General features: G+C 65.6%; 47 protein-coding genes (1 of these 47 running past the window's edge). 17 read left to right on the forward strand and 30 right to left on the reverse strand.

Annotation, left to right across the window (positions count from 1 at the left end):
- Positions 1-167, forward strand: partial view of a cell division protein FtsZ gene (gene ftsZ / locus ACFMO3_RS02570; RefSeq protein ID WP_376788872.1) — the 3' end only. The gene continues 940 nt to the left of window position 1, outside the view; the window shows 167 of its 1107 coding nt (coding positions 941-1107); its start codon lies beyond the left edge, outside the window; it ends in the stop codon at positions 165-167.
- A 141-nt stretch (positions 168-308) separates the two neighbouring features.
- Here ftsZ and ACFMO3_RS02575 read toward each other — a convergent pair whose 3' ends face one another.
- Entirely contained in the window at positions 309-725 is a 417-nt protein-coding gene (locus ACFMO3_RS02575) for a ribonuclease HI family protein (protein ID WP_376788873.1), read from the reverse strand.
- A 152-nt stretch (positions 726-877) separates the two neighbouring features.
- On the opposite strand from ACFMO3_RS02575, the gene ACFMO3_RS02580 reads away from it, so the two are divergent.
- The 3 genes from ACFMO3_RS02580 to ACFMO3_RS02590 all read left to right on the forward strand — a co-directional run bounded on the left by ACFMO3_RS02580 (position 878) and on the right by ACFMO3_RS02590 (position 4610).
- Positions 878-2572, forward strand: coding sequence for an NYN domain-containing protein (locus ACFMO3_RS02580; RefSeq protein ID WP_376788874.1), 1695 nt, complete (start codon positions 878-880; stop codon positions 2570-2572).
- A 49-nt stretch (positions 2573-2621) separates the two neighbouring features.
- Positions 2622-4088: an LCP family protein gene (locus ACFMO3_RS02585; RefSeq protein WP_376788875.1), complete on the forward strand. Its 1467-nt coding sequence runs from the start codon at positions 2622-2624 to the stop codon at positions 4086-4088.
- 177 nt (positions 4089-4265) lie between these two features.
- Positions 4266-4610, forward strand: a complete 345-nt coding sequence (locus tag ACFMO3_RS02590) for a hypothetical protein (RefSeq protein WP_376788876.1) — start codon at positions 4266-4268, stop codon at positions 4608-4610.
- Here the strand turns inward: ACFMO3_RS02590 and ACFMO3_RS02595 are convergent.
- Positions 4573-5370: a DNA methyltransferase gene (locus tag ACFMO3_RS02595; protein WP_376788877.1), complete on the reverse strand. Its 798-nt coding sequence runs from the start codon at positions 5368-5370 to the stop codon at positions 4573-4575. The genes ACFMO3_RS02590 and ACFMO3_RS02595 overlap by 38 nt on opposite strands.
- Positions 5371-5826: 456 nt before the next feature.
- On the opposite strand from ACFMO3_RS02595, the gene smc reads away from it, so the two are divergent.
- A complete protein-coding gene (gene smc / locus ACFMO3_RS02600; protein ID WP_376788878.1) occupies positions 5827-9411 on the forward strand; it encodes a chromosome segregation protein SMC in 3585 nt (1194 codons plus the stop codon).
- A gap of 217 nt (positions 9412-9628) precedes the next feature.
- On the opposite strand, the gene ACFMO3_RS02605 is transcribed toward smc, so the two are convergent.
- Positions 9629-12079 carry a lamin tail domain-containing protein gene (locus tag ACFMO3_RS02605; RefSeq protein WP_376788879.1) on the reverse strand — a complete coding sequence of 817 codons (2451 nt, stop codon included), beginning with the start codon at positions 12077-12079 and terminating at the stop codon, positions 9629-9631.
- Between the two features lie 162 nt (positions 12080-12241).
- Here ACFMO3_RS02605 and ACFMO3_RS02610 point away from each other — a divergent pair, with 162 nt between their 5' ends.
- Complete coding sequence (locus tag ACFMO3_RS02610) at positions 12242-13729, forward strand: CCA tRNA nucleotidyltransferase (protein ID WP_376788880.1); 1488 nt, start codon at positions 12242-12244, stop codon at positions 13727-13729.
- A 148-nt stretch (positions 13730-13877) separates the two neighbouring features.
- On the opposite strand, the gene ACFMO3_RS02615 is transcribed toward ACFMO3_RS02610, so the two are convergent.
- Both ACFMO3_RS02615 and ACFMO3_RS02620 read right to left on the reverse strand, forming a co-directional pair.
- Complete coding sequence (locus ACFMO3_RS02615; protein ID WP_376788881.1) at positions 13878-15146, reverse strand: aspartate aminotransferase family protein; 1269 nt, start codon at positions 15144-15146, stop codon at positions 13878-13880.
- Positions 15147-15225: 79 nt separating this feature from the next.
- Entirely contained in the window at positions 15226-15564 is a 339-nt protein-coding gene (locus ACFMO3_RS02620) for a tRNA-binding protein (RefSeq protein WP_376788882.1), read from the reverse strand.
- Positions 15565-15955: 391 nt separating this feature from the next.
- Between ACFMO3_RS02620 and ACFMO3_RS02625 the strand changes: the two genes are divergently transcribed.
- From ACFMO3_RS02625 to ACFMO3_RS02655, 7 genes are all read left to right on the forward strand, one after another.
- On the forward strand, positions 15956-16405 hold the full coding sequence (locus ACFMO3_RS02625; RefSeq protein WP_376788883.1) for an Hsp20/alpha crystallin family protein: 450 nt from the start codon (positions 15956-15958) through the stop codon (positions 16403-16405).
- Between the two features lie 113 nt (positions 16406-16518).
- Entirely contained in the window at positions 16519-19014 is a 2496-nt protein-coding gene (gene lon / locus ACFMO3_RS02630; RefSeq protein ID WP_376788927.1) for an endopeptidase La, read from the forward strand.
- Positions 19015-19122: 108 nt separating this feature from the next.
- Entirely contained in the window at positions 19123-19473 is a 351-nt protein-coding gene (locus ACFMO3_RS02635) for a PleD family two-component system response regulator (RefSeq protein WP_376788884.1), read from the forward strand.
- A 589-nt stretch (positions 19474-20062) separates the two neighbouring features.
- Complete coding sequence (locus tag ACFMO3_RS02640) at positions 20063-21019, forward strand: hypothetical protein (protein ID WP_376788885.1); 957 nt, start codon at positions 20063-20065, stop codon at positions 21017-21019.
- A 24-nt stretch (positions 21020-21043) separates the two neighbouring features.
- Complete coding sequence (locus tag ACFMO3_RS02645) at positions 21044-22378, forward strand: hypothetical protein (RefSeq protein ID WP_376788886.1); 1335 nt, start codon at positions 21044-21046, stop codon at positions 22376-22378.
- 46 nt (positions 22379-22424) lie between these two features.
- Positions 22425-22712 carry a GYD domain-containing protein gene (locus tag ACFMO3_RS02650; protein ID WP_376788887.1) on the forward strand — a complete coding sequence of 96 codons (288 nt, stop codon included), beginning with the start codon at positions 22425-22427 and terminating at the stop codon, positions 22710-22712.
- Positions 22713-22767: 55 nt separating this feature from the next.
- Complete coding sequence (locus tag ACFMO3_RS02655; RefSeq protein ID WP_376788888.1) at positions 22768-25092, forward strand: hypothetical protein; 2325 nt, start codon at positions 22768-22770, stop codon at positions 25090-25092.
- 43 nt (positions 25093-25135) lie between these two features.
- Here the strand turns inward: ACFMO3_RS02655 and ACFMO3_RS02660 are convergent, their stop codons facing one another.
- From ACFMO3_RS02660 to ACFMO3_RS02710, 11 genes are all read right to left on the reverse strand, one after another.
- On the reverse strand, positions 25136-25663 hold the full coding sequence (locus ACFMO3_RS02660; RefSeq protein WP_376788889.1) for a 3-isopropylmalate dehydratase small subunit: 528 nt from the start codon (positions 25661-25663) through the stop codon (positions 25136-25138).
- A gap of 159 nt (positions 25664-25822) precedes the next feature.
- A complete protein-coding gene (locus tag ACFMO3_RS02665; RefSeq protein WP_376788890.1) occupies positions 25823-27154 on the reverse strand; it encodes a 3-isopropylmalate dehydratase large subunit in 1332 nt (443 codons plus the stop codon).
- Positions 27155-27183: 29 nt separating this feature from the next.
- A complete protein-coding gene (gene lysS / locus ACFMO3_RS02670) occupies positions 27184-28371 on the reverse strand; it encodes a homocitrate synthase (RefSeq protein ID WP_376788928.1) in 1188 nt (395 codons plus the stop codon).
- A gap of 89 nt (positions 28372-28460) precedes the next feature.
- Positions 28461-29531: a [LysW]-lysine hydrolase gene (locus ACFMO3_RS02675; RefSeq protein ID WP_376788891.1), complete on the reverse strand. Its 1071-nt coding sequence runs from the start codon at positions 29529-29531 to the stop codon at positions 28461-28463.
- Positions 29528-30730: an aspartate aminotransferase family protein gene (locus ACFMO3_RS02680; RefSeq protein WP_376788892.1), complete on the reverse strand. Its 1203-nt coding sequence runs from the start codon at positions 30728-30730 to the stop codon at positions 29528-29530. The genes ACFMO3_RS02675 and ACFMO3_RS02680 overlap by 4 nt, the downstream gene beginning before the upstream one ends.
- Before the next feature lie 95 nt (positions 30731-30825).
- Positions 30826-31641, reverse strand: coding sequence for a [LysW]-aminoadipate kinase (locus ACFMO3_RS02685; RefSeq protein ID WP_376788893.1), 816 nt, complete (start codon positions 31639-31641; stop codon positions 30826-30828).
- An 87-nt stretch (positions 31642-31728) separates the two neighbouring features.
- Positions 31729-32769 carry an N-acetyl-gamma-glutamyl-phosphate reductase gene (gene argC, locus ACFMO3_RS02690; protein WP_376788894.1) on the reverse strand — a complete coding sequence of 347 codons (1041 nt, stop codon included), beginning with the start codon at positions 32767-32769 and terminating at the stop codon, positions 31729-31731.
- A complete protein-coding gene (gene lysX / locus ACFMO3_RS02695; protein ID WP_376788895.1) occupies positions 32751-33668 on the reverse strand; it encodes a lysine biosynthesis protein LysX in 918 nt (305 codons plus the stop codon). Before lysX ends, argC begins: the two co-directional genes overlap by 19 nt.
- A 6-nt stretch (positions 33669-33674) precedes the next feature.
- Positions 33675-33845: a lysine biosynthesis protein LysW gene (gene lysW, locus ACFMO3_RS02700; protein ID WP_322800120.1), complete on the reverse strand. Its 171-nt coding sequence runs from the start codon at positions 33843-33845 to the stop codon at positions 33675-33677.
- A 412-nt stretch (positions 33846-34257) separates the two neighbouring features.
- On the reverse strand, positions 34258-35652 hold the full coding sequence (locus tag ACFMO3_RS02705; RefSeq protein WP_376788896.1) for an efflux RND transporter periplasmic adaptor subunit: 1395 nt from the start codon (positions 35650-35652) through the stop codon (positions 34258-34260).
- A 7-nt stretch (positions 35653-35659) separates the two neighbouring features.
- A complete protein-coding gene (locus tag ACFMO3_RS02710; protein WP_376788897.1) occupies positions 35660-36274 on the reverse strand; it encodes a TetR/AcrR family transcriptional regulator in 615 nt (204 codons plus the stop codon).
- Between the two features lie 455 nt (positions 36275-36729).
- On the opposite strand from ACFMO3_RS02710, the gene carA reads away from it, so the two are divergent.
- From carA to carB, 3 genes are all read left to right on the forward strand, one after another.
- A complete protein-coding gene (gene carA, locus ACFMO3_RS02715; protein ID WP_376788898.1) occupies positions 36730-37863 on the forward strand; it encodes a glutamine-hydrolyzing carbamoyl-phosphate synthase small subunit in 1134 nt (377 codons plus the stop codon).
- A 3-nt stretch (positions 37864-37866) separates the two neighbouring features.
- Positions 37867-38028 carry a hypothetical protein gene (locus tag ACFMO3_RS02720; RefSeq protein ID WP_376788899.1) on the forward strand — a complete coding sequence of 54 codons (162 nt, stop codon included), beginning with the start codon at positions 37867-37869 and terminating at the stop codon, positions 38026-38028.
- A 92-nt stretch (positions 38029-38120) separates the two neighbouring features.
- Positions 38121-41345, forward strand: a complete 3225-nt coding sequence (gene carB / locus ACFMO3_RS02725) for a carbamoyl-phosphate synthase large subunit (RefSeq protein ID WP_376788900.1) — start codon at positions 38121-38123, stop codon at positions 41343-41345.
- 367 nt (positions 41346-41712) lie between these two features.
- On the opposite strand, the gene trmFO is transcribed toward carB, so the two are convergent.
- The gene (trmFO, locus tag ACFMO3_RS02730; RefSeq protein WP_376788901.1) at positions 41713-43050 is read right to left on the reverse strand and encodes a methylenetetrahydrofolate--tRNA-(uracil(54)-C(5))-methyltransferase (FADH(2)-oxidizing) TrmFO; all 1338 of its coding nucleotides are present in this window, start codon (positions 43048-43050) and stop codon (positions 41713-41715) included.
- A 229-nt stretch (positions 43051-43279) separates the two neighbouring features.
- Here trmFO and ahcY point away from each other — a divergent pair, with 229 nt between their 5' ends.
- On the forward strand, positions 43280-44551 hold the full coding sequence (ahcY, locus tag ACFMO3_RS02735; RefSeq protein WP_376788902.1) for an adenosylhomocysteinase: 1272 nt from the start codon (positions 43280-43282) through the stop codon (positions 44549-44551).
- A gap of 104 nt (positions 44552-44655) precedes the next feature.
- On the opposite strand, the gene paaI is transcribed toward ahcY, so the two are convergent.
- The 13 genes from paaI to ACFMO3_RS02800 form a co-directional block, all read right to left on the reverse strand.
- Positions 44656-45018 carry a hydroxyphenylacetyl-CoA thioesterase PaaI gene (gene paaI, locus ACFMO3_RS02740; RefSeq protein ID WP_376788903.1) on the reverse strand — a complete coding sequence of 121 codons (363 nt, stop codon included), beginning with the start codon at positions 45016-45018 and terminating at the stop codon, positions 44656-44658.
- A gap of 16 nt (positions 45019-45034) precedes the next feature.
- Entirely contained in the window at positions 45035-46402 is a 1368-nt protein-coding gene (locus ACFMO3_RS02745; protein ID WP_376788904.1) for a phenylacetate--CoA ligase family protein, read from the reverse strand.
- 125 nt (positions 46403-46527) lie between these two features.
- Positions 46528-47325: an alpha/beta fold hydrolase gene (locus ACFMO3_RS02750; protein ID WP_376788905.1), complete on the reverse strand. Its 798-nt coding sequence runs from the start codon at positions 47323-47325 to the stop codon at positions 46528-46530.
- Between the two features lie 22 nt (positions 47326-47347).
- On the reverse strand, positions 47348-48340 hold the full coding sequence (hpaD, locus tag ACFMO3_RS02755; RefSeq protein WP_376788906.1) for a 3,4-dihydroxyphenylacetate 2,3-dioxygenase: 993 nt from the start codon (positions 48338-48340) through the stop codon (positions 47348-47350).
- Positions 48341-48392: 52 nt separating this feature from the next.
- Entirely contained in the window at positions 48393-49874 is a 1482-nt protein-coding gene (gene hpaB, locus ACFMO3_RS02760; protein WP_376788907.1) for a 4-hydroxyphenylacetate 3-monooxygenase, oxygenase component, read from the reverse strand.
- Between the two features lie 53 nt (positions 49875-49927).
- Positions 49928-51421, reverse strand: coding sequence for a 5-carboxymethyl-2-hydroxymuconate semialdehyde dehydrogenase (gene hpaE, locus ACFMO3_RS02765; RefSeq protein WP_376788908.1), 1494 nt, complete (start codon positions 51419-51421; stop codon positions 49928-49930).
- Between the two features lie 21 nt (positions 51422-51442).
- On the reverse strand, positions 51443-52222 hold the full coding sequence (locus tag ACFMO3_RS02770; RefSeq protein WP_376788909.1) for a fumarylacetoacetate hydrolase family protein: 780 nt from the start codon (positions 52220-52222) through the stop codon (positions 51443-51445).
- Positions 52223-52283: 61 nt separating this feature from the next.
- Positions 52284-53177 (reverse strand): 4-hydroxy-tetrahydrodipicolinate synthase, encoded by an 894-nt coding sequence (gene dapA, locus ACFMO3_RS02775; protein WP_376788910.1) that lies wholly within the window; start codon positions 53175-53177, stop codon positions 52284-52286.
- Complete coding sequence (locus tag ACFMO3_RS02780) at positions 53174-53674, reverse strand: flavin reductase family protein (RefSeq protein ID WP_376788911.1); 501 nt, start codon at positions 53672-53674, stop codon at positions 53174-53176. The genes dapA and ACFMO3_RS02780 overlap by 4 nt, the downstream gene beginning before the upstream one ends.
- Positions 53592-54437, reverse strand: a complete 846-nt coding sequence (locus tag ACFMO3_RS02785) for an ABC transporter ATP-binding protein (RefSeq protein WP_376788912.1) — start codon at positions 54435-54437, stop codon at positions 53592-53594. The genes ACFMO3_RS02780 and ACFMO3_RS02785 overlap by 83 nt, the downstream gene beginning before the upstream one ends.
- A complete protein-coding gene (locus ACFMO3_RS02790; protein WP_376788913.1) occupies positions 54421-55248 on the reverse strand; it encodes an ABC transporter ATP-binding protein in 828 nt (275 codons plus the stop codon). Before ACFMO3_RS02790 ends, ACFMO3_RS02785 begins: the two co-directional genes overlap by 17 nt.
- A 245-nt stretch (positions 55249-55493) precedes the next feature.
- Positions 55494-56573 (reverse strand): branched-chain amino acid ABC transporter permease, encoded by a 1080-nt coding sequence (locus ACFMO3_RS02795; RefSeq protein ID WP_376788914.1) that lies wholly within the window; start codon positions 56571-56573, stop codon positions 55494-55496.
- Between the two features lie 23 nt (positions 56574-56596).
- Complete coding sequence (locus tag ACFMO3_RS02800) at positions 56597-57631, reverse strand: branched-chain amino acid ABC transporter permease (RefSeq protein WP_376788915.1); 1035 nt, start codon at positions 57629-57631, stop codon at positions 56597-56599.
- Positions 57632-57671: the final 40 nt, after the last annotated feature.

Raw genomic sequence — 57671 nt, forward strand, 5'->3', positions numbered from 1 at the left:
TCGAGCGCCCGCCCCTCCAGGGCCGCCGTCCCGCCCCGACCTCCACGCCGCTGGGGCGCACGGAGTCCAGCCCCCTGCGCTCGGAGGAGGCTCGGCGTCCTCTCAGCGACCGCAGCTTCAATGAGGGCGATCTGGACATACCGGCCTTCCTGCGACGACGTGGATGAAATCCATTGGGGGCTTGGATGGTCGAGCGGGTCTCCCGCAGGCTGCCCGCCTGGCCGCCGGACAGGCGCCGTCCCGTCTTTCCGCTTCGAGCCTGGTGGCCTCAGCCCTCGCTCCGCATGGGGAGGGAGGAGATGTATGCCTCAATGCCCCAGCTCGGAGGCGGAGGCGGCGCGAGGTTGCCAGACCAGCCGGACCCTTTGAAAGCGGCTGAGGCGCTCACGGGCTGCCTGCTGGAGAGGGCGCAGATGAGGGGCACGCACCCGGAAGGTCCCCTGGAGCTGGGCGAGGACCAGCTGGCTATCCCCCCGGATCTCCAGGGTGAAGGCGGAAGGATCCTTTCCGATCCCCTCGATCCGGCCGATCAGGTCCTCCAGGGCGGCGATCAGTGTCCGGTATTCCGCTTCATTGTTGGTCATGGTTTCCTCGAAATTCAGTCGGCGTCGCTCCTCCCTCCCATCCCGGGTTCGGATGATGTAGGATCCGTAACCGGGGCCCGGGTTGCCTTGGCTTCCTCCGTCAAAGATGATCACATAATCCGGAGCTGCGGCTCGTGGCATGGCTAGGCCTCCGCATGGAGGAATGGTGGATTACTGCTTTTCGCGCACCCTCCGGACAATCCGCCGGAATTGAGGTTATGATGAATAGCGCGATATGGTTCTCGCGGGCTAATTAGACGGGAGCCCATCAAACCCATGCTTTCGAGACCACCATGGCGCGTCGCGAGCGGCCTGAAATGGCGGTCTTCATCGACTTTGAGAACATCGCCACCGCGGCGGAAAGCCGGTATTACACGCTGGATCTCCAGCGCTTGTTTGCGGAGCTGGGGCGACGGGGGCGTCCGGTCCTGAAGCGCGCTTACGCCGACTGGTCCCGTTTCACCAAATATCGGGATGAGCTGCTCCGGCATGGGGTGGATCTGGTTCAGATTTACTCCTACGGCCACAAGCTTGCCCGTAACCGGGCGGATGTCCGTATGGCTATCGATGCCATCGAGAGCCTGTTCACCCGTCCGGAGATCCAGACATTTGTGATTGTCTCCGGGGACAGCGATTTCTCCAGCCTGATCACTCGTCTCCGGGAGCATGGCCGGTTCGTGATCGGCGTGGGCGTGCAGGGGGCGACCAGCGATTTAATCCCTGCGCTGTGCGATGAGTTCATCTATTATGACACGCTGATTGCGCCGGAAGCGGGAGAGGCCCCAGCTCCTTCTGCGTCTGTCCCCAAGCCATCCGCCTCCGCTTCAGCCTCCGAGATCGTGGGAACCGCGGAGCGTTACCGCCGGTATCTCCAGGATTGGGGGTTCGTGTTGCTAGAGCCCACCCTCCGTCGGATGGGGTTGACCCGCCTTTTCGAGACTCTGCGGGCAGGGATAGCCGAGCTCACCCTGGCTCGATGGCTGGACCGAACGAACTGGGAGGGCCTGGAGATCGAGGCGGGCGGCCGTCAGGAGCTCGGATGGTTGCTGCTCCTGGGTTCCGGGCTCTCCTTCGGATCCCTTCCGCCTTCGCTCTTCACCCCGATTCATGGGGTGCGGGTTGCTGGCCTGAAGCGGTTTATTGAAGCGGCGGAGGGCGGTCTAATCCGATTTCTGGGCATGGCGAATTGGCAGCTGGAACTGGAAGCGCTGGCTTTCCTCCTCGGGCTTCCTGCGGTAGAAGTTGAAGCCATGCTCCGCGGCATGGCGCGGGAAGGCCTGCTGGCGGCGGAGAATGGGACCTTCCGCTGGATCCCGCATGAGGATCCATTGCGGGGTCCGGTGTTTGAGGCCCTGCGGGCGGATCTGGCCGGCGTCACCTATCCGTCGGGGCTTGCCCCTTCCCTGGGAGATGCTCGGGCGCTGTTTGAGGAGGGGATGAGCTACCGGCGAGATCGAAACTTCCCAATGGCCCGGGAGCGCTTTTTGCAGTCTCTGCGGATGACCTTGGATCTGTGGGAGATGCGCACTCCGGGAATTGGGCCCTATGAGATCCGCTGGCGGGCGGCCAGCTACTGCTCCGTGCAGGCGGGAGAGCTTTTCAACTATCGTCGGGACTTCGCCGGTTCCCTCCCTTATTATCACGCCTTTATCGCCCTGATGATCCCGGGGGATCCGGTATGGGAGAAGCTCCGCGGGCTGGTGGATTTCATGCTGCATTACGCGCTGTCCGCTTTCTTCGATAATCAGGTCCCCGTGACCTCCGGTCCTTTCGCTCGACGTCTGCTGGAGCTTTTCCATGATCCGGATCCCTACCGGGCCGGGCGGGCCCGGGAGTGGGTGGCTCAGGTGGCGCGGTTGAACCCGGCGATCATCGGATGGCTGCTGGAGCAGCTGGCAGGGGTGGAGGCGGGAGAGGCGCAGAAGGAGGCGCTGGAGATGTTCTTGCGAGGGCAGATCCAGGAAGCCTCCATCTCTTCCACATCTTAGGTAGGGCTCTGTCCGCTGTCGCCAACGCTGTTTTGTGGAGGCAATCCCCATGTCCATCCGCTGGTTGGGAAGAGCGCTTGTCCTCATCGGGTTCATGATGATTGCCCAGAGCTTGATCTGGATGAGCCAGGGGATGTTGACGGATCGACCGCCTGGGAATCCTGGGCATGGGCTTAATGGGCTCGAGCGGTCTGCGTCCACCTCATCTTCGGGGCCCACGCCCACCCTTCAACCCACCGGGACGCCGCCTTCCATGCCCACGCCTACGTTCACCCCTGTCCCGCCCCCATCAACGCCCACTCCAGCCTTCCCGGCCCGATGGGCAGTCACCCCTACTCCCCTTCCCGGGGTCTCTCGGGGAAGCCTGGAGGGGATCCCGGAGCCCCGCCCGCCTCTGGCCTTTCCGCCCAGACGGGTGAACCTGCTGTTGCTGGGGAGCGATCGGCAGCCTGGGGAGCGGATCGGGCGAACGGATACGATCCTCTTTGTCTCGATTGATCCGGATGAGCCCTCGGTGCGGTTGCTCAGCATCCCGCGGGATCTTTGGGTCTATATCCCCGGCTGGGGGCTCAACAAGATCAACACCGCCTATGTCCATGGGGAGCTGGCCCGTTATCCGGGTGGGGGCTATGGCCTGCTTCAGGATACGCTTCGTTACAATCTGGGGCTGACCGCTCACGGCTATGCCCTGGTGGATTTCGATGGGATGCGGACGATCATCGACGCCCTGGGCGGAGTGGATGTGAACGTCCGATGCCCGCTGTATGATGTGTTCCCCGATCCCGACAACCCGGCGATTACCGGCACACTCGCCCTGCCCGCGCCGGGCCGTTACCATCTGGATGGCCAGCAGGCCCTGTGGTATATGCGGTCCCGATATTCGACCAGCGATTTCGACCGCTCGCGCCGGCAGCAGCAGGTGCTGGAAGGATTGCTGGATCGCATGAAGGAAGGCGGGTGGCTCTGGCGCGTCCCATCCCTTTGGTCCGGGATCCGCCAGACGGTGCAGACAGATCTGGGGTTGGAGGAAGCGCTCTGGCTGGCTTCCATCGGGGCGCGCCTGGATCGGAGACGCATCGCCCGGGGATGGTTGCATCCGGTTCTGGCTCCCCGCATGATCTCCACCACTGTGGGGAGCAATCTGTTTGTTTACCTGCCGACGGAGCAGGCGTATTCCTACCTGGAGCAATTCCTGCTGGGCCCATTGCTCGCAGAAGCTTTGCCCATTGCGCGAGTGGAGATCATCAACGCCAGTGGGAATCCCTCTTATGGGGAGATGGCCGCGGAGATCCTGCGGGAGGCCGGGTTTCAGGCCGTCCGGATGGTGGAGGCGGCGCCGGATGGACAGCCTACGCGGGTGATCGCCACAAGCTCCGCCGGATCCTCCACGGCCGCTTCGGCGCTCCTGCGGGCCTTCCGGCTGCCGAGGTCCCGTCTCGAAGTTTCCCTTGAGCCGGGCGCGGAAGCCCCCTATCGGGTCTGGTTGGGGGATGACTTCAACCCGTGCGTCCGATAGGCACGCCAGCGCTCCGGGGATGCATTTGTTTGGTGGATCAATTCGCCGACATCAGGAGGCATGGCCTGCGGGGTTCTCGTCCGCCCCATCAGGAAGTTACGGTAGGGGATGTCCTTACAGTTCAGGTCCAGCGGCGGCGGTGGGATGCAGACGGTGGGGTAGGCCGGATAGAGGCGTTTGGCGCCGGGGATTCCCTGTAGGGTATCCGAGGAGATCTCCGGCGCGGCCGTCGGTCGGGGCATCCGGGTGGCGGTGAAGGCCGGCGTCGGAGGTGGGGAAGGGGAGACGGTTGAGGTGGCGGTCGGGGTCCGCGTCGCTGTTGCCGGGAACGTCGGAGAGGGAACGGGGGAAGGCGAGGGCTGTCGGGTGGGGCTGGATGCTGGCGCCACCGTTGGCGCGGCGGGAGTGGGAAAGGTGGGCGCCGCCGGCGTCGGCCCGGCGCAGGCGGAGACGGAAAGGGTGATAGATAGCGGGTTTCCCTATTTCATTTCCGCTCGAAGAACATCACATATTCGTGCTTGAAGATGTAAAAATTCCCCTTGAGGGCGCGATAGCGCCAGAGGTGATACTGGCCGCGCTTGCCCCGGTTCTCCTGGATGTCTTTGACGCAGATGCTCTTCAGGCGGAACCCGTGCCGCAGCACCCGTTCCATGGTCCGGAAGCCCAGGGGCACCCATTCCCCCTGCGTGTATTTGTCCCCGATCACCAGCACCAGAAACCGCCCCCGGTCCAGGAGGGGGGCGAAATTTCCCACCACTCGCTCGAAGGCCTCATAGAAGGCCTCCTCCGTGGGCGCGCTGGAGAGATCGCGCGGGTCGGCGCTGAACCGGATGATGTCATGATAGGGCGGATGCAGGATCAGCAGCTGGGCGCCGGAGAACCCCCAGCAGGCCATCGTCTCCCGGACGCGCTCTACAGTGGCGGGATCCGTGCTGTCTCCGATCTGGAGCTCTGTCTGAACTCCATACGGGTTCTCCTCCAGGCCAATGAGCCGGCGGGCCCGTTCGGCTACGCTGGGGACCAGCTCGATGCCGATGGCGAAGCGGCCCAGCCGTTTCGCCTCGATGAGGGTGGTGCCCAGCCCGGCGAAGGGATCGATGACCAGCTCCCCTCGACGGGTGAAACGCCGCATGGCCTGGTAGGGGATCTGGGGGACGAAGTTGCCCCAGTATTCCGGGGTGTGCATCCCATGGTTGGCCCGGGGGCCCAGCAGCCACAGGCTGTCGGTGAGGATGTCCTCGTATTCCTCCCAACGTTCCAGATCCAGATCGTGGATCGCCATCGTTTTCCTCATCTCCATCGTCCGACGGCTGTCTCCAGGCCCCGCCCGGAGCGCGGCAGGCGACGGACATCTGCCCTCTGCAGCACGCGACCCGGAAGCCATGTCTCAGCGATCCCGGCCTCCTAATTATGGTAAATTCAGACCCATGGGGGGACAAGACCTGAGGGATTCTGTTCGCTCCCTGCGTGGCTCCCGCCGGAGGGGTGGAATCTTCCTTATTTGGCCTCCATCACGCAGAATTTCCACCGCCTCTCCTCTCGTGTCCCGCGGCCCACGGAACGCGATCCAGTCCGCCAAGGCTGCCCAGAGTGCGCACATCCTCCGATTCCAGGCGCATGCGCTATAGCGTTGGGCCCGTTCGGCCCTGAATGTCCTGATAAAAGGGTCAGCGGCGTCCTTTTTCACTATAATTAAAACTCGTTTTAGGACCTACAAGTCCACGGAGGGAGGGATCCGGTGCGACTCCAGGCGATCGAGCTGCATGGCTTCAAGAGCTTCGCCGATCCCACCCGCCTCGAGTTCCCGGGGCCGGTGACGGTGATCGTGGGCCCCAATGGGAGCGGCAAAAGCAACATCGCGGAGGCCATCCGCTGGGTCCTCGGGGAGCAGAGCCTCTCCACCCTCCGGGTCCGGCGGGGGGAGGATCTGATTTTTGCGGGCAGCGATCAGCGGCCCCGCGCCGGGATGGCGGAGGTTACCCTGATTTTCGATAACACCGATGGCGCGCTCCCGCTGGAATTCACAGAGATCGCCCTCACCCGCCGGGTCTACCGGGATGGGGAAGGCGAATACTTGCTGAACGGGAACCGGGTGCGCTTGCGGGACATCCAGGAGCTCCTGGGGTCCACTCCCTTGGCACGGCGGACTTACACGGTGATCGGGCAGGGGGTGGTGGATGAGGTGCTCCGGATGCGGCCGGAGGAGCGCCGGGCGCTCTTCGAGGAGGCAGCAGGGATCGCCCTCTACCGCATGAAGCGCGAGGAAGCGCTGCGGCGCCTGGAGGCCACCCGGCAGAACCTGGCCCGGGTCCGCGATCTGCTCGCGGAGATCACCCCGCGGATGAACAGCCTCCGCCGCCACGCGGAACGGGCCTGCCAGTATGAGGCGCTCCGCTCTCAGCTCAAAGAACAGTGGCGCCGCTGGGCCGCCCGCCGGATGGCCCGGCTCCGGGAAAGCCTGGAGGCCGCCCGCCAGGCTCTGGCGGAGGCGGAGGCTGAATGGGCCCAGCATCAGGACCGCCAGGCCCTCGCGGAACAGCATGCCCTGGCGATCCGGGAGCGGATCCGCCGCCTCCAGGCGACGCTGGCCGAGCTGGAAGCCACGCGGGAAAAGCTCCAGCAGGAAGCCGCCGCGATCCAGGAGCAGCTGCAGGCTGTGGAGAAGGGACTTCAGGCGCTCGTGGAACAGGAGAAAGCTCGTCGGGAGCAATACGAAGCCCTCCAGGCCCGTCGGAGGGCCCTGGCCTCTATGCGCGAGACGCTGGAGGCGGAACAGGCGGCGCTCGAAAGCCAGCTCCAGACCCTCCGGGAGCGGCGGCACGCCCTGGAGGCCCTCTACGAGGAGCGGCGCGGGCGCGCGGAGGACCTACGCCGGCAACGCGCGGCGCTTCAAGAGGCCCTGCGCCAGCTGGAGGAAGAGAATGCCCGGATCACTCGCCGCCGGGCTGCGCTGGAGGAGTCCCTTGCGGAGCTGGAAAAGTGGGCCGCCCAGCAAAGGGCGCTGCGCGCCCACAAGATCCAGGAGCAGACGGCTCGGCTTCAGGAGCAGGAGCGGATCCGCGAGGAGCTGCGCGCCGTATCTTCTACCCTGGAGGAGCTGGAGCGCCAGCGCGCCCGGGTCCGCCTTCAGCTGGATGAAGTCGAGGCGGAAGTGGAACGGGCCCGGGAGGCGGCCGCTCAGGCCCGCGCTCGGCAGGATTACTGGCAGGCTTACCTAGAAAACGTTCTTCGCCATCGAGCGGAACCGGAAGGGGGGGACACGGATCTGCAGGCCTTGCTCTCAGCGAACCTCCCCGGAGTGGTGGGCCGGTTGATCGACTTCCTGGAGATCGAGCCCGGCTGGGAGACGGCCGCGGCCGCGATGCTGGGACCGCTCCTCCAAGCCCTGGTGGTTCGGGATGCAGCGGCCCTAGAGCCCCTCCGACCCTGGGTTCGCCGCAGCCTCCCGGTGGTGGTCCTGGAGGCGTTGCGCGTCGAGCGGAGGCCAGGGATTCGCGGGCGTATCCGGGAGGGGATCGCTTTCCCCACAGGCAGGCCGGCCCTTCCGGCTCGCCCGGCGATAGCGGTCCTGCGGGCGCGGGAGCCTCGCCTGCAGGCCTGGCTGGAGCGCCATCTGGAAGGGATATGGCTGACGGATACCTGGGAGCAGGCGGTCGCCCTCTGGCCCCGGATGCCCCGCGCGGCGCAGATCCTCACCCGGGATGGCGAGCGGATCGGAGGGGAGGGGATCCTGTGGATCGGCCGATACACGGCTCCCGAGGTGGTGTGGCTGGCCCAGGAGTGGGCGTGGCGATCGCTTCCAGAACAGCTGGAAGCTGCCCGACAGGCATCCCGTCAGGCCGAAGAGGCCCTCCAGGCGAGCCTGGCCCACTGGAAACAGGTCCATGAGGAGTGGGTGGCTCTGGAGGAAGCATATCGGGCTGCCCAGGCCCGTCGGGAGGAGCTGCAGCGTCGGATCCACGCGCTGGAGGCGGAGCTTCAGGACATCGCCCGATCGCTGTCGTCGCTGGAACACGATATCGCGGCAGGGGATCCGCAGCGGGCGCAGATGGAGGCGGAATATGAGGAGCTGGGGCGCCGCCTGGGATCGCTCCAGGAGGGGCACCGGGCGTTGGAGGCGGCGCGGGAAGAGGTCAACCGGGCCATCGCCGCGCTGGGCCTCGAGCTGATCGAGGCGGACATGGCCCGTCTGCAGGCGGAGGAACGGTGGCTGGAAGAGCAGCGCCGTCGGGTGGAGGAGCGGATCGCCCAGCATGAAGAGGCCATGCGGGCGGTGGAGGCGGAGGAGGCAAGGCGCTCGATGGAAGCGGACGATGCCATGCGCGCGGCCCTGGAGGGGGAGCGGGAGCTGTTGCAGCGTCTGCGCCAGGAGCTCGCCGCCCGCCTGCAGGATATGGAAGCGCAGCGGGCCCAAGCGATGGCTGAGCTCCTGGAAGCGGAATCGGCGTTCGAAGCAGCATGGAAGCAGGTGGAGCAGCTCAGGGAAGCCGGCCGATCGCTGGAGGAGCAAGTCCACGCCGCCCGACTGGAAGTAGTGCGCTGGGAGGGGGAGGTCCACGCCTTTGAACAGACCCTCCGGGAGGAGTGGCGTCACCTCGATGACTCCGAGATGGATCTGGAGGCATGGATCCAGGAGGCCGAAGCGGCGGAGCCGCTGGAGACGCTGGAAGCGCGGGTGGACTCCCTCCGTCAGGCGTTGCGACGCCTGGGGCCGATCCACCCGGAGGCGGCGTCTGAATACGCTGCGCTGCAGGAACGTCATGCCTTCCTTACGGCCCAGGTTGCGGATCTGGAGGCGGCGGCGGCCTCCTTTCAGCAGACAGTCGTGGCGCTGGACCAGCGGATGCAGCAGGCGTTTAGGGAAACCTTCCGGGCCGTGGAGCGCGCCTTCAAGGAGACCTTCGTTGAGCTGTTCGGAGGCGGCAACGCCCGCCTGACGCTCACCGCGGCGGAGAGTTGGGATCAAGCCGGGGTGGAGATCTTCGTGCGGGTTCCCGGGAAGCGAACCCAGAGCCTCATGATGCTTTCCGGGGGAGAAAAGGCCCTGACCGCCACTGCCCTCATCTTCGCCCTCCTGAAAGTCCGCCCTTCGCCCTTTGTGGTCCTGGACGAGGCGGACGCGGCGCTGGACGAGGCGAACATCGGGCGGTTTCGGGAAATGATCCGCCGGCTCTCGGAGCGGACCCAGTTTATCCTCATCAGCCACAACCGGGGCACTGTGGAGGTTGCCGATGTCCTGTATGGGGTGACCTTGCGTCCGGATGGCGCCTCGCAGGTTCTCAGCCTCCGCCTGGAGGAAGCGGAGAGGATGATGGCGAAATGAGGGCGGCTTTCCCTCGGGGGCTGGACAAGGCGCCTTCGATGTCCCCCTCAGCGTCCCATTTGGCAAGCTCCTCTTCCGGTGGTGGTTCGAAAAACGCCTCTATAGCTTGTGCGACTCCTTGCTCGTGGATCATACGGAGAAAGCTCGCGCTTTCCATGGTTGGAAAGCTATACCGCTCGGCCTGGGTCCAGGGGTCCGAGGCCGGGGTTTCCTTCGTTCAGCGAGGGACCAGGCCGGGCGAGGGGAACGCCTGGATCCGCCAGTCGGCGCATGAGTCCGTATCCCGGTTCGCCGGGAAGCGCTCCAGGCTCTGGCCCCGAGGTGGGGCGGGGCAACGCGGCGCGCTTCCCCATTCCACCCGATCGATCTCCCCCTCCGGTCCGATCAGAACGACCTCATCCTGGGTGTTGTTTAGGTTCCACGAGCCTCGCCCCCAGCTGGGGTCCGGGATGAGATCCGGGACCCGCGGATCCATCCCTGCCAGCTCGAAGTCCGGGAGAACCCCATAGCGGGCGGAGAACGCCTGGGCCGACACGGCCACCACGATGACCTGCCCGGGCCCGAGGACTGTTCCGGCGGGAAAGCGATACATCCCTTCGTAGTCCCCCGGGGTCGCCGCGTCGCCGATCCTATAGCCTGAGAGATCCAGCGGGACGCCGTCCGGATGATACAGCTCCACCCACTCTTCGTTCGGATCGATCCCTGGGGCGTTGACCAGCACCTCGCTGATCAGCAGGTGGGGTGGCCGGTAGCCGTGAAAGACCAGAGGGAGATACACCTTGGGCCGGGAGAGTTCCCAGTCGAAGCGGAACAGTTCACTCAGGGCGGCGAACCCCTCCTCCGATCGGAAGAAAAGCGTTAGCTCCCGGTTCAGCTTGTGAGAAGTCTCGGTGCCATTGGCCGAGCTCAGGAGGATATAGGGCTCCCCCCGGAGGCGGATGAGGGTCATTTTGTTATGCAGGCCTCGCCCGCCCGGGTTCCCCAGGCGCGCCTGGAAGGTGTCGGAAAGGGTGGGGCGGAGCGTTCGCAGGGTTTCGATCCACGCGATCGTCGCCGCGTTGTTGCGGGGTGCTGTGGGATCATCGTAAAAGCGATCCAGCAGCAGGCGCACCGATGCGCCGCGATCCGCTGCTTCGATCAGCGCGGTGAGGTAGAGATTGGGGGAGATGATGGGAGCACTGGCCGGATCGGCGGCGCCCGGTCCCCACCAGGCCGGCACCGTCAGCTGTTGGGCTTCGATTCGATCTCCCGCGCCCGCTTCCCGGAGCAGCGGCCACAGGCCCGCATTTAGGTTCAGCATCCCCTCCGGCCCGACGATGAGGGTGAGATCCGTCGCGGTGATCGGGATCGGTTCCGGGAAACGGACCGGGTAAGCGCTCCCGCCCAGGGTGAGGGGTGGGGTGTAGGTCGGTGGGGGATTTTCCGTCAGCGGCGCCACATCCCGGAAGATCGAAGCCGTATCCTGGCGGAATAGTTCGTTCAGAAAGGCGGCGGCCTCAGGGGATTCGAACGCCGCCAGCACGCCCCGCTGGCCATCCGTGCCATCCCCCTTCGGATCATCTGGCATGGCCCGCGGACTCAGGTTCTCCGTCCCGATCAGCACCCCCTGGTCATCCCGGACCAGGAACTTGGCGTGGGCGTAGGCGTAGCGGCGTAATGCGGGCGGGATCGCCGCCGGCGCGTTCCGCATGATCAGGCACTGGCCGCCCGCCTCGCGCAGAAGCCGGCAGGCATAGCGTTCATCGTCCGTGATCCCACCGGGGGGCGTTCCTTCCAGGAGCAGAGTGACGGAGACGCCCCGCTGCGCGGCCGCGGCCAGCCGCTCGGCCAGCCGGGGATGCTCAAAGGTGAACATCTCCCCGCGGATGGAAACCCGAGCGCCGTCGATCCAGGCAGCGACGGCCTCGAAGGCGTGATCGGGAGCCACGATGAGCGTCATCGGGATCATCCCGGTGATCCGCAGCGGCCGTTCATAGCGTTCCGGCGCCCATCCCGGGAAGCGGACCCGGCGCCCCTGCCATGGATCCCGGGCATCGCTGGCCCAGTCGTCCGCGGTGTCCGTGTCGATGGGAAGCCCTGTAGAAGGATCCAAGCGGCGGACCAGGATCCGACCTTCGCTCCGGGCGCCCGGGATGCTGTAAACCCGAACCCGAGGACCGTGCCATCCGATAGTCTCCGTGTAGCCTTCGCCGTAAAGCACTGCGTCGACCAGTGCCCCGGCGGAATCCCGAAGCACGACCTCATCGCCGGAATTTGCGAAGCCGGGCCACACCCCGCTCACCGGGCGCACTGTCTCCAGGCCGTCAGTGAAGACGGCGGCGTCCGGCGGATGCCCAAAGGCCATTGTGAAGGAAAGCGCGTGGTGAGCCACCCAGATCGACGTCCCCGGGGTAATTGTGAACCCCAAGGGGAACCTCAGCCCTCCCGTTCCCGTCAGGCGGTCGCGCAGGCTCCATCCGCTCAGATCAACAGGCCCTGGGCCGAGAGCGGTCAGCTGGACGGCTTCATCGGGCTCGCCGGAGAATATGCCATCGGGATGGACCGCGGTGATCCATACCCGGGGGGTTTCCGCCCGGGAGCGTTGGAGGATGGGGGGGAGCAGGGCAAGCAGGATCATTCCGCTCAGGCCCAGAAGCGCCGTCAGGATCAGACGCGGGATTCGAGGCATTGCTCCTCCGGATGATGAGGCTGACGGTGTCCATGAACATGATAGCGGCCGGTTCTCCCTGAGACGGGGGAGTGGGCGGAGCATCGAAGGCGCTGCACCCGGTCTTCCGATCCTCGTGGGGTAAAATCGACAGCGTAGCTCTCCCCATAGCTGGGGTTGCGCATGCTCCGAGCGCTGCTGGAACCACTGAAGTGCATGCTGGAAGAAAGCCTCGATGAGGCCCGGGTGGTCGGTGGGGCGGTGCGGGATCATCTGATCGGCCGGGAGCCGAACGATTTCGATGTGGTGGTGGTTGGCCCGGCCTTGCGCCTGGCCCGCGCCCTGGCCGATCGGATCGGCGGGTTCTTCTATGTCCTCGACGCCCGGCGGGAGTTCGGGCGGGTGGTCTGGCGAAGCCCTGAGGGCCGCCGGTTCTATATCGACCTCACCCGACGGGAGGGCGCCTCCTGGGAGGAGGATCTCCGGCGCCGCGATTTCACCATCAATGCCATGATGGTTGACCTCGATGCCTTCCTCAGCGGGGGGTCGTTTGTTCCTTTTGATCCCCTGGGGGGGCTGGAGGACCTGAAGGCTGGGCGGTTGCGCCTCTGCGCTCCCGATGCCTTCCATCAGGACCCCGTCCGGATCCTTCGAGCGGTCCGCTTCGAGGCAGAGTTCGGGCTGCGGATGACGCCGGAGACGGAACAGGCGCTCCAGGAAGCGCTCCCCGGGCTGGCCCGGGTCGCCCCGGAACGGGTGCGGGAGGAGCTGGTCAAAACCCTGATGATCCCTCCCGTCGTCCGCAGCCTGCGGCGGATGGAAACCTTGAGGATCCTCCCCGAGGTGCTGCCCGAGGTGGCGAATCTGCGTGGGGTGGGTCAGAGTCCGCCCCACGTGTGGGATGTGTATGAGCACACGCTGCGGACTGTTGCCGCGATGGAATGGTTGCTGGGAGGCCGGGCGGAGTCGCCCGAGTGGCATGATCTCCCGCCGCGATGGGCGGAGATCGAGGCGGCAATGGCTCCATGGGGGGAGCGCCTTTTCGCTCGCTGGGAGGAAGAAGTGGCGATCGATCACCCTCGGCGGGCATTGCTATTGCTGGCCGCGTTGCTGCACGATATCGGGAAACCGGCGACCCGGACGGTGGAGCCGGATGGACGGGTGCGGTTCATCGGTCATGAACGGGTGGGGGCGGCATGGGCCGCCCATCGCCTGACCGCCCTCCGCTTCAGCAACGATGAGATCGCAGAGATCGAGATCCTGGTCCGCCATCATATGCGGCCGCATGGGCTGGCGCGGGGGCGGCTTACGCCGCGGGCGATCTATCGGTTTTTCCAGGAGGTGGGGGAATCGGGTGTGGATCTGGCCTTGCTGGCCCTGGCGGATACCCTGGCCGTCTGGGGCCCCACCCTGACGGATGCGGTCTGGGGCCCCCGACTGGAGACCGCGCGGGCTCTGTGGCGGGCCTTTTTCGAGGCGCCAGAGCGGTTCGTCCGGCCGGTTCCCTTGGTTCGAGGAGAGGATCTCTTGGCCATGGGGGTGCCGGAGGGTCCACAGATCGGCCGCATCCTGGAGGCGATCCGCGAGGCCCAGGCGGCGGGCGAGATCGCCACGCGGGAGGAAGCCCTCGCCCTCGCCCGACGGCTTATCGATGAAGCCGAGGGGCATTGAGCCGCGGGCTCAGAGCGATGGGTTGGGCGGAGGAGCTTCCGCCCTGACGTGGATGTCGCCGAGGAAGCGGCCGCTATCGGTTGCGAAAGAGACGCCGCGCCCCGCCCTTATCGTCCTCAGGGGTGTTCGCGGAACCGTGGGCTATCTGTTATACGGCGGCCTCCATCGCCTCCCCCAGGGCCTCCTCGAAGATGCGGAGCCCTTCTTGGATCTGCCCGGCGGTTACGATGAGGGGCGGGATCCAGCGGATGACGTGGTCATAGGTCCCGCAGGTGAGCAGGAGCAGGCCGCGGCGGAAACAGGCGGCCTGGACCGCCTTCGCCAGCGCGGTATCCGGTTCGCCATTGCGGGTGAACTCCACGCCCACCATCAAGCCGCGCCCGCGCACATCCCCGATGGCGGGGAAGCGGGGGGCCAGCCGGCGCAGGCCTTCCAGCAGCTCCGCCCCGCGGGCTGCCGCATTCTCCGGGAGCTTCTCCTCTTTCATCGCCCGGATCGTCGCCACGGCCGCCGCGCAGGCGACGGCGTTGGCCCCGAAGGTTCCGCCATGGGTGCCGGGTTTCCAGCGGGCCATCAGATCCGCCCGCGCCGCGATCCCCGACAACGGAAGCCCAGAGGCGATCCCCTTGGCCATGATCAGGATGTCCGGCGTCACTCCCTCGTGCTCCACCGCGAAGAAGCGCCCGGTCCGCCCGAAGCCGGTCTGGACCTCATCGGCGATCAGCAGGATGCCATAATGATCGCACCGCTCCCGCAGGGCGGTTAGAAAGCCCCTCGGGGGCACCACGTAGCCGCCCTCGCCCAGGATGGGCTCCACCAGGATGGCCGCCGTCTCCTCCGGGGCCGTCTGAGATTTGAGGAGGAGATCCAGCTCCCGAAGGCAGAAGCGTAGCGTGGTCTCCTCATCCCAGCCATAGCGATAGGCATACGGATAGGGCGCGACGTAGACGCCGGCGGGCAACGGCTGATACCCAGCCCGATAGATCGTCTTGCTGGTCGTCAGGGCCATGGCCATGTGGGTCCGCCCGTGGAAGCTGCCCTGGAAGACGATGATGTTCGGCCTCCCGGTGGCGTAGCGGGCCAGCTTCACCGCCGCCTCCACTGCCTCCGCGCCGCTGTTAGCGAAGAAGAAGGTATCCAGCGGGGTGGGGACGACGGTGAGCAGCTCCTCCACCAGTTCCAGCACCGGGCGGTGGATGACGATGTTGATCTGACCGTGGAGCAGGCGGGCCGCCTGCTCCTGGATCGCGGCCACCACCTTCGGATGGCAGTGTCCGGTGTTGGTCACCCCGATCCCACTGGTGAAATCCAGATAGCGCCGACCGTCGCTCGCGTAAAGATAGACGCCTTCGCCGTGGGCAACTTCGAGCTCGAAGATGCGGAGCCATACAGGGGCGAGATGAGCTTTGGCCGACATGGGAACCTCCGGCGGATGAAGAGCTCGAGGGCAGGGTAGGGGAACGGGGGCGCCCCATCCCTACCCTCCAGTCTCTATGTTAGAACACGCGGCCGCCTAAGGGAACCTCGGCATCGGGCCGCAGGAGGACCACCCGGCCGGCCTCATCGGGAACGCCCAGGACCAGCACTTCGGAGTTGAAGCCGGCCACGTTTTTGGGAGGGAAGTTCACTACCGCGATCACCAGCGTCCCGACCAGCTCCTCCGGCCGGTAGCGATCCGCTAGCGCGGCGCTACTGGTCCGGACGCCGATCTCGGGGCCGAAGTCGATCCAGAGCCGGATCGAAGGCTTGCGCGCCCGCGGATGCGGCTCGGCGCGGAGGATGCGCCCCACCCGCATGTCGACTTTCCAAAAGTCTTCAAAGGCGATGAGGGCCATGGGAGCCTCCGGACTTGTAGGTTTAACATGAGATTTACACGGTCGCGTTCGAATTCGGAAGACGCGATCGTCCCTTCTTGCCTATGCGTTCATGGAGGGGCCAGGGAGGGGGGATGCTCCACATGCCGGCGGAAGACGCCCATAATGGCCTTTCGGCCGGGAGGACAGCGAAGGCCGGCCTCCTGGGAGCAGGCACGGCGGGTAGGAGCCGCTTCACGGGCGACCTGGGGTTGGGGCGAAAGCCCTGCCAGTTTCCAGAGGGGACGGGCACGGGTGGCGGGCCGCCCCGGGGATGGGAAATCGATGCGAAAGGTGACGGGGGAATGTGTTACAATCAGAGTGATGGGGAAGGTCCCTCAAAGATCCGAGAGCCAGCAGCGGAGCGCTTTCCATGGATGAGTTTGAGCGGGCCTTTGAGCGGTTTGAATCCCAGATGGAGCGCCTCCTTCAGGATGTCCTGACCCGCCAGCGATGGCTGTCGCGCTATGGGAACGCTTGGCGTCCCCCTACGGATGTCTATGAGACCGATGAGGCTGTGGTGGTGCGGGTGGAGATCGCCGGGTTGCGTCCCGAGGACGTGATGGTGGCGCTGCACGACCGCTGGCTGGTGATCAGCGGCTACCGGCACGATCCCACCCCCAAGGTTGCCTATCATCAGCTGGAGATCCATTACGGGGAATTCCATGTGGAAGTCTATCTCCCTTGGGCTCTGGATGCGGATGCGGCCCAGGCGACCTACCGCGATGGCTTCTTGATGGTGACGCTTCCTAAGAAGCCGCCGCTGACCATTACGGTGCGGACGCCGCGGCGTCTGCAGATTCGGTCGGAGACGAACTCGTGAGCGCCCATCCCATCCTTCGAAGCGAAATGAGGATGATCGCAATGGCGATGCGACCTTTTGGGATTAATTGGGAAGACTACTTCCTGGGCGAGGAGAGCGAGGAGATCCCCCCGATGGGGATCCAGCCGGAGGCCGGGCGGGCCCAGGCGGAGCCCGCGGTGGAGATTCCGGAGGAGCTGCCTATTCTCCCCCTGCGGGGCGTGGTGGTTTACCCGCTGACCGTAGTCCCTCTGGCCATCGGGCAACCCCGATCCATCCGGCTGATCGATGATGCCGTCCTGGGCAGGAAGCTGATCGGGCTGGTGGCCAGTAAGCGGCCGGAGCTGGAAGAGCCCATGCCCGAGGACTGCTACACGGTGGGCACGTTGGCCCTCATCCAGCGCCTGCTCCGGATGCCCGACGGCACGATGCGGATCCTGGTCCTGGGCCTGGAGCGGATCCGCATCACGGAATACACGGCCACTCAGCCCTATCTGAAGGCCCGCGTGGAGCGCCATCCGGAGACCATGACCCCGGGTCCGGAGCTGGAGGCCCTCCGCCGCAAGACCGCCGAGCTCTTCGCCCGCATGGTGGAGCTGATCCCCGGCCTCCCAGATCAGCTGGGGTCGATGGCGATGGCGGTAGAGGATCCGAAACAGCTGGCCTATGCGGTGGCCACATATCTCCGGATGTCCCTCCAGGAGGCCCAGGAGATCCTGGAGCTGGACGATGTGGCCGCGAAGTTGCACAAGCTCATCGCCCTCCTGACCCGCGAGATCGAGGTCCTGGAGCTGGGCCGCAAGATCCAGTCGGAGGCGCAGGCTCAGGTGGAGAAAATGCAGCGGGAATTCTTCCTCCGCCAACAGCTGGAGGCGATCCGCCGGGAGCTGGGCGAGGCCGATGAGCACCAGCTGGAGGTCGAGGAGTTCCGGCGGAAGATCGAGGAGGCCGGGATGCCGCCGGAAGCCCGACGGGAGGCCCTGCGGGAGCTGGAACGCATGGCCAAGCTGCCCCCCGCCTCCGCCGAATACGGCGTGATCCGCACCTATCTGGACTGGATGGTCAGCCTCCCCTGGAACAAGACGACCCCCGACAACCTGGATGTCGCCCACGCCCGTAAGGTCTTGGATGAGGATCACTACGGCCTCCAGGATGTCAAGGAGCGGATCCTGGAGTATCTGGCGGTGCGCAAGTTAAAGCAAGAACGGGCGGCGCAGCTGGAGGAGCTGGAAACCCGAGATTATATCCGCCGGGCCCGCGAGGGGGCCATCCTCTGCTTCGTTGGGCCGCCAGGGGTGGGGAAAACCTCCCTGGGCCAATCGATCGCCCGAGCAATGGGGCGCAAGTTCACCCGCATTGCCCTGGGTGGCATCCGCGACGAGGCGGAGATCCGGGGCTTCCGCCGGACCTACGTCGGGGCCATGCCCGGTCGTATCATCCAGGCGCTGCGCCGGGTGGAATCCCGCAACCCGGTCTTCATGCTGGACGAGGTGGATAAGATCGGGGCAGACTGGCGGGGCGATCCGGCTTCGGCGTTGCTGGAGGTGCTAGATCCCGAGCAGAACAGGGAGTTCCGGGATCATTATCTCGATGTGCCTTTCGATCTCTCCCAGGTGCTCTTCATCTGCACCGCCAACCAGCTGGACACGATCCCGGCACCCCTTCGGGATCGGATGGAGATCATCTTCATCCCGGGATACACGGAGACGGAGAAGTTCCACATCGCCATGGGGTATCTGATCCCGCGGCAGCTGCGGGAGAACGGCCTGTTGCCCGGGGAGATAACCTTCACCGAGGCAGCGGTGCGCCGCATCATCCGAGAATACACTCGCGAGGCGGGAGTCCGGAGCCTGGAGCGGGCCATCGGACGGGTCTGTCGCAAGGTGGCTACTCGCATCGCCGAAGGGGCCACGGAAGCTACCATGGTGGACGCGGAGGATGTCCCCCGCTATCTGGGCAAGCCGCTGTTCACCGAGGAGGAGCTCACCCACCGGGTGGAGGTTCCAGGGGTGGCCATCGGGCTGGCATGGACGCCGACGGGGGGCGATGTGCTCTTTATCGAAGCGACGCGGATGGCGGGGAGTAAGGGGTTCGTCCTCACCGGCTCCCTGGGGGAGGTCATGCGGGAGTCCGCCCAGGCGGCCTTGAGCTATGTGCGGGCCCACGCGAAGGATTACGGGATCCCGGAACGGTTCTTCGATCAGAGCGACATCCACATCCACGTGCCCGCGGGCGCTGTGCCCAAGGATGGTCCTTCGGCGGGCATCACCATTGTCACCGCGCTTGTCTCCCTGCTCACCGATCGCCCGGTGCGACCGGATGTGGGGATGAGCGGGGAGATCACCTTGCGGGGAAAGGTGCTGCCGGTGGGCGGGATCAAGGAGAAAGTGCTGGCCGCCCACCGAGTAGGCCTGCGCATGGTGATCCTGCCGAAGCGGAATGAGAAGGATCTGGAGGACGTCCCCGAGGACGTCCGCCAGGCGATGCAGTTCGTGCTGGTGGAGACCATCGACGAGGCCCTGCAGGTGGCGTTGCAGGACCGTCGGGAAAGCGCTCGGGCCGTCTCCAAAGACGGCGCGCGGCGCTCCCGTGCGTCGGCGAAGGCGAAAACGAGGCCCTCCTCCCGATGATCCGGGCCCACGGAGGGGAAGGGATCTTCCCGCCGCACTGAACGCAGGCTCAAGGGGATTGAGTCCTATCCGAGAATCTCTCTACCCCCTTGGTTGGATGTGCTGCCTATGGCGACCGTCATGATCATCGAGGATGATCCTCTGATGGCCCGGATGTTAGCCACCCTGCTGGAGTTCGAGGGCTATGCGACGGTGATCTGCCCATCCCCCGAACAGGCCCTGGATTGCATCCGGGAAGCCCGGCCGGATGTGGTTGTGATGGACTTCTATCTGGGGAAGGCGAGAGCGCCAGGGCTGTTGCGTTCGTTGCGGAAGGACCCAGATCTCCGAGGGGTGCGGGTGATTGTGGTTTCTGGGGATGATCAGGAAACAGCTGCGCGGGCCGCAGGAGCGGACGAGTTTTTGTTAAAGCCGTTTCCCATGGAAGAGTTGATTCAGCGCATCCGGAAGCTGGGCTGAGCAAACGTGGATCAGGCGAACCGGAAGGGTTTAAGAATCCAACAGGCCGCTGGAAAGCCACCGCTTCGCTTTGGGGCTCCGCATCTCCCAGGAATCGACGGAATGGAGGTCCAGGATGAGAACTCAATGGCTGATCGGTGTTGCGGGGGCCGGTATTCTGATTCTTCTTATAGGGGCTTATCAGAGCCTCTCTCCACATCCTTCCGTGTATGCTCAATCCTCCTGTGTCGGTGAACCGGACAATAATTATATCACGACAACCCAATCTATTAACGTTGGGACTTTAGCTAATCCTGCGAATTGTAATGAAACGCTGACGCCTGGAGATATAGATTACTTCAAAATTGCGTATGTGGGTGGGAATGTATATGTGATCACCGTTACTGTCCCTTCGGCTTCCATGTTGAGGGTAGGGATCTCTCTGCAAGATTTTAATGGGAATCAGCTTTTCATTTGTGAGGAGGAAGGAATTCGCAATGTGCCTTGCTGGAGCAGTGGTTCAACAGCACATCTTCGATGGTTTCAGTCTTCAAATGCGCTTGTTTATTTACAAGTTCAGAACTTATCTTCTGTCACGGACACCTATACTTTGACAGCGCAAACGATAGGGACAGCGACTCCCACCCCCACGTTGACGCCGACACCGACCGGCACACCCCTCCCCACTCCCACGCCGACCCCTTCTCCCACGTCCACCCCGGCCGGGTTCCCGGATGCGTTCGAGCCGAACTATGATTTCGATCACGCTGCGTTGATTGGGCTGGGCACCAAATACACGGGCCTGAACTTCGTGCCGGTGGTCCCTGGGACGGAGGACAACGATTTCTTCAAGCTGTGGGTGAAGCCGGGGATGGTGGTGACTTGCGAGACGCTGGATCTCACCCCGGGGACCGATACGAACATGATCATCTACGATGCGAACCGGAATGGGATCGCAGGCAACGATGATGTGGATACACGGGCTGGGGATCTCCGGAGCCGGGTGACGGTCGCGGTGACATGGGAGGGCTGGATGTATGTGCTGGTCGGGCAGGGGGGGCGGGGGATCGTCTATGGCTCCGGTTACAGCCTGCAATGCAATGTCGGATTGCCGCCGACCGCCACCCCCACGCCGACCCGCACACCGCGGCCGATCTCAGAAATTCCCCCGCCGCCCACTGCCACGCCGTTTCCTACGTTCACCCCGATCCCGACCGCCACCCCTACGCCCCTACGCCTGCGGGTTCTGGCGTTAACGCCTGCTCCTACGCCGGCCGGGCAACGCATCGAGGTGACGGTGGAGATCTATTACGATGCCAATGGCAACGGCGCGCCGGATCCCGGGGAGGGAGTCGTGGATCTGCCGGCATGGCTGGTCAGTCTCCGGGGAGGGCAGGTGATCGCTCAGGGGACCACCGATGAAACAGGGCGGGTGATCCTCCAGGGATTTGCGGAAGGCCGCGTGCGTCTGGTGATCCCTTATCTGGGCATTGTTCGTTCGGTGGAGAACGGTGGGGTGGTGACCGTTCGGTTGAATCCGGTTTCCATGCCGACGCGCCTGCCCTGATTCTCGGATTTGCGGGAGGATGAGATGATCGAGCCGGAGGGAAACCCGTCGGAGTTCGGGAGGAGGGTTCGGGCCCTCCTCTCCCGCTGGCGGGAGCAGGCGCGAGGGCGATGGGAGCAGATTCCTCCGGGCCTTCGCCCGGTGCTGCTGGCCAGCGTGAGCATAGGGGGGATGGGACTGGTTCTATTCATCGCCGGCCTTGTGCTGCTTGTTCGCGCCGCGCAACCGGCTTTGCCCGCGCCGATCGGCGGGGTGGGGACTCCTTCCTTCCCATTTCCGCTCCGAATTCGGGTGAAGGAGGTGAGCTTCCGGGTGGCTCCTCTCGCCGTGCGGGGGGGAAGCTGGCCGGTTCCACCCGGGCGGAGCGATACGGCTTACTGGATGGAAGGCACATTCGCGAATCTGGTGTTCGGCCTGCCCGATCGTCCGGAAACCCGGCGTCTGATCGAGGGATTGCGGGAGGGTGATCTCGTGGAGGTGGAGATGAGCGCGGGCCCGGCGCTTCGATTTCAGGTCTCCGGCCGGCAACAGATACGGCCCGAGGATACGGCGATCCTCTCCCAGCACCGCCCGGGGCTTACGCTGTTGCTGGTGGGTGGGGAGCCGCGATGGGCGGTAACGGCCTCCCCGCTTCTGGAAGGGCCCGCTGAGCTCCTAACCGCTGGGCGTGTTCCGATCGGCCTCTCGGTGCAGATGGGATCGATCCGTTTGACGCTGAAAAGCGCGGAGCCACGCTGGAGCGGGCCCGGGATCCCTGCAGATTTTGTGGGGGTGGTGCTCCGGTTCGAGATCGTCCATGCCGGGGGAGAGCCTCTGGCCCTCGAGGGCTTTGAGATGAATCTGGTCGATGCCGCCGGGCGACGATATCAGCCTACCCCGCTGGAGGGTGTCCCGGTTCCATCCGGCCGGATCGCCCCGGGCGGCATGGTGAGTGGGCAGGTCGCCTATCTTGTTCCTCGCAACAGCGCGGAGGGAGTTCTGGTCTGGCAATTCCATCCGTTTCCGGGGCGAACCGCTCCGGTGGAGGTGGAGTTTGAGCTCCCTCGCCCCACCCCGACGCCGGAGCCGGAAGCCATGCTCCAGATTCAGATCCAGAGTGCCCAGTGGATGCCCGAGGAGCAGGCGTTGGTCATCCGAGGGGGGATCGGGAACCCGGGCGATCAACCGGTGACGCTGGAGGCGACGGAGGTGGAACTGGTCGGGCCGGAAGGCCAGCTGGTGCCGCTGATGGAGGCCTCCCCAGCGCTTCCCTGGGTGATCTCGGGGGGCCGGAACCTGGGATTCGAATTGCGGTTCGCGTTATCCACCCCGGGCCCGCTCGTTCTGCGGATTGGGAGGGAGCGCTTTCAGATCCGCTGAGGTGAAGGAGGGAGGGCGATCCGATTTCCCACGTAAGGAGGCGGCCATGGCGATCTATATCATGCTCAGCACCTTGACGGATGAGGGCGCGGAGACCATTAAGGAGCGACCCGAGCGCATCCTGGAGGTGAACCGCGAAGTCGAGGCGATGGGAGTGAAGGTCCTGGCCCAGTATGCAGTGCTGGGGCCGTATGATTTCGTGAACATCGTGGAGGCGCCGGACAACGAGACGGTCGCTCGGGTCTCGGTGGAACTGTCCTCTCGGGGCAGCGTGAAGATTATGACGCTCCCGGCTATCCCGATCGAGGAGTTCATCCGCCGGGTGAAGGGATAAACGCGGCGTTCCGGCTGCTGGAGCGCCCGCTTTCGATGAGATCCGGGGCGGGCCCATGGGCCATCGCCGTATCATCCGCCTGTGCCCAGTCTTCATGCGAGGCACGCTGCTGGCTTTCGATCTTTACATTGCCTTCCTCTTTTGGATCCAGGCCCGCTGGGCCCGGCGGTCGGAAACCCGATCCCGGGCGCGGATGAGCGCCCTGGTGGCGTTGGCGCATCTTCTGTTCTTCTGGCTGGTCGTTGGGGCAGGGATTTATTTGCCGCGAGGAGGGGGCGATCTCTGGGGTCAGCTATATCCGATCTGGGCGTTCGTGGCCGCCGAAGTGCGCCGTGGGCGTTTTCCCCTCTGGAACCCCCGTTTGCTGGGCGGCGATCCGATTTTTGCGGAAGGACAGTTCGGTCTCTTCAACCCCTGGAACGGCCCGCTGTTCGCTCTGGATCCCCTCCCTATCGAGGCGGTGCTCTGGCGTGCCATGCTGCCGACCCTCTGGGCGGGCCTCGGCATGCTTCACCTGCTTTCCCGATCTCGATGGATTCGGGTCTCCCCGCCGTCGGCGCTGGCTGGTAGCCTGGCGTATATGTTCTCCTCCCCCTTTGTAGTCCATCTGGGTCATCCCCAGATCAGCGAGGCGATGGCCGGGTTCCCATGGGCACTGCTGGGGCTGGAGCAGAGCATGCGGCCTGGGGCGCCGGTGCGCTTGCTTCGGGGCGGCATCGCAATCGCCTTGATGGTCTTCAGCGGGCACGGGCAGGCCGTTTCCTACGCGCTGCTGGGAGCCGCGGTGGGGATACTGCTAATGCCGGGGCCGGGATCCCTGTTCCGACGCTGGCTGCGGGGGATTGTGGCCATGGGGCTGGGGATCCTCCTCGCCGCCCCGATGCTGGTTCCGGCGATTGAGCGCCTGCCCATGACGGAGCGAGCAGTGGTGCCGCTGGAACAGCGACATGGCTATGAGATGGCCTGGGAGGATCTCCTGGATCTGCTTTCTCCCCTCATCCATGGCCGGAACGCGGCAGAGTGGTGGTCTGCCCAGCGGGGGCGGGTCGAGACGGGATATATCGGAGCCGTGGCACTGGCCCTGGCGGTCTTCGGGGCCTTTCGCCCTCCAAAGGGGCGAGCCGTGGGGCTGCTTCTATCCATCGGGCTGCTGGGGCTGGGGCTGGCGCTCGGTCGTGCTTCCCCCCTCTATGTGCTGTTGTCCTCCCTGCCTGTCTTCGGTCTGGCATGGAAAACGGCGCGTGCGGTGTTCCTGCTGAGCTTCGCCCTTGCCGTTCTGGCGGCCTGGGGCCTGGAGCATCGACGGCGGTTCTGGAATCTGACGTGCGTTCTTCTCATCGCCGGAGGGCTGATCGGAGCGATCCCGCTGCTCCTTCGGATCGTTCCCCCCGGGATCCCCCGGGAGCGGGCACTCGTGGGGCTGGCCCTCGCCACCGCATGGATGCTGGGCCTGATCGGAGCGTATCGAATGCCGTCCCGCCGGGGTCGCTGGATCGCCCTGGCGCTTCTCCTGGGAGAGCATCTGATGGTGAGCGCCACCGCTGAGATCGAGGGACGCTCCCCGCTGGAAGGCTTCGTTCATCCCCAGGCACTCGCTTTCCTGCGGTCCGATCCCGGATGGTTCCGGGTCGATGTCGATCCATCCGCGTGGGGCCTGTGGCCTCCGAACGCCCTCCAGGTTGCCGGGTTCGATACGCCTTTGGGAAGTGGGAACCCGATGAACCTGCGAGCGTTCCCTAGCCTTTACTGGATGATCCCGAATCGAACGGCGCCGGCCTATCGGATGCTGGGGGTGAAATACATCGTGGTGCCAAAAGGGCATCCGCCGGGCGGGGAAGGGATCTGGCCGGTGTTTGTGGAAGATCCCCAGGTGGATGTGCACCTGCATACCGGCGCGCTCCCCCGGGCCTGGCTGGTCTACCGGACGGAGGTCGTGGGCGCTCAGGGGGAAGCGCTGCCCCGCGTGCTGGCCTCGGATTTCGCCCCTGAGCGGGTGGCGGTGGTGGAAAACGGCCCGCTTCTGGATGGGGAAGGGAAAGGCCGTATCCAGCTATTGCGCATCGAGCCCCATCGGCTGGAGCTGCATGTGGAAACGGATGCACCGGCGCTGCTCGTGCTCAGCGAGGTCTTCTATCCGGGATGGCAGGCCTTTCTGGATGGATGCCCTATCCCGATCTACCGGACCAATTTCACGTTCCGCGGGGTCTTCGTCCCGCCCGGAGCGCATGATCTGGTGTTCCGCTTTCAGCCGGCCTCTCTAACGCTGGGCCTGATGCTGGCGATGGCCGCCCTGGGCGGCGTCCTGCTGGCCCATCTTGCCGATTCCGGCTGTCGGGGTTTCGCCCGACCCCGGTCCGGGGCCTGCGGATGTTCGCCGTGAGGGACGCCTTTCTGTGTAGGTTGGGTTGGCCGGATCCATCGCGCTAACCCTCTTGGGAGGGAAGGGGCCCGGAAGGGATGGGCAGGCCCAGGCGGCGGCAGAGCATCGGGATCAGGCCCCCGGCTTCCAGGATCGCCCGAACGGTTGGGGAAAGCGGCGGGAAGGGAAAGATACCGGCTTGGCAATGGATGGTGCCGGTCTCCAGGTCGATCTCGATCTCCTCGCCCGGCTCGATCGCATCGACGGCCTCCGGACACACGATCGGCAGCAGGCCGTTGTTGATGGCGTTGCGGAAGTAGATGCGGGCAAAGGATTTGGCAATGATCGCTCGCACCCCGGCAGCTTTCAGGGCGATCACCGCCTGCTCCCGGGAGGAGCCGCACCCCCAGTTGCGGCCGGCCACGATAATATCTCCTGGCCGAACCTCCCGGGCGAACGCCGGATCCAGATCCTCCAGGGCATGGCGAGCCATCTCCACCGGATCGGTGATCGTGTAAGTGTATTTGCCGGGGAAGATGACATCGGTGTTGATGTGATCTCCATACTTCCAGACGCGGCCGCGCAAACGCATGGGGACCTCCGCAGGCTGGATCGTGCGTTTTTCGGCTTACAGCTCTTCTGTCTGGCGATCATAAACCGATGACCTGCAACAGGTGCTGGATGAAGTCTGTGATTGGGCCCGATATGCGGACCCGATCGATGACAGGGGATTTCGGATCGGGTGAAGCGATCAGAGCAGAGAACATGGGTCGACGACCTCGCCTTCCAGCACCTCCCGGGGATCGGTGATCCTTCCCCGCAGGGCGCTGGCGGCGACGACCGCTGGGCTGGCCAGGTAGATCTCCGCATCTGGTGTCCCCATCCGTCCCCGGAAGTTCCGGCTTCCCGATGAGATCACCACCTCCCCGGGAGCCGGGATGCCCATATGGTTGCCCATGCATGGGCCGCAACCGGGGACCCCGATCATGGCTCCCGCCTGGATCAGGATCTCGAGGTAGCCCCGCCGGAGGGCCTCCTGGAGCACCTCGCTGGAGGCGGGGATCACCAGCAGCCGAACGTTCGGGGCGATCCGTCGCCCGCGCAGGATCGCCGCCGCGGCGGCGATGTCCTCCAGCCGTCCGTTGGTGCATGTGCCGATGAAGGCCAGATCTACCCGGACGCCGGCCACCTCTCGCAGCGGCTTCACATGGTCCACCGAATGGGGACATGCCACCATGGGCTCCAGCTCGTCCAGCCGGTAGTGATACTCCGCCTCATACACTGCATCCCGATCCGGATATAGGGCGTTCGCCGCGATGCCCTCGCGGACCGCCTCCACGGGCTCGCCGGTGCGCCGGGCCCGACGGAGGGCTAGCCACTCGAAGACGGAAGCGTCCGGAGGGAGATAGGCGTTCTTGGCTCCGAATTCGGCCATGAAGTTGGCGATCACCATGCGGCTCTCGATGGAGAGGGCACGGACGCCGTCGCCGGCGAATTCCACGGAGCGATACAACCCACCATCGGCCCCCAGATCCCGGAAGATCCGCAGGCCGAGATCCTTGGCCGTCACGCCGATGGGCAGGCGGCCTTCCAGGGTGATCCGGATGCTTTCTGGCACCCGAAGCCAGATCTCGCCGGTGGCCCAGAGGGCCAGCACCTCGCTGCGCCCCACGCCAGCTCCGAAGGCCCCCATCCAGCCGAAATGGGTGGTGTGGCTATCGGCCCCCAGGATCATCTGGCCAGGCAGCACCAGGGCCTCCTCGCTGAGCACCTGATGGCAGATCCCCCGCCCGGCCTCGAAGAAGTGGCGGACGCCCTGCTCCGCCACAAAGCGCCGGATCTCGGCGTGGTTTTGGGCGTGGCGCGGGGTCGGCGGCGGGACCGCGTGGTCCAGGGTGATAGCCAGCCGGTCGGGATCCTTCACGCGCCTCAACCCGAGGCGGTAAAACATCTGGGCGATGGCGGCTGTGTTGTCGTGGCTCATGATCCAGTCCGGCCGCACATCCACGATCTCGCCGAGGGCAACCTCCGGGCGACCCGCCGCCCGGGCGATCGCTTTCTGCGCGAAGGTCTGCGGTCCCATCGGCCTCTTCCTCCGTTCGCTTTTATTCATCAATCGGCCCGCGAAGGCGTCGGAGCGCGCAGCATGGAAGGCATGGAGGAGGCCTCTCCACTGGCCCAGCGTCGCAGCATCTCGTCCACATCCTCCAGGGTGATCCGCTTCTCGTCCGCCAAGGCCTTGATGTGGGCGGTGACCTCTCGGATCTGTTCATCGCTCAGGTTCAACCCCAGCTGCTCAGCCCGCGCCTTCACGGCGTTCCATCCGGTCAGCCGGTGCGCAATGGAGATGTAACGGGTCATCCCGAAGTCCTGGGGGTCCAGAGCCTCATAGGTCTCCGGATTGTTCAGGATGGCCTTGGCGTGGATACCGGCCTTGTGGGTGAAAGCGGCCATCCCGGTGATGTAATTGTTGAAAGGGATCTCCACTCCCACCATCTCGGCCACCATCTGTTCGATCTCGCGCAGCTTCCTCAGGTTATACTTGCGCCGCACCAGATCCCGGTTAATGGTATACATTCGCGCAATGAAACCTCCCAGCGGGGTGATGCCGTTACGCTCCCCAATGCCCAGGACCGTGGTGTCGATGTGGGTCGCGCCGGCCTCGAGAGCAGCGAAGGCGTTGGCGATAGCGCATCCCGTGTCGTTGTGGCCATGGAATTCGATGTCCGCCTGGGTCAGCCGTCGCAGAGTGCTGACCAACCAGGCCACCTGGCTGGGGGTCGCAATGCCCACTGTGTCGGCGATCCCCAGCCGGTTCACCACCCCCAGCCGATCGATCGCCAGATATACGCGCAGGAGATCGGCCGGATCGCTGCGGAAAGTATCCTCTGTGGAGAAGCGGAGCTCGATATGGGGAGCCTGCTCCCGGATGAACGTCAGCACCTCCGCAGCCCGATCGATGATCTCCTCCACGCTCAGGCCGTGGCTGAAGGCCCGCAGATAGGAGGAGACTCCGATAACCACATCGATCCCATCCACTCCGGTCTCCAGCGCCCGCTGGGCGTCCTCCAAGTGGCAGCGGATATGCGTCAGCACTTTGCAACGCAACCCCAGACGGGCGATGGCGCGGCAATCTTCAAAGCTCTTCGGTGAGGCAGAGGGGTTGGTCAACTCAATATATTCCACCCCAAACTCGTCCAGAGCGTGGGCGATGCGGATCTTATCCTCGGTGGAAAAATGGGCTCCTACGAATTGCTCCCCTTCGCGCAGGGTGGATTCGATGATATAAAAGTGATCCAGCGGCATGGTGTCTGCCTCCCTTCATGGAGTTTGGAGGTTGGGGAGGGCGCTTCCCATCCTCCTGAATGGGGCGGATCCCCTTTGCGCCTCTACGCTTGCGCAGCCATCCATTCCAGTGCCCGCGTCAGCACGCGAATTCCGGTTGCGTATTCGGTCAGCTCCATGTGCTCCTCCGGAGTGTGATCCAGTCGGGCATCGCCCGGTCCATAAGCGGCGATCGGGCAGCGCCAGGCTGGCCCCACAACGTTCATGTCCGAGGTCCCGGATTTTAAGAGAAAGCGGGGGTGGAGCCCTTCCCCCCGGATCCCGGCGAGCAATGCCCGCACCAGCGGGGTGTCGGCGGAACCCCGCCACGCGGGCTCTTCCCCCTCGGTCCGCCAGGTCGCCCCTGCCGCTTCCAGGATCGGTCGGATGGCCTCCCGCCATCGCTCTGGCGGCCAAGCCTCTGGCAGTCGGAACCCGACGGTCATCTCCGCCCATTCCCGGAGGCCGTCCCCATCCGCCTGGATCCGGCGAAGAGAAGAGGTGATCTGCTCAAAGATACGGTTCCCGGAGGAAGCGGCGCGGGCGCGCTCCCGAAGGGTGATCCAGAGATCCACCAGCCGCTCTGCCGGGTTCGGCTCAGGGATAGCGGTGTGGCGGTTGGGCGCTTCCAGGCGGATGTGGAGGATCATCCGGCCCTTATAGCCCAGGGTGATGGCATCGGCCCCGCTGGGCTCGAGGATCAGGACGAGGTCGGGGGGGGACCATGTTTGTAGGAGATGGCGCGCGCCGCGAGAGGTGGCGGCTTCCTCCTCCACCGCGCCGACCACCACCCATCGCCATCCCGGTCGAGGGCCCACCCGGGCGGCCGCGACGGCCGCCGCTGCCAGCGGACCCTTCGCATCTACCGCTCCCCGGCCATACAGGCGACCGTTCTCCACCCGCACCGGGATCTCCCCCGGAACCGTGTCCAGGTGCCCCAGAAGAAGGAGGGTCCGGGGGCCTTCCCCGATGCTTCCTATGGCGTTGCCGGCCTCATCCACCCAGGCCTCGAATCCGTGCGCCGCCATCCAGCGGGTGAGGAACGCGGCCGCCTCCCCTTCGGTCCCCGAGGGACTGGGAAGGCGAACCAGGGCTTCCAGTAGAGCGATGGCTTCCGGATCGTCCACCCGCGTCATTCTTCCCCTCCTTCGACGGCGGAAGGAACAGGCGTAGCGGATTCGTGAAGGGCGCGTTCCAGGGCGTTGGCGATTTGCTCCAGGTGATGGGTTTCCACGATCAGAGGGGGAAGAAACCGTACTACATCGGGGCCGGCAGGAAGGGCCAGCACGCCTTCTTCCATCATGCGGCGGAGGATCGGCGTGGCGCGCACCCGCAGGGCGACGCCGATCATCAGGCCGAGGCCCCGGATCTCCCGCACGAGGGGGGAGCGGATCTGGCGCAGGCGTTCCTGGAACAGCGCGCCCAGATGGGCCGCCCGTTCAATCAGCGGCTCGCGTTGAAGGGTCTCGATCACCGCAAGGGCTGCGGCGCAGGCCATCGGGTTCCCCCCAAAGGTGGAGCCGTGAGCGCCCGGGGACAGGGGGCCCCAATCGGCGGGGAAGGCGACAGCGCCGATGGGGAATCCCCCGCCCATCCCCTTGCCCATGGCGAATATGTCGGGAAGCACCCCATAATGCTCCGCCGCAAACCAGCGCCCGGTGCGCCCGAAGCCGGTTTGCACTTCATCGAAGATCAACAGGGCGCCGCGATCGTCGCACAGCTTCCGTGCCGCCTGCAGGAACGCCGGATCCGCTGGCCATACGCCTCCCTCCCCCTGAACGGGCTCCAGGATCACGGCGGCGGTTTCCGGGCCGATGGCCGCCTCCAGGGCTGCGATGTCGTTGAAGGGGATATGCCGGAAACCCGGAACCAGCGGCTCAAAAGGTTGACGGTAGGCGGGGTTCCAGGTGGCGGAAAGGGCGCCCATTGTGCGCCCGTGGAAGGCGCGGCGGGCGGCGATGATTTCCCTGCGTCCGGTACGCCAGCGGGCGAACTTGATGGCCGCCTCCACGGCTTCCGTTCCGGAATTGCACAGGAAGATCCGCCATGCCCGACGGCCGGGGAGGATCCCTTGAAGCGCCTCCAGTAGCTCCGCGCGCCGGTCGTTGTAGAAGATCTCGGGGCAAATCATCAAGCGGTCCATCTGCTCCCGGAGAGCCGCCCGGACCGCTGGGGGATTGTGGCCCAAGAGGGCAACCCCCTGGCCGCCAGTGGCATCCAGGTAGCGATGTCCTTCCGCGTCCCACACATACACCCCCTCCCCCCCGATCAGCGCCAGGTCTCGCTTGGGATAGACGCCGCTGGTATAGCGACGTTCGATCGCCCGGATATCCATCGGACCAACCTCCTGATGGGGATAGCGGAGGATTGACCCCCGAATGCGTCCGGATGGTGTTTCATCGGGAGTCCCAGGCGGGCCCTTATCCTTTTTCACCCGGAAGGTGTGGCGAGAATCCGGGTTCCTTCCCCCTGGAGGGCAGCGGTGAGAGGCGCAGGGCGGCGACCATCGGCCAACCAGACGCAGCGAAGGCCGTTCTGAAGGGCCTCCCGGGCCGCCAGGAGCTTATGGCGCATGCGCCCCTGCGCCCAGGCCATCGCTTCCTCCAGCTCCTCGAGGCGCAGCTCCGCCACCCGGGTTTGCTCATCCGGGAACGATCGGAGCAGGCCGGGGGCACCCGTGAGGAAAATCAGCCCCTCCGCTCGAAGGGCCGTGGCAATGGCCGCGGCTGCCCGATCCCCGTCGATGTTCACGATCGCCCCTTCCGGTGTGATCCCCATCGGGGCGATCACCGGGTAGAGTCCTTGTTCCAGAAGCGCGCGGAGCAGCGCCGCGTTCACCCCCACGGGCGTCCCCGAATAATCCCCCCGCAGAATCAAAAGGCGATCCCCCTCGCGGATCCGCAGCGCTTCCTTCCGGCGAGCCAGCAACAACCCGCCGTCGATCCCTCTCAGGCCGATGGCGTGGACCCCACGACGGCGCAGGGCGGCCACCAGGTGGGCGTTGACCCGGCCGTAGGCCATCAGCAGGATGTCCCGCGTGCCCTCATCGGTGTAGCGGCTGGTGAACCCGGAGGCCGACGTCACATAGCGGGGGGGATGTCCCAGGGCCTCCCCCAGCGCGTCCGCTTCCGCGGAGATCCCGTGGACCAGGACCCAGCGCTGGCCCTCCCGGGCCCACGCGGCCAGCTCCTCCAGGACAGCCTCCGCGTTCACGGCGGCGTTCCCACCGATCTTGATCACCCACATGGTGTGCCTCCGAAGCGGTGGGGATATGCGGGTTGCAGAAAACGGTTCATTCCACACCGAAAGACCCATGACGCGGTTGAATATGCGCTACACGGGATATACGGGGATCAGGTCAAGCCCGGCGGTCTCCGGCCAGCCCATGGCGATGTTCAGAGACTGAACCGCCGATCCCGCTGCGCCTTTCATCAGGTTGTCCAGGGCACACAGAGCGACGATCCGCCCCGTTTCCTCCTCCAAGGCGAAGCCCACATCCGCGAAGTTGCTTCCGATTACGGCCTTCGGGTCCGGCAGCCGGTGGAGGCCCTGCCGGTCCTTCACCATCCGAATGAAGGGTTCCTCTCCATAGGCCGCGCGGTAGATCCGCCAGAGGTCGGATTCGGTGAGGGGCGCGCGAGGCCATGCGTGCGCCACGGCCAGCACCCCTCGCACGGCATCCACTGCCGTCACGGAGAGGACGATAGTGTCCCAGCCCAGGGCCTGGCGGACCTCGGCGGTGTGACGGTGGCCGACGGGGGCATACGGTCGGATGGCGCCGTGGCGCTCTGGATGGTGGGAGCCGGGGTTCGGTTCGCGGCCCGCCTCCGAGGAGCTGGCCTTGACATCCACCAGGATGGGGCGGCCTGGATCCAGGAGGTCGGCCCGAACCAGCGGCCAAAGGGCTAGGATGGCGGCTGCGGCGTTGCAGCCGACCCCGCTGATATAACGGGCTCCGCGCAGATCCTCCCGGTAGCGCTCTGGCAAGCCGTAGACGAAGCGGGAGAGCCACTCCGGATGGGGATGCGGGCGATCATACCAGCGGCGATAGGCTTCCGGATCGCGGAGCCGAAAGTCCGCTGAGAGATCGACCACCACAGGCGCCAGGGTCGTGAAGGATTCGATGCGGGGGGCGACTTCACCGTGGGGCAGGGCGACAAAGAGCACATCGCATGGGCGAAGATCCCCCATCCGGCAGAAGGTGAGCACGGCAACCCGGCGCAGGTGAGGATGCACACGGTGGACCGGCTCCCCGGCGTGGGATTCGGAGGTGATCTGGGCGATCTCCACCCCCGGATGGCGCAGGAGCAGGCGGAGAAGCTCCCCGCCCACGTAGCCGGAGGCCCCCACGATGCTCACGCGGACCCGTTCCATCGCTGGACCTCCTGAGGGTGAGGGTGGGAGTGAGCGGCAGCCCACCCATCGCGGGCCACCCGGATCACAAACTCCGCGATCGCTCCAGGGATGTCCACACCGGTAGGCTCTACTGAATTGCGAAACTCCATGGAATGATTAATTTCATTGACCAGAAGTCCTCGCTGGGGATCCTCGAAAAGGTCGATGGCGAGGATCCCACCGCCCACGGCGGCGGCTGCCCGCGCGCAGAGATCGGCCAGCTCTAACGTGATTGGGCACTTGGAGGCGCGGCCGCCCCGGGCCGTGTTGGTGATCCAGTGTTCCGAAGACCGGTAGATGGCCGCGATGGTTTCGCCGCCCACAACGAAGGCCCGGATGTCCCGCCCGGGCTTGGGGATGTATTCCTGGATGTAATAGACGCCGTGAGCGAAACCCCCGAGCGTCTCCTTGTGCTCCAGCAGGGCCTCCGCGGCATCCCGATCATTCACCCGGGCCAGCAGCCGCCCCCACGAGCCGAGCACCGGCTTGAGGACGACCGGATAGCCCCATTCCTCGATGGCTTGTAGCGCCCCTTCCGGTGAGAATGCGACCCGGACGCGGGGGGTTGGGATGCCGGCCCGAACCAGGGCCGCGGTGGTGAGCAGCTTATCGGCGCAGGTATGGATCACCGACGCCGGGTTGATGACCGGCAGGCCCATATCCTCCAGCAGCTGCGCAGCGTGGAGAGCCTGCCAGTGGCTGAGGGAACGCATCAACACCGCATCGAAGCGGTTCCAGCCGTCCGGGGCGCCGACCTCCAGGACCGTTGAGCGGTCGTGGATGACTTCTGCCTCCACGCCCCGACGCCGGAACGCCTCCAGCAGCCACTTCTCCTCTGTGCGCACCAGCGAGCAGAACAGGGCGATCCGCATCGGCATCGCTTCCTACTCCCCCCAATCCTCTTCCACCTGGGGCGCGCGATCCAGGGTCAGAGGGGAAAGGGAAACCACCTCCAGAGCTGTACCACATTCGGGACAGGTCAGGAATTCATGGAGCACGACGTCCTCTCGCAGCGGCACATGGGCGGCGCACTCCGGACAGATCCCGCTGGGCATGATCCACCTCCCTCGTAGAGGATAAAGTTAGGGCCGGGCAGGCGATTTCCCTCGCCCGTCCGATTCCCGACTTCCCCTCGATCCGAACATCCTGGGTCTTGTGGAAAAAGAAAACCCCCAGGCCGCCGGACGGTAGCCTGGGGGTTGGGATCCTGACGGACACAAAAAAACCGCTACGTCAGGACCGGACTACCGTCCGGGCCTGGAGGCGCAGCGGCTTTTTTGATCCACGTCATCTGGAATGGCGGATAGAGCATCGGGCGCTTGATATTCCGAGGTTGCCTCTGAATATAACCCGGATTTCCCTTCTTGTCAAGAGCGCCTTTCTCGCGGGCTATCGGCCCGGAGGATTGCCATGCGAAAGCGGAACGTGAATACCAAAGGGTGGTGGCGCGAACCGAGCGTGGCAGAGCTAACGCCTGGGTCCGAAGAGCCGGAAAGCGCGGAAAGCGGTAGGCGGCCGGAGGTCACCGAGGGCCACGATATCGCCTTCGCGCAATCCTTCCAGCACCTCGCTTTCGGTTTCACCCTGAGCGCCCAGACGGATCTCTACTTCCTCCACCCGATCGCCCACCACCCGGTTGACGAAGGCTCGCCCGGTGATCCGATCGCGGCGGACCGCGGCGTTGGGCACCAGCAGCACGTTCTCCCGACGATCCACTTCGATCTCCACAGTGGCGCTCATACCCGACCGCATGGCGGGATCCCGCTCATCCAGCACCACCCGGACCTGGTAAGTGGCTGCGCTCCCGGTTTCCATGGCCACCGGGGCGATGGATTCGATATGGCCCCGGAACGTGCGCCCGGGCAGGGCATCCAGGGTGATCTCCACGGGCATTTTCTCCTTCAGGCGGACAACGTCCACCTCATCCACGGTCAGATCCAGGTAGAGATCGCTCAGATCCGCGAGGAGGATGGCCCCTCCAGGGATACCCGCGCCGACGACCTGGCCGACCTCGATGTTCAGGGCTACGACCGTGCCGTCGAAGGGTGCCACCAGGGTGGCCTGTTCCAGGCGGCGCCGCGCCTGCTCCAGCTGCAAACGGGCCTGCTCCAGCTGCAAGCGCGTGCGCTCGATTGTCAGCGCATCGGGCTGCATCCGGGCCAGGCTGGCCTGGGCCTGGGCCAATTGGGTCCGGGCGGCTTCCAGTTGTTCGGGTCGGGTTCCCGCCTTCAGCTTCTCATACTGGAGCCGGGCGACCTCCGCTTGAAGCTCCGCCTGTCCAACCCGGGCGTTTGCCAGGTCGAGGTCTATCCGTGCCGAAACCGGAGTCCCTGCGGTTTTATCCCGGGTCAACTGCGCCTGCCAGAGGGCGTTCTTGGCGATCTCAACGTTCAGCCGGGCGATCTCCAGATCGATGGGATCGGGCCCTTTCTCCAGGGCCTGCAAAGCCGCCTGGGCACTGCGCACGGCCGCTTGCGCGGCGGCCAGTTCCTCCGCTTTGGGACCCTGAACGGTCTGACTGTAGATCACCTGCTGGGTGAGGTAGGCGATCTCCGCCTGGCGCAGGGCCAGCTCCAGATCTGTCGTATCCAGACGGGCCAGGGGCTGCCCTTTGCGAACGGCCTCTCCTTCCCGGACGAAGATCTCCGCCACCGTGCCAGCTGTGGCGAAGTTCAGGGTGGCCTGGGCGCGGGGGCGGATCTTGCCCGCTGCGCTCAGGGTGATCCGGAGCGTTCCTCGCCGGATCGTCGCCGTCTCCGGGAAGGCGGGCGGTTGCGCCCGAGCGCGCTGGAAGAGTGCCCAGGCGCCGATCAGGAACAGCAGGATGAGCAGGATGAACCACAACCATCGGCGGCTTCGCATCGGTCGTTCACCTCTGGGCATGTTCATCAGAATGGCCTTCCAGCCCCCACAGGAACAGCGCCGTCAGCTCCCGGGCGATCTGCTCGGGGGGAAGGGCCGCCAGGCCAGGGTCCATTTCCATGCCAAAGATGGTCACCCCATGGAGGGCTCCCCAGATCGCCCACAGGATGAGGGTGGGATGGAATGGGCGCTGGCGTTGCGGCAACACGTCGGCCAGCAGCGCCTGCACCTGTTCCAGGAAGGGCCGGGCGATCTGTTCCACAAACATCTGACGCACAGCCTCGTCCGTTCGGATTTCCTGATACAAGGCCTGCATCAGGGGAAGGCGGGCGCGCATCGCCGTCAGGCGCTCCACGAGGAACGCCTCCAGCCACTCCCGGGGGTCCATGGTCTCCAGCGTCTGGAGCTGCTGTTGGATCGGCCGGATGACGAAGGCCTCGAACAGCGCTAGGAGCAGATGTCGTTTGGTCGGAAAGTATCGGAAAATCGTCCCCTCGGCCACTCCGGCCGCCCGGGCGATGGCCCGGGTGGTGGCCCCCCGGAACCCGTGCCGGGCGAAGATCTGCGCCGCCGCCTCCAGGATCTGCGCTCGCCGTGCTTCCCCGGCCATCTGGGATACCATCGGAGCCTCCCATGAAGTGAGCACTCACTCAGCATAGAGGGAGCCGGGGGGTTCGTCAAGTTTTCCCGGTCCAGCGTGGCGTTATGCGGGGAAGCGAGGCGGTTGGCGCGGGGAAAGCATTCGGGAAGAGACCGGACGCTTCGGGGATCCAATTCATCCTGTGGCCAGCGTTCGCACGGGCAAAATCTCTCCCTTTTGCATCGGGCGGATGTCACCGCGCCCCAGGGTGACCACTGCGATCGCCTTCCCCTCCGCGGGTTACAAACTCCACCTCTGGCTCACAGCCGTTGCGCGAGAAGAGGCCTCGATGCGCGCCTGGAGGCGGGGCCACAATCCCATGGGCTCCGGGAAACCCTCTTCCAACCCTCCATCGTATTCGCGATAAGCCCCTTGACAACCGGGCAGGGCCCGTTTAAGATTCCGCCTCAAATGTATCCCTGTCGGAGGCGGGCGGGATGCGAGGGATCCTGGCGCTGGAGGATGGGACGGTCTTCGTCGGCCGGGCCTTTGGGGCCCGTGCGACCGTGGTCGGCGAGGTGGTGTTCAACACCGCGATGACGGGCTACCAGGAGATCCTCACGGATCCCTCCTACCGCGGCCAGATGGTGGTGATGACGTGCACTCAGATCGGGAACGTGGGGGTGAATGCGGAGGATGTGGAAAGCGATCGCCCCCAGGTCACCGCCTTCATCGTCCGCGCCCTGAGCCCCGTGGCATCGAACTGGCGGGCGGCGGAGAGCCTGGGGAATTATCTGGCTCGCCATGGCATCCCGGGGTTGAGCGAGGTCGACACCCGGGCGCTCACCCGTCTGATCCGCACCCGGGGAGCGATGAAAGGCGCTCTCTCCACAGAGGAAGGTGCGGATCCAGAGGCCCTGGTGGAGATGGCCCGCTCCTGGGAAGGCCTGGAGGGTCGGGATATGGTGCGGGAGGTGACCTGTTCCGCGCCGTATGAATGGAGCGAAGGCTCCGGCTGCTGGCAGCCCCACGGGTTCAATCCGGATCCCCACCCACGGCGCCATGTCGTCGTATATGACTTCGGGGTCAAGCGTTCCATCCTCCGCCGGCTGGTGGACCGGGGGTGTCGGGTCACGGTGGTGCCCGCGGATACGCCCGCCGGGGAGGTGCTCCGCCTGCAGCCCGATGGCATTGTCCTCTCCAACGGCCCGGGCGATCCGGCCGGGCTTCCCGGGATTGTCGAGACGGTGCGCCAGTTGCTGGAGGCCAGGATCCCTATCTTTGGGATCTGTTTGGGCCATCAGTTGATCGCCCAGGCCATTGGCGCTCGCACGTATAAGCTTCCCTTCGGCCATCATGGGAGCAACCACCCCGTTCGAGAGGAGGCCACCGGGCGGGTGCGGATCACCGCCCAGAACCACAATTACGCGGTGGATCCGGATACGATCGATCCTCAGCGGGCGATCATCACCCACGTGAACCTGAACGACGGGACAGTGGAGGGCCTGGCGTTGCGGGACCGGCCGGTGTTCTCGGTGCAATACCATCCGGAGGCGAACCCCGGCCCCCACGATGCGGATCCGTTGTTCGATCAGTGGGTGAAGGGGCTGGGGGAATCCGGGAAGGGTTAGGCCATGGGTTTCCCTCTCCGATTGCCCATTGATCCAGGGCAAACGGAGGAAGCGATCGTGGAGGCGGGTAAGCGTATGATGGCTGATGAACGGCTGGCCGATGAGCATCGGGCGGAGGAGATCCGCCAGCCCTGGCCTCTGGACGATCGGCGCAAGAGGCGCTGAACGAGGTTCAGAGTTGAAGGCGCCCGGCTAAGCCCCGGAAATCCCCGTTGAAGCGGACCGCTGCGCGACTTCAATTGGGAGATCGATCGGGAATGCCGCGACGGACGGATATCCGCTCCATCCTGGTGATCGGTTCGGGACCTATTGTGATCGGCCAGGCGGCCGAGTTCGATTACTCGGGAACCCAGGCCCTCAAGGCCCTGCGGCGGGAGGGCTATCGGGTGATCCTGGTGAACTCGAACCCGGCCACGATCATGACAGATCCGGAGTTCGCGGACGCCACCTACATCGAGCCCCTGACGCTGGAGATCCTGGAGCAGATCATCGCCCGGGAGCGGCCGGACGCGTTGCTCCCTACCCTGGGCGGGCAGACTGCGTTGAACCTGGCGATGGCCCTTTACGAAAGCGGCGTGCTCGTGCGCTACGGCGTGGAGCTGATCGGCGCTTCGCCCCGGGCGATCCGGATCGCGGAGGATCGCCTGGCGTTCAAGGAGGCGATGGGGCGGGCGGGGCTGGAGGTTCCCCACAGCATCCTGGCCCGTTCGGTAGAGGAGGCGGTGGAGTTCGCGGAGGGCACGGGCTATCCGGTGCTGATCCGCCCTTCCTTCACCCTGGGCGGCACTGGGGCCGGCATCGCTCGTTCCCGGGAGGAGCTGATCGACCGGGTGGATCTCGCCCTGCGCCTCAGCCCCGTGGGCTCCGCCCTGATCGAGGAATCGCTCCTGGGATGGAAAGAGTTCGAGCTGGAGGTCATGCGCGACCGCCACGACAACTTCGTGGTGGTGTGTGCCATCGAGAACCTGGATCCGATGGGCGTGCACACCGGGGATTCCATCACCGTGGCACCCGCCCAGACCCTCACCGACAAGGAATATCAGCGGATGCGGGATTGGGCACGGGCAGTGATGAGCGCAGTAGGGGTGGAGACGGGCGGCTCCAACGTCCAGTTCGCGGTGAACCCCCGGGACGGCCGGATGCGGGTCATCGAGATGAACCCGCGGGTCTCCCGCTCCTCCGCCCTGGCCTCCAAGGCCACGGGCTTCCCCATCGCGAAGATAGCGGCCCTCTTGGCTGTAGGCTACACCCTGGATGAGATCCGCAATGAGATCACGCGGCGCACTGTGGCTGCCTTCGAGCCGGCCATCGACTACGTGGTGGTGAAGATCCCTCGCTGGGCCTTCGAGAAATTCCCCGGTGCGGATCCCACCTTGGGACCCCAGATGAAATCCGTGGGGGAGGTGATGGCCATCGGGCGCACCTTTAAGGAGGCGCTCCAGAAGGCGATGCGGGGGCTGGAAATCGGGGCGAAGGGTTTCGAGGGGTTCCCTCCGGAGCGGCGGCCGGGGGATCTACGGGCCGTCCTGGCCTGCCCGAACCCGGAGCGTCTGCGGGCGGTCCACGATGCCCTCATGGAGGGCATGTCCGTTGAAGAGATCAGCGCCCTGACCGGTTATGATCCCTGGTTCGTCGTCCAGATGGCGGAGCTGGTGGAGCGGGAGCGGGAGCTGCGCCGCTACACGTTAACGACGGTGCCGGCCGCGTTGCTCCGCCAGGCCAAGCGCGAGGGATTCTCCGACGCCCAGCTGGCCGCCCTCTGGGGCTGCACCGAGGGAGAGGTCCGGCAGCGCCGGGAGGCGGCGGGCATCCGCCCGCGCTACGCCCAGGTGGACACCTGCGCCGCGGAGTTCGAGGCCTATACGCCTTACCTTTACAGCCATTATGAGGAAGGCGACGAGGCGCCTCCCACGGATCGCCCCAAGGTGGTGATCGTCGGCAGCGGGCCGAACCGAATCGGGCAGGGGATCGAGTTCGATTATAGCTGCTGTCAGGCGGCCTTTGCCCTGCGGGAGATGGGGATCGAATCGATCATGGTGAACTCCAACCCGGAGACAGTGAGCACGGACTATGATACCTCGGACCGCCTGTATTTCGAGCCGCTGACTCTGGAGGATGTGCTGAACATCGTCGAACGGGAACGGCCCCTCGGCGTCATTGTGCAATTCGGCGGGCAGACGGCGCTCCATCTCACCCTCCCGCTGCATCGGGCAGGAGTGCCCATCCTGGGCACCTCCCCCGACGCCATCGATCTGGCGGAGGATCGGGGCCGCTTCAGCGCCCTGCTGCGGGATCTGGATATCCCGCAACCGGAGCACGGGACGGCGAGCTCGATCCCGGAAGCCCTGGCGGTCGCCGCGCGCATCGGTTACCCCGTGCTGGTCCGGCCCAGCTATGTGCTGGGCGGGCGGGCGATGGCCATCTGCTACGATGAAGAAACCCTGAAGGCCTATATGGAGGAAGCGGTCTGGGTCTCGCCGGAGCGCCCGGTGCTGATCGATCGGTTCCTCGAAGATGCTTACGAGGCGGAAGTGGATGCCGTGGCCGATGGGAAGCGGGTGGTCATCGGGGGCATCCTTCAGCATATCGAGGAGGCGGGGGTGCATTCAGGGGATTCCGCCTGTGTGCTTCCCCCTTATAAAATCTCCCGCTACCACCTTCAGATCATCGAGGAATACACCGAGCGGATCGCCCTGGCCATGGGGGTGCGGGGGCTGATTAACATCCAGTTCGCCATCAAGGACGACATCGTCTACGTCCTGGAAGCTAACCCGCGGGCCTCCCGCACCGTCCCCTTCATCAGCAAGGCCACTGGCGTTCCCCTGGCGCGGATCGCCACCCGCGTGATGCTGGGGCAATCCCTGGAGGAGATCGGCTTCACCCGCTCCCCCGAGGTCCGGGCATTCTTCGTGAAAGAGGCGGTGCTGCCCTTCCGGAAGCTGCCGGGGTCGGATGCCATTCTGGGTCCGGAGATGAAATCCACCGGGGAGGTGATGGGCTGGGCGGAGACCTTCGGCCATGCCTTTGCCAAGGCGGAGATGGCGGCCGGGGACGCGCTGCCGCTGAGCGGGGCGGTCCTGCTTTCGGTGAACGATTTCGACAAGGGGAGCGTGCTGAAGATCGCCCGGGATTTCCACCGGCTGGGCTTCCAGCTGATGGCCACCCGGGGGACGGCGGAGGCGCTACGGCGGGTGGGGCTCCCGGTGGAAGTGGTCCACAAAGTCAGCGAGGGCTCCCCCCACGTGGTCGACGCTATTCGGGAGGGGCGAGTGCAGCTCATCCTGAACACACCTCTGGGCCCGCGAGCCTATACGGACGGCATGCGGATCCGCCAGGCAGCGGTGCGATATGGCGTGCCGCTGCTCACCACCCTCTCCGCGGCCGCGGCTGCCGTCCAGGCCATCCGGGCCATGCGGGAACGCGCCTTCACGGTGAAAAGCCTCCAGGAGTATTACAGGGAATGGAGGCCTTCGCACCGATAATGGGGGTCCAGAGGGCAGAAATCCCGCGATGCGCGGATCCACTGCCGACGCCCGGAGCCGGCCCCGGCGCTTCCCCCTGCGGAGATCCTGGCCCGGGCGGCGGAGGCCATGGCCCAAACCCGGAGCGTCCATTTCATCCTAGAGCGGCACGAAAACAATGATCCTGGCCGCCTATCGGATCGCGGAAAGGCGGCAGGCCTCCTTTGGGTATCTCCAGAGCGAGGGAAGACGGTTCATCCCCTATTACCGGAAGGCGCGGGAGGAGACGCTGCTTGCGTTGCTGACGATCCATGACGACATCCGGGCTCATGAGGGGCGCGGTCGACAGGGCTCCCCCAGAGCTTCCCCGGTGAAGGGGATCCATGCGCTACATGGGGTAGCCCTCTCCGCTTTCCGCCCAGAAGCGCTCCAGATCCTCCAAGGCGCGCTGAGCATAGGCCAGGGCCCGCGCCCGCTTGTCCCGCACCGGCCGATCCAGTGGCGGTAGCAGCCCGAAGTTCGCCTTCATCGGCTGGAAATCCCGGGGGTCCGCGTGGGCCAGGTAGTCGCACAGGGCCCCGATCATCGTGGTGATCGGGAAGACCAGCGGTGGCTGGCCCTTCAGCAGGCGGGCGGCGTTCACCCCGGCCACCAGCCCGGTGGCGATGTTCCCCACATAGCCCTCCGCGCCGGTGATCTGGCCGGCGAAGAAGAGGTCCGGTCGCCCCCGGAACTGCATGGTCGGCTCCAGCAGGGCTGGTGCGTTGATGTAGGTGTTCCGGTGCATCTGGCCGTAGCGCAGGAACTCCGCGTTCTGCAGGCCCGGGATCATGCGGAACACCCGCCGCTGCTCCGGCCACTTGAGGTTAGTCTGGAACCCCACCATGCTATACAGCGTCCCCGCCCGGTTGTCCCGACGCAGCTGGACCACCGCATAGGGCGGGCGGCCGGTGCGGGGGTCGATCAGGCCTGTGGGCCGGAGCGGGCCATAGGCCAAGGCGTCGCGTCCCCGCTTCGCCAACACCTCGATGGGCAGGCAGGCCTCGAAGAACCGTGGGTCCTCCCGCTCGAAATCCCGTAATTCGATCGTCTCCGCATGGATCAGGGCGTCCACAAAGGCTTCGTATTCTTCTTTCGTCATCGGGCAGTTGATGTAATCCCCATCGGGCTCCTGGCCCCGGCCATACCGGGAGCCCTTAAAGCAGATGGTCATATCGATGGAGTCGGCAGCCACGATGGGCGAGATGGCGTCGTAGAAGTAAAGATATTCCTGGCCGGTCAGGCGCTGGATCGCGGCGGCCAGCGCGTCCGAGGTGAGCGGCCCAGTGGCGATGATGCATGGCCGATCCGGGACCTCCACCATCTCTTCCCGGATGACCGTGATGCGGGGGTGGCTTTCGATGTGCTCCGTCACGCAGCGGGCGAAGAGCTCCCGGTCGACGGCCAGGGCCTTGCCGGCGGGCACGGCGGTGCGGTCGGCGCAGGCCATCAGCAGCGAGCCCAGGCGCCGCAGCTCCGCCTTGAGCAACCCTGAAGCGTTCTCCAGCTCGTCCGAACCCAGGGAGTTTGAGCAGATGATCTCCGCCAGCCATCCGGTGGTGTGGGCGGGCGTGAGCCGATAGGGTCGCATCTCATACAGCCGGACGCGGATGCCCCGCTGGGCGGCCTGCCATGCCGCCTCCGATCCCGCCAGCCCCCCGCCGATCACGATGAGCTCCGCCGTCATCGCTGATCCTCCTCATCCCCGGATCCTATTCTCCATCCTATCACGGCCCGGCCCCGAAAGTTCAACAAGAGGAGAGCGGAAGGGTCTACCCCCTCCGCGCAAGCCCTGTGGGTGGACGCTTGCGGTGCTCTCCGCATCTCGAAGGGGAGCCGGGGTTCCTTCTCCGTCGGAGCGATGGCGATACAATAGGGGGATGGGTCTTTTTGAACTCTTTCCTGTGGAGGCATGGATGAACGGCAAACCGTTTGACATCAAGGACCTCTCCCTGGCGGAGCAAGGGCTGCGGCGGATGGAGTGGGCGGATCGAGAGATGCCTGTGCTGCGGCGGATCCGGGAGCGATTTGCGCGCGAGCGCCCCCTCGATGGGATCCGCATCTCCGCCTGCCTGCATGTCACCGCTGAGACTGCCAATCTGGTTCGGGCGCTGCAGGCCGGCGGGGCGGAGGTGGCCCTGTGCGCCAGCAATCCCCTCAGCACCCAGGACGATGTGGCCGCTGCCCTGGTGCACTTCTTCGAGGTCCCGGTTTTCGCCATCAAGGGGGAGGATACAGAGACTTACTATCGCCACATCCGGTCGTGCCTCGCCCATCGTCCGCATCTCACCATGGATGACGGGGCGGATCTGGTGAGCATGCTCCACAAGGAGCGCCCGGGATGGATGGCGGAGATCCTGGGGGGCACTGAGGAAACCACCACCGGAGTGATCCGCCTGCGGGCCATGGCCCGGGAGGGCGTGCTGGCTTACCCCATCATCGCCGTTAACGACGCCCTGACCAAGCACCTCTTCGATAACCGATACGGCACTGGCCAGTCCACCATCGACGGCATCCTGCGGGCCACGAACATCCTCCTGGCCGGGCGCGTGGTGGTGGTGGCCGGCTACGGCTGGTGCGGCCGGGGGATCGCCATGCGGGCCCGGGGGATGGGCGCTCATGTCATCGTCACCGAAGTGGATCCCCTGCGGGCCCTGGAGGCGGCGATGGACGGCTTCCGGGTGCTCCCGATGATGGAAGCGGCGCGGGAAGGGGATCTCTTCATCACGGCCACCGGCAATATCCACATCCTGGACCGTCCGCACTTTGAGGTGATGAAGGACGGGGCCATCTTGGCCAACGCGGGGCATTTCAATGTGGAGATCCACATCCCGGCCCTGCGGGAGATGAGCGTCGGGGAGCCGCGGCGGGTGCGGGAGTTCGTGGAGGAATACACCCTGAAGGACGGGCGCCGGATCTACCTTCTGGCCGAGGGGCGGCTGGTGAACCTGGCCGCCGCGGAAGGCCATCCCAGCGCTGTGATGGACATGTCCTTCGCCAACCAAGCCCTCTCGGTGGAATACCTGGTCCGCCACGGCCGCGCCCTGGAGCGCCAGGTCTATCCGGTGCCCCGGGAGATCGATCAGGCGGTGGCCCGGCTGAAGCTGGAGACCTTGGGGATTCGGATCGACCAGCTCACCCCGGAGCAGGAGCGTTACCTGGCCTCGTGGGAGGAAGGGACATCGTAGGGAACGGCTTGCCGGGGCCGGACGTCGACGTTGGGAGGCGGCTATGGCGGCCATCTCCATGATTGCGGAGTCGGGCAACGGCAAGCCGTCGCCCTACCGTTGCCCTACTCCGCGAACCGGTGAACCCATCCGGTGAACACAGCCACCAGCTCCCCATCCCGCCGCACCTCCACCCGATAGAGGGCTGCCCGACGGCCGCGATAGATCTCCTCGGCCACTGCTTCCACCCGCTCCCCCGCTTGGACCGGCCTCAGGTATTCCATATGAGTGGAGAGGGCGACGGCAGGGACCCCGTGGGAGTTCGAGGCCAGGGCGAAGGCGGCATCCGCCAGGGTATACAGGAAGCCGCCATGGGCGGTGCCGTGCTGGTTGAGGTGCTCTGGGCGCACCCATCCCCATACTCGAGCCCGCCCGGGCTCCGGGATCTCCGCCTCCAGGCCCAGGGCGTTCATGAAGGGATCGCCCATGGTCCCTCCAGTCCCCTTATGCATCCTTCGGCCGCATGTCCACCACCCGCCGGAGCTTCCCGCCTTCGCTCCGGGGCAGGGTGTTAGGCGGGACCAGGGTCACGTTCACGTGAAGGCCCAAGGCCTCATCCAGGGTGCGGTTCACCTTCTCCCGCAGGCGCTGTACGGCCTCCACGCTCTCGAACACCTCCCCGGCCAGCAGTTCCCCCCCGACCTCGCGGAAGAACGCCTCGGTGACCTCCACCTTCACCTCCAGCTGGTCCAGGCGGCCCTCCCGGGTAACCACCAGCTGATAGTGGGGCGCCAGATGAGGCAGGCCCACCAGCGCCGCCTCCACCTGGGAGGGGAACACGTTCACCCCGCGGATGACCAGCATGTCATCCGTGCGCCCGAGCACGCGGGACATGCGCACAAAGGTCCGCCCGCAGACGCAAGGGGTCGGATCGATGGAGGCCAGATCCCCGGTCCGATAGCGGATCACCGGCATGGCCTCCTTGGTGAGCGTGGTAAAGACCAGCTCCCCCACCGTCCCGGGCGGGACTGGCTCGCCGGTGGCCGGGTCGATGACCTCCACCAGGAAGTGGTCCTCAAAGATATGGGAGCCGTTCTTGGCCTCGAGGCACTCGTTGGAGACGCCGGGGCCGATGACCTCGCTCAGGCCGTAGATATTCACCGCATGGACCCCCAGTTTCTCCTCGATCTCCCGGCGCATCCCCTCGGTCCATGGTTCAGCGCCCAGGATGAACACTCGCAGGTTGAGGTCGCCCCGCCGGTAACCGTTCGCCAGGAGCGCGTCGGCGATGACCAGGGCGTAGGATGGCGTGCACGCCATCACGTGGGTTCCAAAATCCTTGAGGATCATCAGCTGGCGGCTGGTGTTGCCGCCCGAGACCGGCACCACGACCATCCCCAGCTTCTCCGCCCCATAGTGCATCCCCAGGCCGCCGGTGAAGAGGCCGTAGCCATAGGCGTTCTGGAACACCTCCCCCGGTCGCGCGCCGGAGAGCACTAGGCACCGGGCGCACACCTCCGCCCACACCTCCAGGTCGTTGCGGGTGTAGCCGACGACCGTTGGCTTCCCAGTGGTCCCCGAGGAGGCATGGATGCGGATCACCTGATGGAGTGGCACGGCGAACATGCCGAAGGGATACGTTTCCCGCAGATCGGCCTTGGAGGTGAAGGGGAGCTTCACAATGTCCTGCAGGTGCCGGATGTCCGATGGTTTCACCCCGGCCTCGTCCATCTTCCGCCGGTAGTGTGGGACCCGATGATAGACGTAGTCTACGATGCGCTGGAGGCGCTCCAGCTGGAGCCGCTCCAGCTGGTCCCGCGGCATGGTTTCCATCTCCTCATTCCAATACATCGGCTTCGCCTGCACCGCCATGGGCTCCTCCTTTCCCGATACGGATTTGCTCAATCCCGGGCAGTCGCTCATGGGAATCCATGCCCCTCCGCGGGGGAGGGTCACGATTCCAGAGCCATGCCCGTGCGTTTCCTTTTGCCCACCTTTCAGGGGCCATCGGGGAGAGCCCCCTGACTGCCCCGGGGGATCCCCAGTTCGTCCCAGAAGGCATGCACGGTCTCCAAGAAGGCCTCGAAGCGTTCCCGAATGAGGTCGTGGCCGGCCGCCGGGAAGATCACCAGATGAGCATGAGGGATCCAGCGGGCCATTTCCACGGTTTGCTCGATCGGTGTAATAGGGTCGTTCTCACCGATGAGCAGCAGGGTGGGGACGCGGATGGCCTGGAGGTCCTCAGGCCGGAAGTCCGGCCGGTGGCGATCCTCCTCCTGCCAGCCGCGCAGGAGCATCCGGACCCGCTCCTCGGAGCCGTGCCAGCGCATCATCGCCGCCCACCAGGCGGGCTCTTCCCGGCGGATCCGCTCCGGATCCCAGAAGCCATCCCCTCGGGTGCGCAGGTTCCGCACCGTGTAGTGGCTGCCGATGAGCACCATGGAGCGAACCCGCGCTGGATGGCGGGTCGCCAGATAGAGGGCGGTGGAGGCCCCCCCGCTGAAGGCCATCAGATGGACGGCCGGGATCCTTAGGTGATCGAGCAGCTTGGCCATGTCATCGGCCATCTCCCGCAGGTCGAGACGTCCGCTGGGGTTGGTGCTTCCCCCATGCCCCCGCAGGTCCGGCCCGATGAGATAAAAGCGCGCCTTTAGGGGCTCCAGTGCTCGTCCCCATGTGGCCCGGAAGGTGCTGCAGGCGTTGTGGAGCAGCAGCATGGGCGGTCCCTCGCGGGCGCCGCCTTCTTCCCAGGCGATGGTCAATCCCTCCTGGAATATCTCCTGTCGACGCACCATTGTTGCCCGCCGAACAGAGGTCTCAGGTCACGAACACCGGGCGATCCGCGAGCACGGGCTCCCGCACCGGTATCCACTCCCCGGTGAGGATGTGAGCCACCCGAGAGGCCTCTTCGAACCACGATCGGGGCGGGATGTGGCCCCAGAAAGTGGCCCGGCGCGGATCATTGATCGACCAGCGGATGGGCTCCCAGTCGGGATCCGGGATGATGTAGTCGTTCGTGTAGAGCTCGATGCGGTTGCCGTCTGGATCCCGGAGGTAGAGGAAGAAGGCGTTGCTCAGGCCGTGGCGGCCGGGGCCGCGCTCGATCGCCCCGCCCATCCCCCGGGCGGCCAGGATGTCACATGCGCGCAACACGCTCTGGGTGTCGGCCACCCAGAAGCCGATATGATGGAGGCGAGGGCCGATCCCATTCATCAGGGCGATGTCGTGGACGTTCTGCTTGCGGTGGAGCCACGCCGCCCACAGCCGGGGCGGATCCTCCTCGGTCACCGTGTATTCCGAGCAGTAGAAGCCCAGCGCCCCCGTCCACCAATCGTAGGCCTCCTGGACGTTGGGGACCTGGCAGTTGAAGTGGTCCAGGCGCATGATGTGGGCGCCCCGATAGAGGTCGAAGCGTTGCAGCAGCCGCTCCCGCTGGTCGATCTGATGGAAGAACTCGATGGGGAGGCCGGTGGGATCCTGCACGCGAAGGGCCCGCCCCTGGCCGGCCTCCTCCTCCTCGGGGGCCAGCCAACGGATGGGACACCCGGCCCGGGCATATAAATCGGCCAGGCGATCGAGGTCCGCCGGGTCCGCAACACGGAACGCCAAATGGGTGACTCCCGGGCTGTCCGCCTTCTTGAGGATCAGGCTGTAGCGATCGCGCTCCTCCAAGCCGCCCAGGTAGAGGCGATCCTTCTCCCGGGCGACTTCCACAAACCCCAGGGCCTCCACATAGAAGTCTCGGGCTCGCTCCAGATCCGTGACGCAAAGCTCCGCATGGGCTGCACGGGTGATGGAGAACGCTCCCATGGATCCCTCCTGGTTTCTGAAAGCCCTGAGGAGGAGAAACCGCTGGGCAAGATCACAACCCGGCTTCCTCCGCCTCAGCGAAGGCCTCTTCCTTCATTTGCTTCAGGAACTCCCGCACCTTCTCCATATACGGCGTGCGGTCGTGCTTCTGGAAGATCACGCCGGCGATGCGCACCGGGTCACCGAAGTAGAACCGTTCATACTGGACCTGCCGCCCAGCGAAGGCCGAGAGGGCGGCGTCCCAGGCCAAGCGGAACAGGGGGATGCGGTCGTAAGCCTCCGCCCGGGCGGCCTGGAAGTAGCGGCGGATGTCCTCGACGAGCTCCGGGTTTTTCATATCCTCCTCGGTGACCGTGGCGATGATGCCGCTGGCCGAGAGCTGCTGGATGATCTCCACGATGCGCGGATACCAGCGCATATAGAGATTGCGGGCCGCGTCCAGGGGCGGCCAGGCCGGCCGGAAGGCCCCGAAGGCGTCCTCATGGGCATCAGCCTCCGCTGCCCGCAGCAGCGCCTTCATCGTCTCCAGATAGATCCAGATCTCGGCGACCTTCTCCTGAACGTGTTGGAAGCCCTCGATGCCGATGGCGTCGACGATGAGGGAGGCCAGGCCCAGGAAGAACTCTGTCTTGGCGATGTTCTTCACCACCACCTGATGGGCCATTCCCACGATGGCCCCGGTGGCCGCATAGGCCTGATTGGCCCGCTCCACATCCCGGTAGATGAAGACCCGCTCCCATGGGACGAAGACGTCGTGGAAGATCACCACCGCGTCGACCTCATCGAAGCGGGAGCCCAGGGGATGATCGAAGGGCGAGCGGCCGTAATCCAGGGTCTCCCGGCACAGGAAGCGCAAGCCGGGGGTATCGCATGGGAGGCCGACGGCGTAGCAGTAGGGGGCATCCTCCTCGGTGTTGCGCAGCAGCGTCGAGGGGAAGACCATGATTTCATCCACGGCGGGGAGCGTCGCCAGCATCCGCGCCCCGCGTAGGATGAGGCCCCCGTCGGTCTCCTTCACCACCCGGGCTGCCAGGTAGGGGTCCGCCTGCTTCGATGGGCCCACCGCCCGGTTCGCCTGGGGATGGATTAGGGTGTGGGTGAGGCAGAGGTCGTTCTCCCGCAGGTATTCATAGTAACGCCTCATGTTTTCCGCGAAGGCCGGCTCCTTCTCCCCCAGGAAATCCGCCCCGGAGGCGTAGTAAGCCATCGCCCGGTTCAGGTAATCCGGGGTGCGGCCCATGAAGCCGAAGTGGGCGTCGGCCCAGACCTTCATCATCCGGCTCACCCGCCGCACATCCTCGGGGGAATGGGGGATGAGGAATGAGAGGCCCACCTTATCGCCCGTCGTTGGCGATTCATAGAGGCATTCCTCTGCTCGCTCCCACTGAAGATCATAAAGCCGGGCCATCGAATGCAGTCCCCGGGCGAAGGCCGGGTGGGAAGTCGGATCCTCGATCCGCTCCCCCCGATGCCAGAGATCCCGGGGATGCTCTCGGATCCGTTGCAGGAACTGCGCGCCGGTTCGTGCGCCCATTCTTCAGCCCTCCCCCTGCTGGAGCTCCTGCGAAGGGAACCGTCCGACGCGGCTCACTGCCCCACCCCCAGCCGTGGGATGCGGGGCGGAGTCAGGGCCACATGGATGGTCATCACCTCGGTGTAGAAGTCGAAGCTGTAAAAGCCGCCCTCCCGGCCGATCCCGCTGTATTTCGCGCCGCCGAAGGGCGTGCGGAGATCCCGGATGTTGGGCGCGTTGATCCACACCATTCCGGTTTCCATGGCCTGGGCCACTCGGTGGGCCCGGACCAGATCGCGGGTCCAGATGTAAGCGGCCAGGCCGTATTTCACCCCGTTGGCGATGCGGATGGCTTCTTCCTCGGTCTCGAAGGGGAGGACCACCAGGACGGGGCCGAAGATCTCCTCCTGGGCCACCCGCATCTCCGGCCGCGCGCCCACGATGACGGTGGGGGCAAAGTAGTTGCCCTCGGGGAGATTGGGCGGCCGGTCGCCGCCTATGGCGATGGCGGCCCCTTCCGACCGGGCGACCTCCATATACCCCCGCACCCGCTGCCAGTGCTCCGGGTGGATCAGCGGGCCGACCTCCGTTTGTGGATCGAAGGGATCACCTACCCGGATCGCGGAGACCCGATCCAGCAGGCGTTCCAGAAATTCATCGTAGATCGCCCGGTGAAGGAGCAGGCGGGAGTTGGAGGTGCAGCGCTCGCCATTGAGAGAGAAGGCCTGCCAGATCACCCCATCCATGGCCTGCTCCAGGTCTGCGTCCGGGAAGACGATGGCGGCGTTCTTGCCCCCCAGCTCCATCGAGTAGCGTTTGAGGGTGGAGGCACCGTTGCGCATGATCTCCATCCCCGTGGTCGTCTCGCCGGTGAAGGAGATCAGCTGCACCCCCGGATGGGCAACCAGGGGCGCGCCTGCCCGCTCCCCGAAGCCGTGGACGACATTGAAAACCCCGGGAGGGAGGTCCGCCTCCTGGATGATCTCCGCGAGCTTGTGGGCGGAAAGGGGGGACCATTCCGCCGGCTTCAGGACGCAGGTGTTGCCGGCTGCCAGACATGGGGCCACCTTCCAGGTTTCCAGCATGAACGGCGTGTTCCATGGGGTGATCAATCCTGCCACGCCTACCGGCTTGCGGATCGTGTAGTTGAGGAACTCGCCATCTTTGGGGTAGGTCTCCCCGGTGATCCGGGTGGCCATCTCGGCGAAGAAGTAGAAGTTCTCCGCTGCGCGGGGGATCGCGCCTTTGCCGGCCTGGGTGATGGGCATGCCCACATCCAGCACTTCCAGGTAGGCGATCTCTTCCGCGTGCTTCAGGATGAGGTCGCCGATGCGGCGGAGATAGCGGGCCCGCTCCGCGGCGGGCAGGCGTGGCCACGGCCCCTCATCAAAGGCCCGCCGGGCCGCCTGCACCGCCCGATCCACATCCGCCGCCTTCCCATCGGCCACGATCCCGATGGGGCGATTGGTGGCCGGGTTCAGCGTCTCAAAGGTCCCCCCCTCAAGGGCATCTACAAAGGCGTTGTCGATAAAGTGGCGGACGACGTAAAGGCCATCACGCTGTTCCATGGATCCTCCCCTCACCGAAGCTCAGGGGCTGGCCAGCGAAAGAGCGGATATGCCTTCCTTCTCCTCTGTCACCGGATTCTCCAGGATGCCGATTCCCTCGATCTCCAGGCGCATCACATCGCCAGGCTGCACCGGGACGATGCCGCGGGGGGTGCCGGTCCAGAGGGTGTCCCCGGGCTCCAGGGTCATGAACGAGCTGATGTAGGCGATGAGCTCGGGGATGCGGTGGATCATCCGGGAGGTGTGGCCTTCCTGGGCCAGGCGCCCGTTCACGTAGAGGCGCAGGGCCAGGTTGTGCGGGTCGGGGATCTCATCAGGGGTCACCCGCCACGGCCCCATAGGGCCGAAGGTGTCCTGGCCCTTGGCCCGCACTGGCGGGCGGTAGAAATTCCCCACGAAGTCCCGGGCGGTGACGTCGTTGCCGATGGTGTAACCGCCGATCACCTCCCAGGCGTCCTCCGGGCGGATCCGTCGGCAGCGCCGGCCGATGATCACCACCAGCTCGACCTCTCCGTGCAGCGTCTTCACCCCTTTCGGATAGCGCACGGGAGCCCGATGGCCGATCCATGTGTTGGAAGGCTTGAGGAAAAGGGCGGGCTCCTCTGGCGGGGTGACCGACAGTTCCTCCGCATGCTCCCGGTAGTTGAGGGCGAGGCCGATGGCCTTGCCCCCGGGCGGCACCGGCGGCAACCAGACCACTCGCTCCGGATCAAAGGCGCGCCCGTCGACCACCAACACCCCCTCCGGGGTGACCTCTCCTTCCCAGATCCGTCCTTCTGCCGCAAACCGTGCGATCCGCATGGTCCTCCTCACCGCCCTCTCGCCGCCGTTGTTCGATTGCCCAGCTCCTCAAGAAGTTCCCCTATGAGATCAGCCGGTATGCGCGCAGCACTTGGCGCAGCCGCTCCATGTTCTCCGGCCGCATGGGCGCCAGGGGTAGGCGGACCTCCGGGGAGATCTTTCCCATCATCCCCAGGGCCGTCTTGACTGGCACCGGATTGGTCTCGATGAAGAGGGCGTCGTTCAGCGGCAGCAGCTCGTAGTGCAGATCTTGGGCCTCGCGCCAGCGGTCCGCCGCCACCAGATCGTAGAGCCGCGCCACCCGATCCGGCAGCACATTCCCAGTGGCGCTCACATAGCCAGCGCCGCCGATGGCCAGCACCGGGAAGCACAGCAGCTCGATCCCAGAATAAACCCGGAAGTCCCGCCCCATGCGGTGCAGCAACCGGTTGATGTGCTCGAAGTCTTTGTTCGCCTCTTTGATCCCGATGATATTTGGACACGCCTCCCGCAGCCGGGCCACGGTGTCGATCTCCAGATGGACGGCCGTGCGCCCCGGGATGTTGTAGAGGATCACCGGGAGATCCACCCGCTCGGCGATCCCCTTGAAGTAGCGGAAGAGCCCTTCCTGGGAAGGCCGCACGTAGTAAGGGACCACCACCAGCAGGGCGTCGACGCCCGCTGCCTGGGCGGCCTGGGAGAGCCGCACCGTCTCCTCGAAATTGTTGGTGCCGGTCCCCGCGATCACCGGAACGCGGCCCCGGGCGACCTCCACGGCCAAGCGATAGAGGCCCACCCGCTCCTCCAAGGTCAGAGCGCTCGGCTCCCCGGTGGTCCCGGTGATCACCAGCCCGTGGGATCCCGAGGCGATCTGCCATTCGATCAGCCCAGCGAACCCCTCCCAGTCCACTGCGCCGTTGCGGAAAGGGGTAACCAGGGGCACCAGGGAGCCGCGCAGGCGATCCGTGGCCTTCATGGCGTGCTTCCTCCGTTCAGGGCCAGGCGCCGGTAAGCGCCCTGGAAGTAGAGCAGAGGAGAGCCCTCGCGGAGGATCCCGGCGTCTTCCACCAGGCCCAGATAGATCGTGTGATCGCCTCCCCAATATGCCCCCGCCACCGTGCAGTCCAGGTAAGCCAGGGCGTCCTCCAGGATCGGCGCGCCGGTCACCGCTGCCCGGTGGGCGAGCCCAGCAAACCGATCGGCGGCCGGGATCCGGCCCGCGAACCGCTCGGAGAGCTCCGCCTGATCTTCGCTCAGGAAATTGACGGCGAAGCAACGTCCCTTTCGGAGCACGGCCTCGCTCCGGCTGTCGTTCTGGATGCAGACCAGGACCAGTGGTGGGTTCATCGAGACGCTGGTGAACGCGGTGGCGGTGAGGCCGTGGATCTGCTCATCCGCTCGCATCGTCACCACTGTGACGGTGCTCGCCCATCGCCGCATCACCTGACGCAGCTGCTCGGGGGAAACGGGCATGGACGGCCACCTCCGTCGAAGAGGATGGAAGCGGGATGGAACCTGAGGAGCCTCCCAGGTAAGCAGCCTGGAGGATGGGATCGGTGAGGAGATCAACGGCCGCCCCCTCTCGCACGATCCGCCCCGTCTCCATGACATAGGCGCGATCAGCGATCCGCAGAGCCTGACGGGCATTCTGTTCCACCAACAGGAGGGTCAGGCCCTGTTCCCGGAGGGCGCGGAGGATCCGGAAAAGCTCCTGGACCAAGAGGGGGGCGAGGCCCAGGGAGGGCTCATCCAGGAGCAGCACGCGAGGCCGGGCCATCAACCCCCGCCCGATGGCCAGCATCTGCTGCTCGCCCCCGCTGAGCGTTCCGGCCACCTGTCGCCGTCGCTCCTTCAAGCGGGGGAAAATCTCGAAGACCCGTTGCAGATCTTCCTCCACCGCCTTCCGCTCTCCTCGACGGAGGCGCAGATAAGCCCCCAGGCGGAGGTTGTCCTCCACACTCATTGAATCGAAAAGCTGGCGTCGCTCCGGGATCTGAACCAGCCCCAGGGCTACAATCGATTCCGGGGGCCATCCGGTGATTTCATGCCCGTCAAACCGGATCCGCCCGGACCGGGGCCGCAGCAATCCACTGATGGCTCGTAACAATGTGGTCTTCCCCGCGCCGTTTGACCCGATCACGGCCACGATCTCCCCGGGTTCCACATAAAGGGAAATCCCTTGGAGCGCCCGGACCGAGCCGTAGGCGACTTCCAGCTGCTCAACCTCGAGCCACATCTCGCACCTCGTCTTCCTCGCCCAGATAGGCGGCGATCACCTGCGGGTCCTGACGGATCGCCTCCGGCGGACCCTCGGCAATTAACCGACCGTAATCCAGGACCGCGATCTCGTCCGCCAGCTCCATCACCAGGTTCATATCGTGCTCCACCAGGAGCACGGTGATCCCTTCCTCTGGAAGGGAACGGATCAGATGGGCTAGTTGCGCCTTCTCCGCCGGGTTTAACCCCGCCCCAGGCTCATCCAGGAGCAGGAGTCGGGGGGAGGCGGCCAGGGCCCGGGCGATCTCCAGGATCCGCTGCAGGCCCAGCGGCAGGCTCTCCGCCGGACGGTCCGCCCATGCGGCCAGGCCTACCCGCTCCAGGATCCTCCATGCTCGGGCCTGCGCGGCCTGCTCCTCCCGTCGCGCCTGAGAGGACTGCAGGATCGCCCCCAGGAGGCCGCTCCGGCCGTGGCGATGCCCGCCCACCAGCACGTGTTCGAAAACCGTCATCCCGGGGAACAATTGCACGTTTTGGAACGTGCGGGCGATCCCCAGGGCGGCGATCCGATAGGGTGGAAGTCCAACGATGGAGCGCCCCTGGAAGCGGATGTCCCCGGAGGTCGGCTGTAGCATCCCGGTGATCAGGTTGAACAGCGTGGTCTTCCCCGCTCCATTGGGACCGATCAATCCTTTGATCTGGCCCGGCCGCACACAAAAGGAGACCTCCATCAGGGCCATCAACCCCCCGAAGGCCTTGGAGACCCGGAGGATCTCCAGCAACGGCGCTTCGGATCGATCCCCCGTTCCGTCCGGGCTGGCATGCCACATCGGCGCTCTCACCTCACGGGATTTTCTCGATCGCCTCAAGACCCGTTGCTTTGCCGTTCCATGGCTCATCGTCACTTATTTCCCCCAACAGGGGGAAACGAATGACCGACCCCTTCCGGCTTCCTCGACCCGTGGCTCGTAGACCGGCTCTCCGCCGTTCCGCCGCCGGAGGGATCTCCACAGGCGTCCCTTCCCGGGGAACTCCCGGTAGGGCCCATCAGGGGGGCCCGCCCGTAATGACATCCCTATTGAGGGCGTAACCCCATGTGGCTCCGGAGCCAGCGAAGCCCGCCTGTGGTCAGGCCCTCGGGCAGGAACAGCATCATTAGCACCAGGATGGCGCCGAAGGCGATGGCCTCAAATTCCCCCTGGGCATTCGGGATCACCCGGTGGAGCTGCGTGCGCAGCGCCTCCTGAACCAGCAGGATGGCCAGTGCCCCGAAGGGGGCTCCCCAGATGCTGGCCATACCGCCCACCGCGGACATCACCACCAGCTCCAGCGAGGGTCCGAATCCGAAGGTGGCTGGGATCACAGTGGTCTGAAAGTGGGCGTAGAGGCTCCCGGCCATAGCGGCCATCGCTGCGCTGAGGCCAAAAATTTGGGCTTTGTAGTGAGGAACAGGGATCCCCACGCTCTCCGCGGCCATCTCGCTGCCGTGGATTGCCCTCAGCGCTCGCCCCACGCGCGAATGAACCACGCGCAGGCCCAGGGCGATGGCGCCGAAGGCGAAGAGCCAGACCAGGAAGTAATAGCGCCATGCCGGCCAGAGCAGAACCTCCCCTAGCCGCAGGCGGGGGATCCCCTGGATGCCATCGAAGCCGCCGGTGAGATTCAGATGAGGCAGCCCCATATTCTCCCGGAGCAGGATATACACAGCGATCCCCAAGCCCAGGGTGGCCATCGCCAGGTAGTGGCCTCGCAATCGCAGGATCGGACGCCCGATCCCATAAGCCGCTAGGCCAACCAGCAAGGCGCCCCCCAGCATCACCAGCCATGGCCACCACCAGGCCTCTGCCAGTGCAGAGGGTATGCCCAGCGCGCGGGCGCGCACCGTCAGGATGGCGGAGAGAAAGGCCCCCATCCCGTAGAAGGCCGCCTGCCCCAGGGAAACCTGTCCCGCATACCCCATCAGAAGATTCAGGCCCACCAGCACGATCGTGAACAGACCGACCCGGATCATGGTGTCCAGGGTGAGCAGCCCCCCAGTCAGGGCTGGCAGCGAGAGCCCCATTGGTCGGAAGGCTTCCAGCCCCCCAATGGCAAGGATCAGCGGAAGTCCGATGACGAACCCGATGGCGTTCGAGGGGAATCCGGCGCGACTCATTCTGCGCATCCCTCTTGCTGAATTCAGACCCGCTCTACCTCCGCCTCCGCCCCGGCGAGGCCCTGGGGGTAAAGTAGGAGGACCCAGATCAGGACCAGGAAGGCGAGGAGATCCTTAAAGCCGGCCACTGTAACCCCTGCCCACAGATTCTCCAGGGCCCCCAGGAGCAGGCCCCCCAGGACCGCTCCTGGAAAGCTCACCAGCCCGCCCATGATGGCGGCCACAAAGCCCTTCAACCCCAGCTCCAAACCCATATCGTAGGTGGCACGGGTCACCGGACCCAGGACGATCCCGGCGATGGCGCCCAGGGCTGCTGCCATGCCGAACGCCAGGGTGCTCATAGTATCCACCGGGATGCCCATCAGCCGGGCTGCCAGGCGGTTCACAGCGCACGCTCGCATCGCTTTGCCGACGGTCGTGCGTCCGAAGAACAACCCAAGGGCCAGGAGGGCAACGATGAGGGTGCCAGTGATCCACAGGCTCTGAGCTTTCACCCGAATCCCGCCAAAGCGAAAGGTGGGATCGGATAGGCTCATGGTGGTGAAGGAGGGCAGGACTTTTGCGTAAGGGCCCCAGAGCAGGAGGGCCACGCCCTGGAGTACCAGATATACGCCGATCGTGATGATAATTCGAGTCAGGGGGGAAGCATGACGGGACGGATAGAGTGTGAGCCGCTCGATCGTCATCCCCAGCGCCCCCACGATCCCCACGGCCAGGAGCGCGGCCATGGCCAGGCGGAGGCCGGGGGCAGGAGGCCACTTCTGTTCATAGAAAAACGCCGTGAGCATGGGTCCGAGCATCACGAAGGCGCCCTGGGCGAAGTTAATAACGCCCGTGACCCGATAGGCCAGGACGAAACCCAGGGCGACCAGTGCGTAGATGCTCCCCCCGCGCAACCCATCCAGGACGAGCTGGAGATACTCCAGCGCGCCGAAGCCATGGCGCTGGCCCAACAGGATCAGGAAGGCGATCATCCCCACCGCTGCCACGGTGATCTGCGCGTGTCGGGCGCCTTCCAGGGCTCGAACCCTCTTCCTCCCTCGCCATTCTTGAATCATGGGCTATCCCTGCGATTTCGATCCTGCTCGTCAGCGGATT

The sequence above is a fragment of the Thermoflexus sp. genome, assembly GCF_042408815.1.
In the GTDB taxonomy this organism is placed as follows: Bacteria; Chloroflexota; Anaerolineae; order Thermoflexales; family Thermoflexaceae; genus Thermoflexus.

Excerpts from the sequence above, each read along its gene's own strand:
- ACFMO3_RS02575 (WP_376788873.1), bottom strand. The coding sequence starts at position 725 with ATGCCACGAGCCGCAGCTCCGGATTATGTGATCATCTTTGACGGAGGA.
- ACFMO3_RS02580 (WP_376788874.1), top strand. The coding sequence starts at position 878 with ATGGCGCGTCGCGAGCGGCCTGAAATGGCGGTCTTCATCGACTTTGAG.
- ACFMO3_RS02585 (WP_376788875.1), top strand. The coding sequence starts at position 2,622 with ATGTCCATCCGCTGGTTGGGAAGAGCGCTTGTCCTCATCGGGTTCATG.
- ACFMO3_RS02595 (WP_376788877.1), bottom strand. The coding sequence starts at position 5,370 with ATGGCGATCCACGATCTGGATCTGGAACGTTGGGAGGAATACGAGGAC.
- ACFMO3_RS02605 (WP_376788879.1), bottom strand. The coding sequence starts at position 12,079 with ATGCCTCGAATCCCGCGTCTGATCCTGACGGCGCTTCTGGGCCTGAGC.
- ACFMO3_RS02610 (WP_376788880.1), top strand. The coding sequence starts at position 12,242 with ATGCTCCGAGCGCTGCTGGAACCACTGAAGTGCATGCTGGAAGAAAGC.
- ACFMO3_RS02615 (WP_376788881.1), bottom strand. The coding sequence starts at position 15,146 with ATGTCGGCCAAAGCTCATCTCGCCCCTGTATGGCTCCGCATCTTCGAG.
- ACFMO3_RS02620 (WP_376788882.1), bottom strand. The coding sequence starts at position 15,564 with ATGGCCCTCATCGCCTTTGAAGACTTTTGGAAAGTCGACATGCGGGTG.
- ACFMO3_RS02625 (WP_376788883.1), top strand. The coding sequence starts at position 15,956 with ATGGATGAGTTTGAGCGGGCCTTTGAGCGGTTTGAATCCCAGATGGAG.
- lon (WP_376788927.1), top strand. The coding sequence starts at position 16,519 with ATGGGGATCCAGCCGGAGGCCGGGCGGGCCCAGGCGGAGCCCGCGGTG.
- ACFMO3_RS02635 (WP_376788884.1), top strand. The coding sequence starts at position 19,123 with ATGGCGACCGTCATGATCATCGAGGATGATCCTCTGATGGCCCGGATG.
- ACFMO3_RS02645 (WP_376788886.1), top strand. The coding sequence starts at position 21,044 with ATGATCGAGCCGGAGGGAAACCCGTCGGAGTTCGGGAGGAGGGTTCGG.
- ACFMO3_RS02650 (WP_376788887.1), top strand. The coding sequence starts at position 22,425 with ATGGCGATCTATATCATGCTCAGCACCTTGACGGATGAGGGCGCGGAG.
- ACFMO3_RS02655 (WP_376788888.1), top strand. The coding sequence starts at position 22,768 with ATGGGCCATCGCCGTATCATCCGCCTGTGCCCAGTCTTCATGCGAGGC.
- ACFMO3_RS02660 (WP_376788889.1), bottom strand. The coding sequence starts at position 25,663 with ATGCGTTTGCGCGGCCGCGTCTGGAAGTATGGAGATCACATCAACACC.
- ACFMO3_RS02665 (WP_376788890.1), bottom strand. The coding sequence starts at position 27,154 with ATGGGACCGCAGACCTTCGCGCAGAAAGCGATCGCCCGGGCGGCGGGT.
- ACFMO3_RS02675 (WP_376788891.1), bottom strand. The coding sequence starts at position 29,531 with ATGACGCGGGTGGACGATCCGGAAGCCATCGCTCTACTGGAAGCCCTG.
- ACFMO3_RS02680 (WP_376788892.1), bottom strand. The coding sequence starts at position 30,730 with ATGGATATCCGGGCGATCGAACGTCGCTATACCAGCGGCGTCTATCCC.
- ACFMO3_RS02685 (WP_376788893.1), bottom strand. The coding sequence starts at position 31,641 with ATGTGGGTGATCAAGATCGGTGGGAACGCCGCCGTGAACGCGGAGGCT.
- argC (WP_376788894.1), bottom strand. The coding sequence starts at position 32,769 with ATGGAACGGGTCCGCGTGAGCATCGTGGGGGCCTCCGGCTACGTGGGC.
- lysX (WP_376788895.1), bottom strand. The coding sequence starts at position 33,668 with ATGCCGATGCGGATCGCCCTGTTCTGCTCGCTGGTGCGCACAGAGGAG.
- lysW (WP_322800120.1), bottom strand. The coding sequence starts at position 33,845 with ATGCCCAGCGGGATCTGTCCGGAGTGCGCCGCCCATGTGCCGCTGCGA.
- ACFMO3_RS02705 (WP_376788896.1), bottom strand. The coding sequence starts at position 35,652 with ATGCGAAGCCGCCGATGGTTGTGGTTCATCCTGCTCATCCTGCTGTTC.
- ACFMO3_RS02710 (WP_376788897.1), bottom strand. The coding sequence starts at position 36,274 with ATGGTATCCCAGATGGCCGGGGAAGCACGGCGAGCGCAGATCCTGGAG.
- carA (WP_376788898.1), top strand. The coding sequence starts at position 36,730 with ATGCGAGGGATCCTGGCGCTGGAGGATGGGACGGTCTTCGTCGGCCGG.
- ACFMO3_RS02720 (WP_376788899.1), top strand. The coding sequence starts at position 37,867 with ATGGGTTTCCCTCTCCGATTGCCCATTGATCCAGGGCAAACGGAGGAA.
- carB (WP_376788900.1), top strand. The coding sequence starts at position 38,121 with ATGCCGCGACGGACGGATATCCGCTCCATCCTGGTGATCGGTTCGGGA.
- trmFO (WP_376788901.1), bottom strand. The coding sequence starts at position 43,050 with ATGACGGCGGAGCTCATCGTGATCGGCGGGGGGCTGGCGGGATCGGAG.
- ahcY (WP_376788902.1), top strand. The coding sequence starts at position 43,280 with ATGAACGGCAAACCGTTTGACATCAAGGACCTCTCCCTGGCGGAGCAA.
- paaI (WP_376788903.1), bottom strand. The coding sequence starts at position 45,018 with ATGGGCGATCCCTTCATGAACGCCCTGGGCCTGGAGGCGGAGATCCCG.
- ACFMO3_RS02745 (WP_376788904.1), bottom strand. The coding sequence starts at position 46,402 with ATGGCGGTGCAGGCGAAGCCGATGTATTGGAATGAGGAGATGGAAACC.
- ACFMO3_RS02750 (WP_376788905.1), bottom strand. The coding sequence starts at position 47,325 with ATGGTGCGTCGACAGGAGATATTCCAGGAGGGATTGACCATCGCCTGG.
- hpaD (WP_376788906.1), bottom strand. The coding sequence starts at position 48,340 with ATGGGAGCGTTCTCCATCACCCGTGCAGCCCATGCGGAGCTTTGCGTC.
- hpaB (WP_376788907.1), bottom strand. The coding sequence starts at position 49,874 with ATGGGCGCACGAACCGGCGCGCAGTTCCTGCAACGGATCCGAGAGCAT.
- hpaE (WP_376788908.1), bottom strand. The coding sequence starts at position 51,421 with ATGGAACAGCGTGATGGCCTTTACGTCGTCCGCCACTTTATCGACAAC.
- ACFMO3_RS02770 (WP_376788909.1), bottom strand. The coding sequence starts at position 52,222 with ATGCGGATCGCACGGTTTGCGGCAGAAGGACGGATCTGGGAAGGAGAG.
- dapA (WP_376788910.1), bottom strand. The coding sequence starts at position 53,177 with ATGAAGGCCACGGATCGCCTGCGCGGCTCCCTGGTGCCCCTGGTTACC.
- ACFMO3_RS02780 (WP_376788911.1), bottom strand. The coding sequence starts at position 53,674 with ATGCCCGTTTCCCCCGAGCAGCTGCGTCAGGTGATGCGGCGATGGGCG.
- ACFMO3_RS02785 (WP_376788912.1), bottom strand. The coding sequence starts at position 54,437 with ATGTGGCTCGAGGTTGAGCAGCTGGAAGTCGCCTACGGCTCGGTCCGG.
- ACFMO3_RS02790 (WP_376788913.1), bottom strand. The coding sequence starts at position 55,248 with ATGTGGCATGCCAGCCCGGACGGAACGGGGGATCGATCCGAAGCGCCG.
- ACFMO3_RS02795 (WP_376788914.1), bottom strand. The coding sequence starts at position 56,573 with ATGAGTCGCGCCGGATTCCCCTCGAACGCCATCGGGTTCGTCATCGGA.
- ACFMO3_RS02800 (WP_376788915.1), bottom strand. The coding sequence starts at position 57,631 with ATGATTCAAGAATGGCGAGGGAGGAAGAGGGTTCGAGCCCTGGAAGGC.